The following is a 57,319-nucleotide window of genomic DNA, read 5'->3' as shown; positions in this document are numbered from 1 at the left end:
GATGTGACCGTGACGACGCCGGGCGGTACGTCGAACGCGCAGACGTTCACGTACTACGACCAGCCGGTGATCGGCGATCCGGACACCGGTATCAGCGGCCTCGACCCCGACGGCGGCCCCATCGCGGGCGGAACCGCGGTGAGCATCACCGGAACCGGCTTCCTGGGTGCGGACGCGGTGACCTTCGGCGGCGTCGCTGCGGCGTCGTTCACCGTGGAGAGCGACACCCTGATCGAGGCGGTGACGCCCGCACACGCTGAGGGCGCCGTCGACGTCGTGGTCTCCAACCCGTCGTTCGACAGCGACCCGGCGACCTTCACCTACTACGACGTGCCGGTCATCGGCGACGGCGGTCCCGGAACCGACGGCCTCAACCCGAGTGTCGGCCCCGCAGCGGGTGGCACCCCCGTAACGGTGACCGGTGAGAACTTCGTCCCGGGTGAGACGTCGGTGACGATCGGTGGCGTGGTCATCGCGTCGGCGAACGTGACGGTCGCCTCCGGTACGGAGCTGTCGTTCACCACTCCCGCTCACGCGGCGGGCGCGGTGGATGTGACGGTCACGACGCCGGGCGGTACGTCGAACGCGCAGACGTTCACCTACTACGACCAGCCGGTGATCGGCGACCCGGACACCGGCATCAGCGGTCTGGACCCGGATGCGGGCCCGACGGCAGGCGGCACGGCGGTCACCATCACCGGTACCGGTTTCGCGGACGTGGACATGGTGATGTTCGGGGACATTCCGGCTCGCTCGTTCACGGTTGTCAGTGACACACGCATCGACGCGGTGACCGAGGCTCACGCCGCGGGCCCGGTCGACGTGGTGGTCTCGAACCCCGCGGTCTCCAGCGACCCGGCGACCTACACCTACACCGACGCTCCGGTGATCGGCGATGGCGGTCCCGGCACCGACGGCCTGAACCCGCCGTTCGGCCCCGTGGCCGGCGGCACCGCGGTGACGGTGAGCGGTGAGAACTTCGTCGCGGGCAAGACGTCGGTCACGATCGGCGGCACGGTGATCGCGCCGGCGAACGTGACGGTCGCCTCCGGTACGGAGCTGTCGTTCACCACGCCGGCGCACGCCGCGGGCGGGGTGCCCGTCACGGTGACGACGCCGGGTGGCACGTCGAACGCGCAGACGTTCACGTACTACGACCAGCCGGTGATCGGCGATCCGGACGCGGGCATCAGCGGTCTCGATCCCGAGGTCGGTCCGGTGGCCGGCGGCACGGTGGTGCAGATCACCGGTACCGGATTCACCGGGGCCACGTCGGTCACGTTCGGCGGCGACGCCGCGGCATCCTTCACTGTCGAGAGCGACACGCTCATCGAAGCGGTGACGGCCCCGCACGCAGCAGGTGCAGTCGACGTGGTGGTTGCCAACCCGTCCTCGGCGAGCGACCCGGCGACCTTCACCTTCTACGACGTTCCGGTGATCGGTGACGGTGGTCCTGGTACGGACGGCCTGAACCCGCCGTTCGGCCCGGTGGACGGTGGCACGGCGGTGACGGTGACGGGTGAGAACTTCGTCGACGGTCAGACCTCTGTCACGATCGGCGGTACGGTCATCGCACCCGCGGACGTCACGGTCGCCTCCGACACCGAGCTGTCGTTCACCACCCCGGCGCACACCGCCGGAGCGGTGGATGTCACGGTGACGACTCCGGGCGGCACGTCGAACGCGCAGACGTTCATGTACCTCGGCCAGCCCGTCATCGGCGACCCGGACACCGGTATCAGCGGTCTGGACCCGGATGCGGGCCCGGTGGCCGGCGGTACGGCGGTGACCATCACCGGCACCGGATTCACGGGAGCGAACGCGGTGACCTTCGGCGGTGCTCCGGCTCGCGAGTTCACGGTGGTCAGTGACACGCAGATCGATGCGGTGACGGAGGCGCACGCCGCCGGTTCCGTGGAGGTCGTGGTCTCGAACCCGGCGCTGTCCAGCGATCCCGCGACGTTCACCTACTACGACGTTCCGGTCATCGGCGACGGTGAGCCCGGAACCGATGGGCTCAGCCCCTCGTTCGGTCCGGTGGCCGGCGGCACGGCGGTGACGGTGACGGGTGAGAACTTCGTTCCGGGTGAGACCTCGGTCACGATCGGCGGCACGGTGATCGCGCCGGCGGATGTGACCGTGGACTCCGAGACCGAGCTGTCCTTCACCACGCCGGCGCACGCCGCCGGTCCGGCCGATGTGACGGTGACGACGCCGGGCGGCACCTCGAACGCGCAGACGTTCACCTACTACGCGACGCCGGTGATCGGTGATCCGGAGATCGGCGACCTGGGTCTGGACCCGGATCACGGACCGACGGACGGCGGCACCACGGTGACGATCACGGGATCCGGTTTCACCGGGGCCAACCAGGTCACCTTCGGCGAAGCGCCGGTGGCATCGTTCACGGTGGTCGACGACGGCACGATCACGGCGGTCACCGCGGCACACGCCGCCGGCGACGTGGACGTGGTGGTGTCCAACCCGGCCGCCTCCAGCGACCCGGCGGTGTTCACCTACGAGCAGTCGACGGGCCCTGCGGCACCGACCGTGGACGGCATCACGCCCGACAACGGCCCCACCAGCGGCGGCAACGAGGTGACCATCACCGGCGGCGGCTTCACCCCCGGCACCACGGTCACCGTGGACGGTGTTGAGGCGCCGGTGACGGTGGTGGATGAGAACACCATCACCATCACGATGCCCGCGCACGAGGCCGGTGTGGTCGAGATCGTGGTGACCACCGAGAACGGCTCCAGCAGCCCGGTGGAGTACACCTACGTGGCACCGGGCACCACGCCCACGCCGACGCCGACCGCGACATCGACGACGGGGCCGACCACGCCGGTCATCCCCAGCGCCACGCCGACGCGCGGTCCGGGCGGTAACCTGCCCGGCACCGGAACCGATCTGCCGATCGGACCCCTGGCGCTCGGCCTGATCGTCCTGCTGCTCGGCGTGGTGGTCGCGGCTCGCCGCACCCGCCAGGCTGATTGATCGGAAGCAGGACCTGAGGGGAATCTGAGGACCCCGGCGGATCATCCGCCGGGGTCCTCTCCCGTGACGTCCGGGGTCATCTCGCATATGCCGACGGCGAACACCGGCATACCGGCCCTCCGGCGTCGTTACAGTCTTCCTAGGGCGCATTCCCTCGCGCCCCGAGGAGTTGACGATGTTCGAGAGATTCACCGACCGTGCCCGTCGGGTGGTCGTCCTCGCCCAAGAAGAGGCGAAGATGCTCAACCACAACTACATCGGTACCGAGCACATCCTGCTCGGTCTCATCCACGAGGGTGAGGGCGTTGCCGCCAAGGCCCTGGAGTCCCTGGGCATCTCGCTCGACGCCGTGCGCGAGCAGGTTCAGGACATCATCGGCCAGGGTCAGCAGCAGCCGACCGGTCACATCCCCTTCACGCCGCGCGCGAAGAAGGTGCTTGAGCTGTCTCTGCGCGAAGCGCTGCAGCTCGGCCACAACTACATCGGGACTGAGCACATCCTGCTCGGTCTCATCCGCGAGGGCGAGGGCGTCGCCGCCCAGGTCCTCGTCAAGCTCGGCGCCGATCTGAACAAGGTCCGCCAGCAGGTCATCCAGCTGCTCTCCGGTTACCAGGGCAAGGAGCCCGTGGGAGTCTCCGGTGCAGCCCAGGAGTCGCCGTCCGCGCCGCAGGGCGGTTCGGCCGTGCTCGACCAGTTCGGCCGCAACCTCACGCAGGCGGCGCGCGACAACAAGCTCGACCCCGTCATCGGGCGTGAGAAGGAGATCGAGCGGGTCATGCAGATCCTCTCGCGTCGGTCGAAGAACAACCCGGTCCTCATCGGTGAGCCCGGCGTCGGCAAGACGGCCGTCGTCGAGGGACTCGCGCAGGCCATCGTCAAGGGCGAGGTGCCCGAGACCCTGAAGGACAAGCAGGTCTACTCGCTGGATCTCGGCTCGCTGATCGCCGGCTCCCGGTACCGCGGTGACTTCGAGGAGCGCCTGAAGAAGGTCACCAAGGAGATCCGCACGCGCGGCGACATCATCGTCTTCATCGACGAGATCCACACGCTCGTGGGTGCCGGTGCGGCCGAGGGCGCCATCGACGCGGCCTCGATCCTGAAGCCGCTGCTGGCCCGCGGCGAGCTGCAGACCATCGGTGCCACCACGCTCGACGAGTACCGCAAGCACTTCGAGAAGGACGCGGCGCTGGAGCGCCGCTTCCAGCCGATCCAGGTGGCCGAGCCGTCGCTGCCTCACGCGATCAACATCCTCAAGGGGCTGCGCGACCGTTACGAGGCGCACCACAAGGTGCAGATCACGGACGGTGCGATCGTCGCGGCGGCCAACCTCGCCGACCGCTACATCTCGGACCGCTTCCTGCCGGACAAGGCCATCGACCTGATCGATGAGGCCGGCGCCCGCCTGCGCCTGTCGATCCTGTCCTCCCCGCCGGAGCTGCGCGAGTTCGACGAGAAGATCGCCAAGGTCCGTGAGGAGAAGGAAGCAGCCTCCGAGAACCAGGACTTCGAGAAGGCCGCATCGCTGCGCGACGAGGAGAAGAGCCTGCTTGCCGAGCGTCTGCGTCTGGAGAAGCAGTGGCGCTCTGGTGACGTCGCCTCCCACGCGGTGGTCGACGAGGGCCTGATCGCCGAGGTCCTCGCCCAGGCCACCGGCATCCCCGTCTTCAAGCTCACCGAGGAGGAGTCCGCTCGCCTGGTGTTCATGGAGAAGGCGCTGCACCAGCGCGTCGTGGGTCAGGAGGAGGCCATCGCGGCTCTCTCCCGCACCATCCGCCGCCAGCGTGCCGGTCTCAAGGACCCCAACCGCCCGTCCGGATCGTTCATCTTCGCCGGTCCTACCGGTGTCGGCAAGACGGAGCTGGCCAAGGCTCTGGCGGAGTTCCTGTTCGACGACGAGGGTGCCCTCATCTCGCTCGACATGAGCGAGTTCGGTGAGAAGCACACGGTCTCGCGTCTGTTCGGTGCCCCTCCCGGATTCGTCGGCTTCGAAGAGGGCGGTCAGCTCACCGAGAAGGTGCGTCGCAAGCCGTTCTCCGTCGTCCTCTTCGACGAGATCGAGAAGGCGCACCCCGACATCTTCAACTCGCTGCTGCAGATCCTCGAGGAGGGTCGACTGACCGATGGTCAGGGCCGCGTGGTCGACTTCAAGAACACCGTCATCATCATGACCACGAACCTCGGTTCGTCGGCCATCGCCGGTGGCCCGGTGGGCTTCCAGATCGAGGGCAACTCGCAGACCACGTACGAGCGGATGAAGGGCAAGGTCGACGAAGAGCTCAAGCGGCATTTCAAGCCGGAGTTCCTCAACCGCGTCGACGACGTGATCGTCTTCCCGCAGCTGAGCAAGGACGAGCTGGTCCAGATCGTCGACCTGTTCGTCAAGCGACTCCGCGACCGCCTGCTGGACCGTGACATGACGGTCGAGCTGTCCGAGGCCGCCAAGCTCCGCCTCATCGACCTGGGCTACGACCCGGCGCTGGGTGCACGTCCGCTTCGCCGGGCGATGCAGCGCGAGGTGGAGGACCAGCTCTCCGAGCGCATCCTCCAGGGCGAGCTGAACGCAGGCGACCACGTGAAGGTGGACGTCGCCGATGGCAAGTTCGTGTTCGAGCACGCCCCCCGCGGCGAGAAGGTCGCGATCGGCGCGGGCACCGCTCCCGCGATCGACGTCACCCCGGACATGATCGCCGGCGAGTAATCCGTCTCGACGAACGCCCCGCGCTCTGCGCGGGGCGCTCGTCGTATTCCGGGGGAGTGGTCTCACTCTGTGCTCACTGCGGCGCGCCCGGCCGCCGTTTGTGAAACCGCGCCGTGCGGTGGTCTCACAGAACGTCGCGGCTCGCCGTGGCGGCAGCAGAAGTTGAGAGCAGTTCAGCTCAGCAGGCGCTCGCGCACGGCGGCGGCGGAACGGAGGAGCGCACCGCGGCAGGGGGCGTCGGGGCCGAGCTCGGACAGCCGGAACTCGATGGGGAACATCAGACGACGAGCGATCGCGTCCTGGAGCAGCGCGGGCAGCGTCGACTCCGACCGGGGGATCGTCGTGTTCAGGATGATCGCGTGGGGGTCCAGGGTGAGGGCCATCGCGGCGGCACCGAGCGCGATCTGCTCCGCGAAGGCGCGGACGGCGTCGAGCGCGTTCGGGTCGCCCTCATCGGCGGCTTCGAACGCCCCCGCCACCGTGTCGGCGCTACCGGCCGTGAGCGCCAGCCGGGCGCCTCGCCAGCCGATGTTCGCCAGCGAGCCGATCTCGCCGGCCGCACCGTTGGCACCCATGGCCACCTCGCCGTTGATGATCGAAGCCGCCGAGATCCGGTGTCCCGTGCGCAGGAGCACTGCGGTCTCTCCCGGCACCACCGAACCCGACATCGCCTCCAGGTGCGCGGCCAGCTTCGTGTCGTTGTCAAAGGAGACCGTGACGGACGGGAAGGCGGCCATGACGCCGGTGCGCAGGTCCCCGGTGATCCAGGCAGGCACGACGTGACTGAGCACGGGAACGCCGGCCGGATCGATCACCGCGGGCATTCCCACGATGAGCGAATCGATGCGTCGTGCGTCCAGGCCGCCGTCCTGCACGAGGGCGTCCACCATCGCGCGGATCGTCGACAGAGCGACCTCCGGATCACGCAGGTCCATTTCCCACCGGGCGGCGCGGGCGACGGGAGCACCGCGCAGGTCGCCAGCTAGTCCGGTGATCGCACCGGGACCGATGTCGACGGCGATCAGCGAACCGCCGGCGGCGGCGAACGCGTAGCGTCGGGCGGGTCGTCCGGCACGACCGGTCCGGGTGGTCTCGACGGTGACGTAGCTGGTGTCGACCAGATCGGTCAGCACCGCCTCCACAGTCGTACGGGAGAGTCCGGTGGCCTCGGCGAGCTGCGTGGAGGTGAGGGCCGCGTCGGCATCCCACAGGCTCGCCAGCACCGCGCGCTCGTTGAGCCGGCGCATCATCGCCAGATCGGTGCCCGTGGTGTCGCTCGCCATGCCATCTGGAATATCACAGCGGCGCACGCCGCGTCATCTCGGGCCGCGCCCATCTGACGGGCCTAGGATTTCTGACGTGTCCGAGATCGTCGTCCGACCTGCCCGCACCGACGATGTGCGTGCCATCCACAGCCTCCTCGAGCCGCTCGTCGATCGAAAGATCCTGCTGGGCAAGGAGATGGTGGCGCTCTACGAGGCGGTGCAGGAGTTCATGGTCGCCGAAGTCGACGGGGAGATCGTCGGCTGCGGCGCGCTGCACGTGATGTGGCGCAGCCTCGGCGAGGTGCGCACCCTCCTCATCCGCGAGGACTGGCTGCGCCACGGGATCGGCGGCCGTATCGTTGAGGCCCTCGAAGAGAAGGCCCGCGCGCTGGGGCTGCGGCGGCTGTTCTGCCTGACCTTCGAGGTGGAGTTCTTCTCCCGCCATGGCTTCGAGCCGATCGACGAGAAGCAGGTGGTGAGCGATGAGGTCTACGCGCAGCTGCTACGCAGCCCGGACGCGGGTGTGGCGGAGTTTCTCGACCTCGCCCACGTGAAGCCCAACACTCTGGGCAACACGCGCATGCTCAAGCACCTCGGCCCCCCGGAGCGGGCGTAGCCGCCGGCGCTCGGTGCGCCCTCAGGCCCGCTTCGGCCGGGCGGTCTAGCCTGGTGTCGTGATGAACGCCACCCCTCGCCGTCGGCAGTCGCCCGCCGTGTACCGCCGCCGGCGTCTCGCCGTGCTGCTGGTGCTGCTGGTCGTCGTCGCGGCGGTGGTCGTGCTCATCTGGCAGCCGTGGCGCACCGGCGCCGCGACGCCCGATGCGACCGCGCCGGTGACGACTCCGGACACCGGCGATTCGCCGCCCCCCGCGACCGATGCGGCGGCGACCGATACGCCGACGACGGACCCGTCCACGCCGGCGGAGCCCACCAGCACCGAGCCGCAGGCATGCACGGCGGCGCAGGTCTCGGTCAGCGCGGCCACGGACAAAGACCAGTACGCGGCCGGAGAGAACCCCCAGCTCACCCTGACGTTGACCAATACCTCAGCCGGTCCCTGCACGCTGGACGTGGGCACGGCCCTGCAGGTGTTCAGCATCTCCAGCGGCAGCGATGTGTACTGGCGGTCCACCGATTGCCAGGCCAATCCCACCAACCAGGCCGCGACGATCGAAGCGGGGCAGAGCGTGTCGTCGCAGACGCCCGTCATCTGGGACCGCACGCGGTCGGATCCGGCCACGTGTGACGACCCCAACCGCGAGGTCGCCCCCGCCGGCGGTGCGTCGTATCACCTGAGTGTCTCGATCGGCGGCATCGCCTCCACCGAGACCCGCCAGTTCCTCCTCTACTGACACCTCCTCGTCTCTGCCCGGCCGCGAGGCTTCCGTCCGCGGGAGACAATCGTCGGATTGCGCTGCTCGGCCCACCGGGGGAAGCCTCGCGGTGTGAGTGGGTCGCACCACGGCGGGGAGTGGTATAGGCTGAACCCAGCTCCCGGTTCACTCGATTGTGAGTTGTCCCCAGCAGCGAACGCCGGCAAACGTCCCCAACTTCAGCCGATGCATCAATCGTTCCGGAGAGCAGCGGGCCCTCTCACATGCCCCGGCCCCCAATGGGTCATCTGAGAGGGCCCACCCCTTTTTCCCGATCGCGGTGGCGTGCGTCCGGGCGGATACCCTGGATCCATGGCGTCAGCTCGCAAGAAGATCACCACGAAGGAGTTCCGCTCCGAGGCGCTCGCCCAGGCGCTGGAGAAGCAGGACATGGCCGCGGTCGCGCTCGCACTGCGCAACGGCAACACGGTGGTTCCGCTGCTCAAGCCCGGCGGCCGCGACAACCCGCTCGACGGCGGCGAGGTGTGGACCTACCGCGACGCGAGCACCGGACAGGTGGCGTTGCTGCTGTTCAGCGATGCCCGCAACAAGCCCGCGAACCTCCCGCCGGGCGTCGGCCTGTTCTCACCCCTCTGGCTGCGCGACTTCCTCGAAGAGCATCACGAGGAGATCACCACCGTCTTCTTCGACATCGCCGGCCCGCACGTGATGCAGGCGAGCGTCGACGACCTGCGCTCGGCGCTGGCACTGTGAGCGTCGCCGTGCGCCGCAGCGCGCTCATCGCCGCCGTCGTTCTGCTGGGCGCATCGCTCACGGGATGCTCCGTCTTCTCGGGGGCGGGGGACGAGGAGGTGCCGGATTCCGGACCCGTGGCCTACTACCCGAAGGCCAGCTCCGAACTCACCGACACGGCGGCGGGCAAGCTCGCCGTCACCGCCGAGTGCGTGACGCTCACGGCAGAAGACGGGAACACCGTGCTTCCGGTCTTTCCCGTGGGGCAGGCGGAGTGGAACGGCACCACTCTGACCGTGGGTACGCAGACCGTCGCCGCCGGTGAATCGATCGACCTGCGCGGCGGCTACGTCGACAACGGGATGATCGGGCCGGTCACGTATGTCCCGGCCGGATGCACGTACGACCGCATCTTCTTCGTCGCGGCAGAGAAGGCTTCCGCATCACCGAATAGCTGATTCGTTTCATTTCGCGTTTGACGTTCGAGGCGACGCTCGGCAGGATCGATGTTGACGATCACATTTCAACGTTGACATGGCGAGGCACGAATGCACTACGGCGGCGACTACAACCCGGAGCAGTGGCCCCGCGAGGTGTGGAACGAGGACATCGACCGCATGCGCGAAGCCGGCGTCACGATGGTGAGCCTCGGCATCTTCTCGTGGTCGCGGATCCAGCCCGACGAAGGCGTCTTCGATTTCGAGTGGCTCGATGACATCATCGACCGGCTGCATGCGGCCGGGATCACCGTCGACCTCGCCACGGCCACCGCGTCGCCGCCGCCGTGGATGCATCTGAAGTATCCGGAGATCCTGCCGGTGACGGCCGAGGGCACAATCCTCGGACCGGGCAGTCGCCAGCACTACGCGCCAAGCTCCCCGGTGTACCGGCGACTGGCCGCGGAGCTCGTCAGCGCGATCGCCGCGCGTTACGCGAACCATCCGGCGGTCGTGATGTGGCATATCAACAACGAGTACGGCTGTCACCTCGTGGCGGACTACTCCGATGCCGCCGCCGTCGCCTTCCGGGACTGGCTGCGGGCGCGCTACGGGTCGGTCGCCGCCCTGAACGCGGCATGGGGCACGAGCTTCTGGTCGCAGATGTACTCGGACTTCGAGCAGGTGCTCCCGCCCCGCGCGGCGCCCTACCACCACAACCCGGCGCACCGTCTCGACTTCCACCGGTTCACCTCCGACTCCATGCTTGAGCTGTACCTGATGGAGAAGGAGATCATCCGCGCGTCCGGGGCACTGCAGCCCATCACCACGAACTTCATGGGACAGTCGCCCACCGTGGACTACTGGAAGTGGGCGCCGCATCTCGACGTGATCAGCGACGACTGCTACCCCGACCCCAACGATCCGGATTCGTTCCGCACGGTCGGCGGGTTCCATCGCGATCTGATGCGTTCGTTCGCGGGTGGACCCGGCTGGCTGCTGATGGAGCAGGCATCCGGGGCGCTGAACTGGCGACCTGCCAACGCGCCGAAGGCTCCGGGTCAAATGGCGGCGCTCAGCATGCAGGCCGTGGCCCGCGGCGCGGACGGGGTGCTCTTCTTCCAGTGGCGGCAGTCGCGGGCAGGGACCGAGAAGTTCCACTCGGCGATGCTCCCGCATGCGGGAACCGGCACCCGCATCTGGCGTGAGGTTGTGGCGCTGGGCGAGACCCTGGCCGAGCTCCCGGCGCTTCCCGAGACGGACGACACCGCTCGCATCGGGCTGGTGTTCGAGTACGAGAACATGTGGGCGCTCTCGGGCACGGATCATCCGGTCGGCATCGACTACATGGAGATCGTCAAGCGGTGGTACGCGGCGTTCGACGCGGCCGCGATCGGGGTCGACTTCGTGCACCCTGCGGCGGATCTGACTCGATACGACCTGGTCGTTGCGCCCCAGCTTTACCTGCTGACCGATGCGGCCGCTGACAACCTGCGGGATTACGTCGCGGCTGGCGGCACTCTCCTGGTCGGGGCGTTCAGCGATGTGGTGGACGAGCAGGACGCGTTCCTTCCCGGGGGCTTCCTCACCCGGCTCGGCGAGACGCTGGGCATCCGGCTCGAGGACTTCGGTGGGCTGGTCCCCGCGGCGGAGCAGGGACCCGGCGAGCGGGTTGTGCGTGTGGTTTCGGGCGACGGCGCCATCTCGCCGTTCGAGGGTGAGCTGCTGGCCGAGGAGATCCATGCGACGCGTGCGGAGGTGGTCGCCCGATTCAGCGGCGGCCGTCGGGATGGTGACCCGGCGCTCACGGTGAACAGCGCCGGTGCCGGGCGGGCCTTCTATCTCGCGACGATTCCGACCACCGCGGCGACGCGCGCCCTCGCACCGTACTTCGCAGCCCAGGCCGGGGTGGCGCCGCTCATCGCCGAGTTGCCTGCGGGCGTCGAGGTTGCGCGCCGGGGATCGGTGCTGACGGTGATCAACCACTCGACCGACCCGGCGCACGTCAGAGTGGCGGGGAAGGACATCCGCACGGACGAGCGCGTGGAGGACCCGGAACTGGAGCCGTTCGGCTGGGTCATGCTCCGCACGTGACCGTGCGGGGGACGTGAGTGCGTGCGGGCCCGCTGGAGCGACCACCGACCGCGGGTCAGAAGTCCGGGGACTCCTCACCCGCTCGGGGCAGCGTCCGGGTGTTCAGGATGTTGAGCACCCCGGCGAGGTCCTGGAAGCGTTCATCCACGACGTGCGCATACCCCAGCCGGGCGGCCTCGCTGCGGCGACGTGCGGCCTGGGTGACGGCACGCACCTCGCTGGCGAGGGAGAGCTCACCGATAGCGGCGACCGTGCGCGGGATCGCCCGGTTCTTCACGGCGTGGTAGACCGCCACGGCGATGGCGAGGTCGGCGGCGGGCTCCGTGAAGCGGACGCCTCCCACCGTGGAGACGTAGACGTCCTGCCCGCTCAGCCGGAGCCCGGCCCGGCTTTCGAGCAGGGCGAGCACCATGGCAACGCGCGCGCCGTCGACCCCCTGCACGACGCGTCGGGGGTTGGGAGCGCTGGTGGCGATGGTGAGCGCCTGCACCTCCACGGCGAGTGCGCGTCGGCCTTCGAGAGCGATGCCCACACACGTGCCGGGCTGCGGCTTGCCGCGGGAGAGGAACCGCTGGGAGGGGTCGGGGACCTCCGCGATGCCGTCGCCGGTCATCTCGAAGCAGCCGACCTCGTCCGTCGCCCCGAAACGGTTCTTCAGCGAGCGCAGGAATCGCAGCGCCGTCTGCGGATCGCCCTCGAACTGGCAGACCACGTCGACCAGGTGCTCCAGGAGCCGGGGCCCGGCCACCTGTCCGTCTTTGGTGACATGGCCGACGATGATGATCGGCAGGTCGCGCTCCTTGGCCACCCGCACCAGCGTGGCCGCCACCTCCCGCACCTGGCTGGGGTGCCCCGCCGCACCATCGGAGAGCGCGGAGGAGACCGTCTGGACCGAGTCGACGATGACCAGCCCCGGCTCGACGGCATCGATGTGGCCGAGGATGGTGCCGAGATCCGTCTCGGAGGCGAGGTAGAGCTCATCGTCGAGAGCTCCGGTGCGTTCGGCGCGCAACCGGACCTGCGCGGCGGACTCCTCGCCGCTGGCGTAGAGCACGCGCCGGCCCGAGCGGGCTGCCGCCGCCGCGACGTCGAGCAGCATCGTGGATTTGCCCACGCCGGGTTCCCCGGAGAGCAGGATGACGGCACCGGGAACCAGCCCGCCGCCCAGGACGCGGTCGAACTCGCCGACGCCCGTGGTGCGGCGGGGGACCTGCGTGGTGTCGACCTGCGTGATGGGCCGCGCAGACCGATCGGAGGCCGGGATGACCGCCTGCACCTGCGGCCGGGCGATGCCGGTCTGCTCGGCCGTCTCCACCACCGTTCCCCACTGCTGACACTCGCCGCAGCGGCCCACCCACTTCGGCGCCGTCCAGCCGCACTCGGTGCAGCGGTATCCGGCGGTGCTCGCGCGTTTGGTGGTGGCCATGTCTCCAGGCTAGGCGGTGCCACCGACACTGCCGTCGCGCTGTGAAACGATGGGGGAATCCCCGAGTGAAGCGAGCTCACATGTCACAGCCCCAGGGCGCCCTGCTGGTCGGCAGCGTCAACTACCCCGACGCGGAGACCACCTTCCGCACCGCCGCGAACGTCCTCGGCGCGAGGCTCAAACGGATCCCCGACGGGGAGGTGGGCAAGCGCTTCCACTGGATCATGTGCCAGCCCGACATCCTGGGGCAGACGGAGGGGATCGAGCGCGTCGGCGCCGAACCCATTCCCTTCCCCGCCGGTCTCGACGCCCGCTCGCTGCGCATCGCCGACGGAGTCTCCGCGGCCGACCTCCGCCTCCCGCCGCTCGGCTACGCCGCCGCCGGACGGGAGTCCTATGCGATCTTCAGCAGGCTGCGCGAGGACGGCGTGATCAGCCGGGGCACGCGCTTCGAGGTGGCGCTTCCCACGCCGCTCGCCGTGGTGAACTCCTTCTTCCCGTTCGAGCAGCGCGCAGCCATCGACCCCGTCTACACCGCGGCCATCGAGCGCGAGGTGGCGGAGATCCTCGCCGCGATCCCGCACGAAGATCTGGCGATCCAGTGGGACGTCGCCCCCGAGATGGGGATCATCGAGGGCGCCGAGACCTACGGCACCCGGATGCGCGCGTGGTGGACCGATGCCGATCCGCTGGAGGACCTCGCGGCGCGCGTGGCGCAGATGGTCGATCTTGTCCCCGCCGACGTGGAGGTGGGCGTGCACCTCTGCTACGGCGATGTGGCGGAGAAGCACTTCGTGGAGCCGACCGATGCCGGCAACCTCGTTGCGATGGCCAACGCCACCGTGCGCGCCGCGTCGCGTCCGGTCACCTGGCTGCATCTGCCCGTGCCGATCGAGCGTGACGACGACGCCTACTACGCCCCGCTCAACGGCCTCGCGCTCGCGGATGAGACAGAGCTGTACCTGGGCCTCATCCACCGCGAGGACGGTGTCGAGGGCGCCCGCCGTCGCATCGCCGTCGCGCTCCAGTACGCGCCGGTCTTCGGTGTGGCCACGGAGTGCGGCTGCGGTCGTGCGCCGCAGGAGGCTACCGCGGGACTGCTGGCGACACATGCGGAGGTCGCCTCCGCGTGGTGAGAGGCAGGCGGGCCGGCTGAGTACACGCCGGCTCGCTCCCGCCCGCATCGGGAATCGACCGTCCGGGGGAGGCGCGTGGGCGGTGCGCTGAGTGTCAACGACATCCCGGATCGCCGGGCGGAGCCCCGCAGCGGTCACCCCCGTCGGCTAGCGACCCCGGTTAGGCGCCGTGCGCTGCCGACGCCTCTTCGTCGCGGGGCGGATTGCGGATGCCCAGCCAGCTGACGATGCCCCCCGCCGCGAACAGCGCGGCGGTGACGATCGCCGCGGAGTGGAAGCCGGCCAGGTTCAGCGAGCCGCCGACGATCGTCGACAGCATCGCGATCACGATCAGGCCCGCGAACCGGGAGACCGCGTTGTTGACGGCGGAGGCGATCCCGGACTGCTCGGGCCCGATCGAGCCGAGGATCGCGGAGGTGAGCGGCGAGACGGTCACGGCCAGGCCGAAGCCCATCACGATCATCGCCGGAAGCACCTGCCACCAGTAATCGAAGTCCTGCGCCACCAGCAGGAGCAGCAGCGCGCCCGCTGCCATGATCAGCGGCCCGACGCTCATGAACAGGCGTGGGCCGAGCTTTCCGCTGAGCGCTCCCATGCGCGAGCTCAGCAGGATCATCATGATGGTGACCGGCAGGCTCGCCAGGCCCGCGAGCGTCGCCGACATCCCCGCTTCCTCCTGCAGGTAGATCCCCATCACGAAGCCGTTGAGCGGGAGTGCTGCGTAGATGAACAGCGTCGCGAGATTGCCCCACGCGAAGTTGCCCACGCGGAACAGTGAGAAGGGCAGGATCGGGTGGGCAACGCGGGTCTGGCGCCAGAGGAACACGGCCAGCACCACGACCCCGCCGACGAGGAAGGCGATCGTGAACGGCGACGTCCATCCGAAGCGCGGCTGTTCGATGAGGCCCACGGTCAGCAGCCCCAGCCCCACTGCGCATGCGACGCCTCCGAACCAGTCGATGCGCAGCCGGCTGTTCGTGTCGGCCTCCGTCAGCCGTGTGAGCAGCCAGAGGGTGATGGCGATCGGGACCACATTGATGAGGAACGCGAGCCGCCACGAGGCATGATCGGTGAGCAGGCCGCCGAGCACCGGTCCCACGAGCATGGCGCCGGTGGTGACCGCGGTCCACACCCCGATCGCGTGTCCCTGAGCAGGGCCGGAGATGCGCGAGGTGATGAGGGCGAGGGAACTCGGCAGCAGGAAGGCGCCGGCGGCACCTTGGACCACGCGGCCGATCACCAGCATCGTGGGATCAATCGATGCCGCGATGACGACGGAGGCGATCCCGAAGCCGATCAGACCGACGCGCATCACCAGGACGCGCCCGTAGGCGTCGGCGATGGACCCGGCGAGCAGCATCAGCGCGCTCAGGCTGACGAGGTAGCCGTCCACCACCCACTGCTGAGTGATGAGCCCGCCGTGAAGCTCACGCTCGATGGCGGGCAGGGCGACGTTGACGATGGACGAATCCAGCATCGTGACAAACGACGCGAGGATCGCGATGGTGGTCACCAGGCGCTGCTGACCGGTCAGAGCGGTGCTCATCGGGCTCCCTTCGGGATTCGCGGAACACACTACTCCTGAACATCACAGAACGATCACGAAACATCAGATGAAGTCGCGTTTGTAGGTAAGGCTTACCTATGTTGGAAGGGCGGCCACGTCTGCCGCGGCAATCCACACACCGTCAATCGACAGGAGTTCCTCGTGCGCGCACGACCCATCTTCCGACGCTCGCTCGCTGCTGGAGCGGCACTCGCCGCCCTCGCACTGATCGCCACCGGCTGCTCCGGTGAGGCCGCCGGAGCAGGGGTCGAACCCACCGCGTCCGCCACCGAGGTGACGGCCACCGAGGTCACGATCACCGACAACCACGGCGAGATGACCGTGCCGGTGAACCCCAAGAGCGTCGTCGCGCTCGACAACACGGTGATGCAGACGCTGAACGACTGGGACATCGCACTCGCTGCGGCGCCGAAGGGCGTCATGGGCACGGTATGGCCGAAGTACACCGACGACCCGAAGGTGCTCGACGTGGGCATGCACCGCGAGCCCAACCTGGAGGCCATCGTCGAAGCCGAGCCCGACCTCGTGATCGGTGGCTACCGCTTCGCCTCCTTCTACAACGACATCATCGCCCTCGCGCCCACCACGATCGAGCTCAGCCCGCGCGACGGTGAGGACCCGGTGGAGGAGCTCAAGCGGCAGACCACCATCCTCGGCCAGATCTTCGCTCGTGAGGACGACGCCGAGAAGCTGAATGCCGCCATGGATGAAGCGCTCGCGGCGGCGAAGAAGAGCTACGACGGCACCTCCACCGTGGCAGGCCTCATCACCTCCGGCGGCAAGATCAACTACGCCGCCCCCGGTGAGGGACGTGGCGTCGGCTCGCTGTTCACCGAGCTGAACCTGGTCCCCGCGATCGACAGCTCGGGCTCCACCAACCACCAGGGCGACGAGATCAGCGTCGAGGCGATCGCTGCCGCTGGTCCCGAGTGGCTCATCGTGCTCGACCGCGACGGCGCGTTCCAGGAGGACGGCTACATCTCCGCGGCGGAGCTCATCGAGCAGTCCGAGGCGCTGAAGAACGTCCCCGCCGTGCAGAAGGGGCAGATCGTCTACCTCGACAGCAACTTCTACCTGACCGAGGGCATCCAGGCCTACACCGGACTGTACGACTCGGTGGCGCAGGCCTTCTCGGGCGCGAAGAGCTGATGACCTCCGGACCGGGCCACGCATCGTGGCCCGGCCCGGATCCGACGCCGCGGGCCGGAGGCTCCTCTCCGGTCCGCGGCCCCTGTCCGCTGCTCACGGATACGCAACGCATGACTGATTCCGCACCATCGGCCACCCCTCGCATCCGGCGACTGCCTGCCTGGCTCCCCCCGGCCCTGGGGGTGATCGGCGTTCTCGGGCTCCTCGCCCTCTCGCTGTCGGTCGGCGCGTACGACCTCGGTCGCGACGAGTTCGGCGGTGAGCTGTTCTGGATCACGCGCGTTCCGCGGACGATCTCGCTGGTGCTGGCCGCGATGGCGATGTGCGTGGCCGGACTCATCATGCAGCTGCTCACCCAGAACCGGTTCGTCGAGCCGACCACGACGGGAACCACCGAATGGGCGTCGCTGGGACTGCTGCTGATCACGCTGCTGGCTCCGCAGGCCGGAATCCCGGTGCGGATGATCGTGGCGTCCGCGGCCGCCTTCGCCGGAACGATGCTGTTCATCCTGGTGCTGCGGCGGATCAAGCTGCGGTCCTCGCTCATCGTGCCGCTGGTGGGCATGATGCTCGGCGCCGTGGTCTCCGCGTTCACCACGTACCTCGCCGCCTCCACCAACATGCTGCAGATGCTGGGAACGTGGTTCCAGGGGTCCTTCTCCGCCGTGGTCCGAGGTCGCTACGAGTCGTTGTGGGTGGTGGCGATCGTGGTGGTGCTGGTGTGGATCGCCGCCGACCGCTTCACCGTGGCCGGGCTCGGGAAGGACGTCGCGACCAGCGTGGGCCTGAACTACGAGCGCGTGGTGTTCATCGGCACGGCGCTCGTCGCCATCGCCGCGGGCGTGACGACCGTGGTCGTCGGCTTCCTGCCGTTCCTCGGGCTCGTCGTGCCGAACCTCGTAACCATGGCGCGCGGTGACAACCTGCGCTCCAACATCCCGTGGGTGGGTCTCGGGGGCGCCGCGCTGGTGCTCGCCTGTGACGTGATCGGCCGCGTCATCATCTTCCCGTTCGAGATCCCGGTGTCGATGATCCTCGGCATCGTGGGTGCAGCCGTCTTCATCGCGCTGCTGCTGAAGGGACGTCCCCGTGGCTGAGGCGAGGACGGTGAAGCGCACGGTCCCGGTACCCCTGCGGTTCGCGATCGTGGCGGCGGTCGTCCTGGTCGCCGCGGTGCTGGTGATGACCTGGGACATCGGTCCCGAACCCGGCAGCAAGGGATTCTGGCTGATCGTGCGGATGCGCTCGGTGACGGTGGTGACGATCCTCCTGGTCGCCGCCTGCCAGGGGGTCGCGACGGTGCTGTTCCACACCGCCACCGGCAACCGGATCCTGACGCCGTCGATCATGGGCTTCGATGCGCTCTACGTGCTGATCCAGACGGCGATGGCCTTCTTCCTCGGCGCGCAGGCGCTCAGCGCGACCGACGGGGTGCCCAAGGTGCTGGTGCAGAGCGCCGTGATGGTGGCGTTCGCGACCCTGCTGTACGGCTGGCTGTTCGGGGGGCGGCGCGGCAGTCTGCATGTCACGCTGCTGGTGGGGCTGGTGCTGGGCGCCGGATTCGGAACGCTGTCCAGCTTCATGCAGCGCATGCTGATCCCGGGTGACTTCGACATCCTCGCGGCCCGGCTGTTCGGCAACATCTCCAACTCGAACGCGGAGTACCTGCCGGTGGGATACGGCATCGTGGCGGTGATCCTGCTGCTCGTGTTCGTGCGCCGGCACCGTCTCGACGTGCTCGCGCTCGGGCGTGACACCGCCACCAACCTCGGCCTCAACCACAAGCGCGAGGTCATCACGACGCTCGTGATCGTGGCGGTGCTGGTCTCCATCTCGACCACGATGGTGGGCCCGATGACCTTCTTCGGATTCATCGTGGCGACCCTCGCGTATCAGCTCACCGGCTCGCAGGAGCATCGGCGGGTGCTGCCGTTCGCCGTCCTGCTGGGCGCTGCGATGCTGCTCGGTGCGTACTTCATCCTTCATCACGTGTTCAACGCCGCCGGTCTCGTGACCGTCATCATCGAGTTCGTCGGCGGTCTGGCGTTCGTGATCCTCCTGCTGCGAAAGGGGTCGATGTGATCAGCTTCACCGACGTCTCCCAGTCCTACGGCGACCTGCGCGTGCTCGGTCCCGTCACCCTCGAGATCCCGGCCGGGGGAGTGACCGCGCTGGTCGGCCCGAACGGGGCCGGCAAGTCGACGCTGTTGACCATCGCGGGACGCCTGCTGGATCCCTCCACGGGCACGGCCAGCGTCGGCGGCCACGACGTGCAGCGGACGCCGTCGCGCGAGCTCGCGAAGGTGGTCTCGATCCTGCGGCAGGAGAACCACTTCGTGACCCGGCTCACGGTGCGTCAGCTCGTGGGCTTCGGGCGTTTCCCCTACTCGCAGGGACGGCTCACCGCGGCCGATCGCGAGGCCGTGGATGCGGCGCTGGAGTTCCTCGATCTCGTGCCGCTGGCCGGGCGGTATCTCGACGAGCTCTCCGGCGGCCAGCGTCAGCGTGCCTACGTGGCGATGGTGCTGGCGCAGGAGACCGACTACCTGCTGCTGGACGAGCCCCTCAACAACCTCGACATGAAGCACGCCGTCGCGATGATGAAGCAGCTGCGCCGCGCGGCCGACGACCTCGGCCGCACCATCGTGATCGTCCTGCACGACATCAACTTCGCCGCCGCCTACGCCGACCGCGTGGTGGCGCTGCGCGACGGTCATGTGGAGCACGTCGGCACGCCCGCGGAGTTCATGGTTCCCGAGGTGCTGGAGCGCGTATTCGACACCCCGATGCAGGTACGTACGGACGGCGATTTCCCCCTGGCCGTCTACTACCGCTGACCCGACGCGCCCGGCGCGTTCTTGCTGGTTTGGAGCATGGGTCCGCGTGCCGTAAGCTTGATCTCGGTGACGTGTCCGAGCGGCCGAAGGTGCAACTCTCGAAAAGTTGTGTAGGGTAACCCCCTACCGTGGGTTCAAATCCCACCGTCACCGCTCCTGAGGCGCATGTTTCCGTTGAGAAGTCAAATCCCGCGGAAACATGCGCCTCTCTCGTTGTCAGCGGAGGTGTTGCGCCGGAATTTGTGTTGACATTTTGTGTTGACACGGCCCGTTCTCGCCGGTCACGATGATGACGATGACATCTCCAGACGGTCTCATGCCCCTCAAGCGTGAGGCGGTTCCGTCGAAGGAGATCCGCGCATGGGCCAAGGAACAGCCGGCGAAGATCCGTGACCTCATCAAGTCGGACCGTGGCGCGGTCCCGAAGGCTGTCATCGCCGCCTACAACGAAGCGAACGGCACCAAGTACTGACTCACCACCTATAAGAAGGCCTCCGGTAGATTCGGAGGCCTTCTCTACGGGCGAGGTTCGGGGGAACCGATGAGCATCATCGGCCACGATGCGGTGGGCTACGTCTTCCGCACGGACTGTGACCGTGAAGGCTGGTCCTACATAGGCCAAAGCACGCGGCTCGACGCAGAGCATGTGCGGTCGTACTTCGGCAGCGGGACGAACATTACGGAAGCGATCGCTCAGCACGGCACTGAGGTGCTTACGAAGCGAGTGCTGGCGAGCGCGCGAACCGCCACAGAGTTGCACTACCTTGAAATGCTCCACATCGCGGAGGCGCGGGCCGAAGGCGTGCTCTTACTAAACGGTGACTTCGGTGGTCCTCGACCGTTCCCAACGATGCAGCGCTATCTGCGTGAAGAGTTGCCTGAGGCGATGATGGCGGCGTTGCTCCGCGACCACGACGCCTTTTATCGCCTGATCGCCGAAAACAGGGGGCAGGTTGAAGCAGCCATCGACAGCGCGAGTTCCATCACGACCGACGACTTCTACACGGGCTACGAGCGGGATCTTCACGCCCTCATGGACCTCTCTCACCCGTGCCCCGCCTGTGGGTCACCGGTCGGTGAAGTGTGCCGAACCAACTCCAAGTCGCTGACGAAGCCCCACAATCCCTGTGTGAATCACAAGACGCGGCCCCGCGGTTAGCCGACGAGCACGAGCCAGGCAGTCCGAAAGCAATGCCCCGGGCACGGTCGCCGCTAGCATCCCACCATGGGGTTTGACACTTACTTCGACGTTGCCGACCGCACGCTGATCGACTACCGCAAGCAAGCCGGTGATCTGCCAAGGTTCGTGTTCGACTCCTCTGATGCGGTTATCGAAGGTGGCAGCGACGAGGATCAGCCCGACAGCGTCGACTTCGTGACCACCGCGGAGGGTGCTCTAGCCGTGCTTGAAGCACAGGGGTTCGGCTGGAACGCTTGCGTTGCCGCGTACGGTGCTGTTCGAGGTGGAGGCATCGCTGGAAGTCTTCTCACCGGCATGTATATGGCCGAGAAGTACTTCAAGAAGGGTAAGAAGGGGAAGATCGAGAACGCCAGGTGTGACGCAGAGAAGCGGATCGAGAAAGAGGCTGAAGCGACTCCTCACGATGACTTGACTGCACTCGGACAACTCCTTGCGGCGTCGTGGCTGGATGAAACGGTCGATAAGCCTCTGTTCTTGAACGAGTTCCTGTGGGGCGACATACCCGAACGATCAACAGGACAGATCTCACAGGTCATCTCCGCCGCCCAAGAGGCTGGTGTAGACCCGCTCCCTCCCGCGAGAGCCATCGAGGCACTAGGAAGTCTCTTCCGTGAGGCTCGGCTCGTCGCATGGCCTATTCTCATGACCGTCTTCATGACTCATCTTCCTAGCGACACTTCTGTCAGCTACTCGCTTAGCGGGGGTATGGATGAGTTCGAGATCGTGGACAGATCATCCGCGCAAGACTTTGTCGATAAATGGTGGACCGGCACGGGTGAAGCGGTTGCAGATTACGCACGTAACCTTGGTGTCTTATTCGGTGTGCTGGCTGACTTCGAAGGTCGCTTGGGGCCGCAATACTGGTTCGGTCAAGCGATCGCCGCTCTCGACCACCTCGAAGCGCTGAATGTGGACCGATCAACTAGTACGAACAAGCAGCGTGGCGATGCGCTTGAGCGCCTTGTTGAAGCCTTGTTCAACGCTGAGGGTCCAGAACTCGTAGTGGCTGAGAAGAACTTCCGCACTGAGGAAGAGGAAGTCGATCTCGTTCTGCGGAGCAACCTTCCTGACCCATACTGGGCGGCACAGAAGAGCCCGTATTGGTTTGTTGAGTGCAAGAACTGGTCCACGCCCGTAGGCGTCCCTGAGATTCGCATATTTGAGTCGAAGATGGATGATCGAAAGTCCACCGTCCGAGTTGGCGTGTTCGTGTCCACCAACGGCTTCTACACCACCGCAGTCGAACGCCTCAAGTCTGCTCAGGTGAAGGACGTAGGCCTCATCTACGCGATCACTCTCGAAGACATTCGCGGCTTACTCAACCGTCGCCAGACGCTATCGAGCTGGCTACTCAATGAGGGGGCCATGCGCGCCTTCGGGGGCGGCCTTACCGGCGCGAAGGATTGACTTCGCCTAAGAGCCTCTACTGCTCCTTGATCCCGAGGGCATAGCGGACGTGGACGTTGGAGGCCGGATCACGCCAGGCGCTTAGGACCATCGCGCACCGTTGATCGAAGTTCGGATCAAGCTCGATGCTGATGGTGCGGCCGTCGACGAGCACGAATCCCTCGTAGAACTGAGTCGAGCTGCGGCCGATCTTCTTCGCCTCGATGACCATCGCGCACGCGCAGTTCGAGTCCATCCACCCCTTCGGCGATGGCAACGGCCGCACCGGTCGAGCTCTCATCGGCGCGATCCTCCGACGCCGCGGTGTCACCCGGAACACGGTTGTCCCCGTCGGCAGCGGCCTGCTCGCTCGTCGCGATGACTACTTCGACGCGCTCGGCAGCTATCGGGCCGGTCGTCTCCGAGCCCTGCTTGAGCCGATGCTCCGGTCTGCTGTCGCCGCGGCTGAGGAGGGGAGGGCGTCGGTGCAGCGGATCAAGCAGTTCCCGCGGCTATGGGAGGAGCAGGCGGGGGCGCGGCGCGGATCCACAGCTGCCCTCCTGATCCCGGCGTTCTTCAACGATCCCGTCATGAGCATCGCTGACGTCGAGCGCGTCGCGGGACGGGTGTCCCCGAAGCTCTATGGCGCGATCGCGAGCCTCGAAGAGGCGGGCATCGTCCAGGAGATCACCGGGCGCAGACGCGATCGGGTGTGGGCTGCCAGCGATCTCATGGCCGAGCTCGATGACCTTGACCGGCGGATCGCCGCGGCGATGAGGCAGCTGTAGTCGCCGATCCCGCGCCGACGTCACATCTCCCGCCGGGGGGACTGACGCTGACGGCGGGTGTGCTCGTGCTGATCAGCCCGCCGCCGGTGGGTGCCAGCTCTCGGCGGGATCGATGGCGCTCGCGATCTTCGTGCTCACCGTGCGCAGCTGGCGCGCCTGCGCCGGCGTTAGGGTGTCGAACACGACCCGGCGTACCAGGGCCTGATGCGCCGGCGTCGACTCCGCCACCTTGTCGTGACCCGCGGGAGTGAGCACGCCGAGGGTGAAGCGACCGTCGGTGGGGTCGATCTCGCGGCGCACCCAGCCCTTCGCTTCGAGTCGGGAGATCGCGCGCGACAGGCGAGAGAGCGTGCAGCTGGCGTAGGTCGCCAGCACGCTGAGGCGCAGGGTGCGCTCCGGCGCGGAGTCGAGCGCGAAGAGGATGCCGTGCTCGAAGTGTGTGAGGCCGCTGTCGCGCTGCAGCTGGGCATCCAGCGCAGCGGGGAGGCGTTCGAGCACGGTGGCGAGACTCGCCCAGATCTCCAGTTCGTCCGGGCTCAGCGGTGCGGCGATTGGTTGCTCAGGCATGTGACAAGGATAGCCCTCGGAGTGCTTTGACTTGCTCAGGAAAGTGAAAGTGACCTAAGCTTGCTTTCCTGGGCAAGTAAACCTGGCGTTCACGAAGCGCCATGAGGGAGTGATCATGGATCTGCGGCTACAGGGAAAGACGGCGTTCATCAGCGGATCGACGCAGGGGATCGGGTACGCGATCGCTGCGGCGCTCGCGGTCGAGGGCGTCGCCGTGACGCTGAACGGACGTGACGAGTCCCGCGTCGATGCCGCCGTTGCCCGGCTGCGCGGCGAACACCCGACGGCACGGGTCGCGGGTGTCGCGGCCGACTTCGCCGATGCCGGACAGGTGGACGTGCTTGTACAGCAACTGGGCGACGTCGACATCCTGGTGAACAGCGTCGGCATCTTCGGCCTCTCCGATTTCGCCGCGGTCACCGACGACGAGTGGATGCGCTACTTCGAGGTGAACGTGATGAGCGGCGTTCGTCTCTCTCGTGCTGTTCTCGGCGGAATGCTCGAGCGCGGGTGGGGGCGCATCATCTTCATCAGCAGCGAGTCGGGCGTGAACGTCCCGGCTGACATGGTGCACTACGGCATGACCAAGGCGGCGACGCTTGCGGTCGGCAACGGGTTGTCGAAGCTCACGCGCGGCACCGCTGTCACCGTGAACACCGTGCTCGGCGGGCCCACGTTCTCCGACGGCGTCGCTGCGTCCGTCGCGGCGGCCGCAGACGCCCGGTCCGTCCCGGCCGACGCGATGAAGGCCGCCATCATCGGTCAGAATCGCACCACGTTGCTGGAGCGCTTCATCGAGCCGGACGAGGTCGCGAACCTCGTCGCCTACCTCGCAAGCCCGCGTGCTTCGGCCACCAACGGCGCCGCGCTCCGCGCTGATGGAGGCGTGCTCACTGCGATGCTCTGACGCGGTGGGAGATCGAAAACGCACCCCCGGGGCGCGCGGGCGGTGCGTTTTCGATCCCTCACCGGGCGTCGGAGGCGAGATACCGTGCGGCGAAGGTGTCGATACGGCGGTGTGTCGCGGTGAGCGCCACCACTGCCTTTCCCGTCGCCGGCTGCACGCTGAACTGAGCCTGCGATCCCCACGTACCACCGGAATGGGAGATCTCCCGCGTGGATCCGGATCCGGTGAGGAACCAGCACAGTCCGAGCTGTGCCTTCTCGTCGAGGTGATGGTGCACGGTGGTGGCCACCCGCAGCCCCTCGGCGACGCCGGCGGGGGCGGTGTCGATCAGCGCGTCGGCGAGGCGCTGCAGGTCTCCGATGGTCGACGCGTACATCCCTGCCGCCGGCATTTCGTCCTTCAGATACGGCAGCGCCGCTCCCCTCGGACTTGTCGGGCGCGCAACGACGTCGGCACAGGTCACCGGTCGATCCAGGCCCGTGCGGGTCATGCCCAGCGGGTCCAGCAGCCGTGTGCGGACGAGCTCCTCGAACGGGAGGCCCGTCGCCGCGGCCAGCGCGTCGCCGAGAAGGCCGACCCCCATGCTGGAATAGCCGAATCGACCGCGGCTGCGTGCGCGGCGAGCCGCCGCATGCAGGTGCTCACGATAGGCGCCTGCCGTCACCCCGCGCCAGGGATCGCGCCGGCTGAATCCGAGCGCCGTGGCCATCTCACGCAGGAAGAGGGCGCGCGGCGTGTTCGGGAGTCCGGACCGATGGGTGGCGAGATCGCGGAGGGTGGGAGCGGTGTCTCGCCACGGGAGCCGCTCACCGTGGATTTCGTCGACGGGGGCATCCGGATCGACGTCACCGCTGGCGATGAGCACGCCGAAGAGCGAGCCCGTGAGAGCCTTGCTCACCGATCCGATCTCGAAGCGACGCGCGCGCGCGGCATCGGGGGAGCCGTATTGCATCCACGCCCCGTCGCTTCCGCGTACCGCCACCGCGAGATCCGCATCCGCGGACGCCGCCAGCGCCGAAAGCTCCGCCTGCATGTCCCCGAATGGCTCCGCACGTCGCATCGATGATTCCGCTTCCTTCTCGTCCGGCGTGGTCCATCCCACCGTAGGACGAGGGGTGGTGCGTGCACATCCGTCCGCAGACGGACATGGCGCAGGGAAAAGGCAGCCCGGAGACCTACGCGAGAGGCGTTTTCATCGCTGAGCCTGGCTTCACCCTCGGCGGGGTCGATAACCTGCTGACACACGCGCTGTTCAGCGTCGACGCGACGAATCCCCAGAAGGCACCTATGACCTACACCGCCGATCCCGCCCGATATGAAACGATCCACACCGCCCGCTCCGGACGGAGTGGCCTGATCCTGCCGCGGGTGTCCCTCGGACTGTGGAACAACTTCGGCGACGACCGCACGCTCGACATCCAGCGTGCTGTGCTGCGCCGTGCGTTCGATCTGGGGATCTTCCACTTCGACCTGGCGAACAACTACGGCCCGCCCGCGGGAAGCGCGGAGCAGAACTACGGCAAGATCCACCAGCTGGACTTCCGCCCCTACCGGGACGAGCTCGTGATCTCCACCAAAGCGGGCTATCAGATGTGGGACGGCCCGTTCGGGGAATGGGGCTCGCGCAAGACGATGATCGCCTCCCTCGATCAGTCGCTGCAGCGGCTGGGCCTGGACTACGTCGACATCTACTATTCGCACCGTCCCGACCCCGAGACCCCCATCGAGGAGACGATGGGTGCGCTGGCCACGGCGGTTCGTCAGGGCAAGGCGCTGTATGCCGGGATCTCCAACTACTACACCCCCGAGCAGACCCGTGCGGCAGCGGCCGCGCTGCGAGCCGAGGGCGTTCCGCTCACCATCCACCAGCCGCGCTACAACATGTTCGACCGACTCGTCGAGGAGACCGGGCTGCTGGATACGCTGACCGAGCTCGGCACCGGGGCGATCGCCTTCTCGCCGCTGGCTCAGGGCCTGCTGACCGATCGGTATCTGAAGGGAATCCCGAGCGACTCGCGCGCGGCCACCGGCCGCTGGATCAGCGAGTCCACGATCACGGAGCAGTACCTGGAGCGTGCCCGCGCGCTGAACGAGATCGCCGCCTCCCGGGGGCAGACACTCGCGCAGCTGGCGATCCAGTGGGTGCTGCGGGACCCGGCGATCACGAGCGCGCTGATCGGCGCATCGAGCGTGCGTCAGCTGGAGGACTCCCTGCGCGCGCTGGACGGCGAGCCGTTCACCGACGAGGAACTCGCGCGCCTGGAGCCGCTGGCGGCGAAGCCCGCCTGAGCACGAACGGTGCCGGGCGGGCCGCATCGCAACCCGCCCGGCACCGTTCGTGGCGCGGGAATCACTTCAGCCCGGACCTGACGAAGGCGTCCACCACATAGCGCTGCAGGAAAACGTAGATCAGCAGCACCGGAACACAAGCGAGGCCCGCTGCGGCCATCGTGGCGCCCCAGTTGTCGCCCTCAGCGGTGAGGAAGCTGCGCACACCCACCTGGATGAGGGCGTCGCCCTGGCGCATGATCAGCGCGGGCCACAGGTACTCGTTCCACGCCGAGATGAAGGCCATGATGCCGAGCGCGGCGAGCGCGGGCTTCGGCGTAGCCTATCTGCACACGGCAGATCTGGCCGGGCAGGAGCCTGCGGAAATCGGGGTTCATCGGTCACCTCGCGCACCATCCTGCCGTATCGAAGCGCGCCCGAGGGGTTCTCGAAGGCGATCCTGGCCTCGTCTCACCGGCCGTGGCATGGGAGGCTGGAACAGGTGATGGCGCCACCGACGGCGCCGTCGGGAGGAGGAGGCGACGTGGACGAATCAGAACCGGGTCAAGGTCGCGGTGAAGCATCCTTCGACTTCACCGGACGGCGCGTGCTCGTGACCGGCGGCGGGTCGGGTGTCGGGCTGGCCACGGCGCAGGCCTTCGCCGCCGCCGGCGCCGAGGTGGTCGTCATCGAAGTCAATGCGGCGGCCGCCGCGGTCGCACGGGACGCGGTGCCCGAAGTGATGGTCGATGCGGTCGATGTGACGGACGCGACCGGTCTGCGCGAGCTGGTCTCGGCGCGCGGAGACTTCGATGTCGTGGTGAACAACGCCATGATCTGCGGAGACGACGATTTCCTGTCGGCGACGCCCGAGCAGATGCGTCGGGAGATCGACGTGAACCTGATGGGGCCGATTCTCGTGTCCCAGGCGGTACTTCCAGGGATGATCAGCCGAGGCGACGGGGTCATCGTCAACATCTCCTCGATCAACGCCGCCCTGCACCTCGGCAACGAGGCGTACTCGGCGGCGAAGAGCGGGTTGCAGAGTCTCACCCGCTCCATCGCGACCGAGTTCGGGCCGGCCGGGGTTCGCTGCAACACGGTCGCGCTCGGCACTGTGGAGACGCCGGCCTGGACGCAGCGACGCGCGGCTGATCCCGGGGTGCTCGCGCGTCTGAGCGGCTGGTATCCGCTGCGCCGCGTCGGCACGGTTGCGGATGCCGCTGCCGCGGTGATGTTCCTGGCATCCGATGCCGCGCGATGGGTCACCGGCACGGTGCTCACGGTGGACGGCGGCTTCACCGCGGGCAATCTCCGGATGTCCGCCGACATCCGGGGTCATGACGACCAAACTGCGCCCTGACGTCCCGCCATACACAGACGGCCGTCCACCCGAGGTGAACGGCCGTCCTGATCTCCCGCGTTTCAGGAGTGCGGAACGACGACGGCCCGACCCGACAGCTGGCCCGCCTCCAGCTTGCGGTATGCCTCGAGCGCATCGTCCATGGTGAAGCGCTCCACGTCGGGAACGATCTGCCCGGCGCGGTACATCGCGGCCACGTCGTAGAGGTCGGAGAGGGAGCCCCAGTAGGTGCTGCTCAGCGTCGACTCGTACGGGGTGCCGAAGAAGTTCCACTCCACGGTGCCATTGGCAATGCCCACGATGATGATGCGCGAGCCGATGCCGGCGGCGGACTTCACCAGGTTCACCGTCGGCGCGACACCCACGAAGTCGAAGGCGGCATCGACGCCGCGGCCACCGGTGATCGCGCGGATCGCCTCCAGCTGTCCCTCGCCCCCGGGAACGGTGACGGCGCCGTTGGCCTCGGCGCGCGCCATCGCGTCCGGCTTTGAGTCGGTGGCGATGATCGTTGCCCCGGTGAGGGCGCGAAGAATCTGCACGGCGATCTGCCCGAGGCCGCCGAGACCCACCACCAGGGCGAACTTGCCGCCGCCGGCCAGGTTCGGAAGCGCCTGCTTGATGGCGTGATACGGCGTGAGCGCGGCGTCTGAGAGCGGCGCGGCGTCCACGGGGTCGGCGTCGCCGAGGGGGATCAGGTGGTGGGCCGGGACGGTGACGTACTCCGCCATCCCGCCGTTGCGGCCGAGGCCCACGGCCAGTGCCGGGTTCGTGGCGGCGTTCTCACAGTAGGTCTCCAGGCCCTGTGCGCACATGCGGCAGCGGCCGCAGCCGGTCGGGCCGTACACGAGGTAGGCGTCGCCCTTCTGGAAGCCGGAGACGCCTTCTCCGAGAGCCTCGATCCACCCGGAGACTTCGTGCCCGAGCACGAAACCGGGGGTGATGGAGCCCGGACCGTCAGCGGTGAAGTCGTGGTACACCGCGACATCGGAGTGGCACGCGCCGGATCCCGCCACCTTCAGCAGGACCTCGCCCGGCCCCGGAGCGGGCGTGGGCACGTCGGTGAGGACGGGGAAGGTCTGGTAGTTCTCGAAGACGACAGCGCGCATGGTGAACCTCCTGATGCAGCAGCTGCGGCCCGGCAGACGGGGGTGCCGGATCCCGCTCTTTCACTCTATTCCCGGGATGAGAGGGGAGGGCCGGCTGCTCTCCGCTGGAGCTCCCACCACTGCAGCAGCATGATGGTCTTGCCATCCACGATGCGTCCGTCGGTGATCATCGCGAGGGCATCGTGGCGGGGCAGCTCGACCACCTCGATGTCCTCGCCCTCCTCCCTGAGTCCGCCACCCTCGCCCGTGCAATCGGCGCGCGAGTATGGAGCGGCGTAGAAGTGCACGCGCTCCGTGACCGATCCCGGGCTCATGTACGCGGCGAACACCGGGGTGACTGTTCCGACGTCGACGCCGAGCTCCTCGGCCACCTCGCGCCGGATGGCCGTCTCCGTATCGTCGCCGTCCAGCAGGCCTGCCGCGGTCTCGATGAGCATGCCGTCGGGGTGTTCGTTCACGTAGGCCGGGAAGCGGAACTGGCGCGTGAGCAGAACCGTGTCCCGGTGCTCGTCGTAGAGCAGGATGGTCGCTCCGTCGCCGCGGTCATAGGTTTCCCGCTGCAGCGTGGACCAGGCGCCATCACGCCGCCGGTAGTCGAAGGTCGTGCGCCGCAGTACGTGCCACCCATCGGAGGTGACCTCCACGTCGTGGACCCGCACGTCGGGGTTGCGCGAGAGATCGCGGCCTGTGGCGTCGAGTCCGGTGCGTCCGCGTCTATCTGGGATTCCCGCTCCCGGGGTGAGGCGAAGCCGTGCGTCTGAAGTCATCGCGCTAGAATAGGATAAAACGTGCAAGAACGTGAAAGAACGGATGAGGATGCTTGCCGCGGAACGTCGTGATCACCTGCTGGACATCCTGCGCCGCGAGGGGAAGATCGTGGCGAAAGACGTCGCTGCGCGGCTGAGCCTGTCAGAGGACAGCATCCGGCGCGATCTCCGGGATCTCGCAGCGGAGGGACTGTGCCAGCGCGTCTACGGTGGCGCGGTTCCGGTGTCGCCGGCCGTCGCCGACTACGCCGGTCGGACCCTCATCGCCGCGGAGGGCAAGCGGCGCGTGGCGGCTGCAGCCGTGGGGCTGATCGACCCGGGCAGCACCGTCATCCTTGACGGCGGCACCACCGCGCTCGCCGTTGCGACTCTCCTCCCGCCCGCGCTGGAGTGCACCATCGTGACGCACAGCCCCACCGTCGCGGCCGCGCTGGTCAGCCACCCCCGCGTGGACGTCTTCATTCTCGGCGGCCGGCTCTTCAAGCACTCCGCGGTGGCGAGCGGGGCAGCGGCGATCGAGGCGGCGCAGCGCGTGGCGGCGGACCTGTTCCTGCTGGGCGTCACCGGCGTTCATCCGGATGCCGGGCTCACCACGGGAGACCCGGATGAGGCTGCGATGAAACGCGCGCTCGCAGGACGGGCGGCGGAGACGTATGTGCTGGGTTCGGCCGAGAAGATCGGCACCGCCTCACCCTTCGGCGTGCTGGATTTCAGCGAGGTGTCCGGCGTGATCACCGATGCGGACCCCGACGCCGATACGATGCGACTGCTCCGTCGCCGGGTGCGCATCCTCCCCGCCTGACCCGGCTCGAACGAAGGATCCGATCATGACTGTGACCTACCGGCACGTGGATGTGTTCGCCACCCGTCCCTTCACAGGCAACAGCCTGGCCGTGTTTCCCGGGGGTCCTGCGCTGTCGGCGCAGCAGATGCTCGTCATCACCCAGGAGCTTCGCCACTTCGAGACGATCTTCCTCGGCGAACCGAGCGAGGACAACGTGGTGGAGGCGCGCATCTTCGATCTGTTCGAGGAGCTGGACTTCGCCGGTCATCCGCTGCTGGGCGCCGCCGCGGTCCTGCACGAGTCGCGCGGGGCGAAGGGGGCGTTGCACTGGCGATTCCGCCTGAAGGATCGCACCGTCACCCTCACCACGCGGTCGACGACGAGCGGCTACCGGGTGGAGCTCGACCAGGGGGCGCCGCAGTTCCTCGGTGTCGTGGGCGGAACCGATCGCGAGGAGATCGCCGCGGCGCTCCACCTGGAAGCTCTCGCCGATCTTCCCCTGGAGGTCATGTCTACCGGTCTGCGGTATCTGATCGTTCCCGTGCGCGGGGGCCTGGACCGGGCGCGGATCGTGCGCGACGACTTCGCCGAGCTGATCGGCCGCCACGGAGCCCAATTCGCCTACCTGCTCGACGTCGAGGCGCTGGAGGGTCGCCACTGGAACAACGACGGAGCGATGGAGGACGTGGCGACGGGGAGTGCTGCCGGATGCGTGGGCGGCTACCTCGCGCGGCATGTCGTCGTGCCGGTGGGGGAGGAGTTCACCCTCCGGCAGGGGCGGTTCACCGGCCGCCCGAGCCGTAGCACGGTCCGCCCGGAGGGGGCAGCCGATGCTCTCACCAATGTCCGTGTCGGAGGTGATGTGGTGATGGTCGCCACCGGCGCGCTGGAGGCGATGCCCTGACGCCGAAGGGAATCAGCGGCGGCGCCAGAAGCCCCCGCGTGAGGCCGACTTCGGCAGGTGCTGCTGCGCCTCGGCGACCAGTCGTGCGAGCTCAGGGTCGGTATGGTTCGTGTATCGCTCGGCGAGCCGCGCCCACGCCGCCGCGGCGTCCTGTGGGCGATTGAGTTCGCCTGCGAACACGACGGCGCTGTTCTTCAACGCCTTCGCCGCGCGGCGCTGCTGAGAGAGGGGCGAGTCGGCCGTCACCCGCGTGATGACGTGCGCATAGGCGGCCAGTGCCTCGTGTGGCTGAGACCCGTCGTCGATCACAACCGCATCGTTCCACGCCGCCTGCGAGCCCAGCTCCGTCAGGGCGGGGCTGGGGGCGTCGGCGGCGATCGTCATCACCTGCCGGAACGCGTGCCGGGCCATGGCGCGATCGGCCAGCCGGTTCACGGCGTTTCCGAACTGGAGCCAGGCCTGCGCCAGCAGCTCGGTCCCGACGCCGCCGTCGACGATCGCCGATTCGATGCTGAGCCGGGCGATCTCCGCGGCCCGCGCATACTCTCGCGCGTTCAGGAGGTCGACTGTCCAGTTCTGCAGGGCCGTGAGCCCCACGATGCGCGTGGCCGTATCTGACGACGGCTGTGCCTCATCAAACGTCTGCCGGTACAGGCGTTCCGCCTCGGCGGCCTCCCCACGAGCCGACGCAGCATCGGCATCATCGAGCAGGTTGCGGACCGCGCCGAAGATCTCGTCTCGTTCGCTGTAGTCACCGGTGCGCAGTTGCAGCGCCAGGCGATTGCGGTCGGTGGTGGCGCGGACGAAGTCTGGCACCTCGGTCGTGCACAGCGCGTGTGCGGCCTCGGCATCCACAAGGGCCAGCGCGTCATCACCGAGCTCGCTCACGGCGCGGGTGCGGGTGTTGAGCGCCATCACCATCAGCGTGCGGATCTCGGGGGTGACGGGAGCGGGGAAGCGCGCGAGGATGCGGGTGGCGCGCTCCCGCCGGGAGCGGGCATCCAGCTCGTTCCACGAACGTGCCAGGGCGAGGCCCGCGAGGTGCGCGATTTCATCCGACGGGGAGTGGGCGAGGTCGCGCCACATCGTTTCGCCCTCGCGGGCACCGCGATCGGGTGCGTGGAGGACCAGTGTGTCGACCAGGACCAGCCGCGCGTTCGCGATGGCGAGGCGGTGGTCATGATCGTGTGGCACGGCCATGTCGCCGATGTGCTCCAGCTCCTGGATGGCGACCTCCAGTTCGCCGGCGTCGCGGGCTGTGCGTGCCGCCTGTACTCGCGCGGACACCGCGGCCGCGAGCTCACCGGCGGCGGTTGCGTCGTCTGCGAGCTGCAGGTAGGTACGGCGGGCGAGGATGCTATCACCCTGCGCGGCCGCGTCGTCGGCCAGTCGTCGGCGCAGGCCCAGACGCCAGTACGGATCGTCCAGGCCCCGCCACGACAGCAGCGCGGTGACCACCGCGATCCGTTCGACCGGATCGTCGAGATCGTCCACGCGATCCAGCACCCGGGAGATGATGACCTCTCGATCTTCGTCGCTCGCGGAGGGGAAGCGTGCGGCGGCCCACGGCAGATAGCCGTCGAGGAAAGCGCGGGGCCGCCACCTGTGGAATGCGGGATTCCACAGGCGGTTGCCGAGGCGGGTGAGCTCCGGGGAGGAGTCGTCCCCGATCGCGGTGAGCAGGTGCAGGTATGCCGGGATCGGGCTGTCGCCGGTGAGGTGCGCACGGGCGTTCTCGGCCCAGTACTGACCGAAGAGTCGCTCGCGTGTGCCGGCGTGCGGTGACGTGGCGATCTGTGCGGCACAGGAGGCGAGTTCCGCGTACGACTCCAGGTCATGCACCAGCGGGCAGAGCGAGAGGAGGACGGGCACAGCCTCCGCGGGAGGCGTGGACGCCAGGAGTTCGCGCAGCCGGTCAGCACCGTGGACCAGCGAGGAGACGTCGTCGTGGTCGATCGCGGACTCGATGAGTGCGATCCTCTGGTGAACCGTCATCCGGGGCCTCCTGTGTCTGTACCGACTTAAGCAGATTGCTCCTCGTCCTCGCTTGCGAGCCTAAGTTAGGTTAGCCTTACCTTATGCATAGCGCTCACGGAGATCATTTCATTCTGGCCGGGGTGGCCGGTGATGTGCCGGTGCTGAACCGGCTTCTCGCTGCGCTCCCCGAGGACGGCTACGGCCAGGTGTTCCTCGAAAGCACCGGGCCGATTCTCCTCCGCGGCTGGCCGGGTCCCGCCGGCATCATGCCGCTGTCGGTACGGCAGGACCTTGCCCCCGCGTCCGGTGGGCGGCTGCCGGGGCCGGGTGAAGTGCTCGCCGATGCGCTGCGGGCGTGGGCTGTCGAGTGGCTGCCTCCCGTCGGGCATCCGGATCCGCTCCCGTACACGCTGTGGATCGGCGCGGTGGGGTATCCGCCCGTCGACCGGTTCTGCGCCGAATTGCTGAGGGACTACCCCTGGCTCCACCTGCATCACGCCTCCATGGTCCCGAGCACGGAGGGCTGATCAGACGAGCGGGCTCGACGTGATCGCCGCGCTCAGCGCCTCCACGGCGGGGCGCGAGGCGGCCGGATCATCGAGGAGCGCGAACTCCAGTACGCCCAGCGGTGGCAATCGGAGTGCACCGTCCACCCGTTCCAGGTCGCCGGGCATCATCGTCGCCGGGAAGACCGCGACCCCGAGCGCCGCGCGCACGGCCGCCAGCACGCCCGTGATGTCGCGGACGGTGCAGGCCGTGCGCCAGCGGCGTCCGGCCTCCTCCAGAGCGTCGATGGCGGACTGGCGTGAGTGGCTGGGGCGTGGATAGGTCACCAGCGGGACCGGCTCCTCGGCGTCGAATCGCAGTGACGGGTGCGCACCCCAGATCAGTTGCTCCCGGCGCACCACGCGTCCATCCTCGATCCCCGGCTCACGACGCACATAGACCAGGTCGAGCCCTCCGGCCTTGAGGCGTCGCACCAGCGCGGCGGACTGACCGACCGTCACCTCCACGTCCACGCGCGGGTTGCGGCGCCGGAAGTCACGCAGGATCCCGGGCAGGTGCGTGAGGGCGAGGTCGTCGGCGGTGCCGAAACGGATGCGCGTGCGCTCCGCGGGCCGGCGAAGAACGCGTGCGCCTCGTCGAGGACCGCCAGTGCGCGGCGTGCGAACCCGAGCATCGCCTCGCCGTCGTCGGTGAGAGCCACGCTGCGCGTGTCACGCGCGACGAGCACGCGGTCCACCTGTTGCTCGAGCCGACGGATGCGGCCGCTCACGGTCGGCTGGCCCACGCCGAGCTGGCGACCGGCGGCAGAAAAGCTGCGCGTTTCGGCGACGGCGACGAAACACCGCAGCAGTTCGGGGTCGTACATCTGCTCCCTTTCATCACCAAACGTGATGACACATATCTACCTCATGTCGTTACGTGATGGAATGGGGCTGCGTACGGTGGAGGTCATGTCAGCTCCGACGGGCAGCTATCCCGGTGCGTACCCGATCACCGAACCGCTCCCCGTGCTGGCCGCCCGGCCCACGCTGCGCGCCACCTTCGCCTCCCTCACGGTGCCGAACTTCCGCTGGTACACCGGCGCGCTTGCGGCATCCTCCGCGGGCGGGTGGCTCGCGCGGATCGCGACCGACTGGCTCATGGTGGAGCTGACCGGGAACGTGGCGCTGATCTCCCTCGTGGTGACGTTCCAGCTGCTGCCGCCCATGCTTCTCGCACCGTGGGGCGGCGTCGTCGGGGACCGCTTCTCTGCGCGGCGCACCGTCATCGCCGTCCAGCTGCTGCTCGTCGGGGCGTTCCTCGCGCTCGCCATCCCCGCTGTGCTGGGCACGGCCTCGGTCGGCCTCATCATCCTCACGTCGCTGCTCGTCGGAATCAGCGCGGCGTTCGAAGGGCCGAGCCGGGCGGTGTTCGTCGTCGAGGTGGTGGGCACCCGGGGCCTGGCCAATGCGATGGGACTCAACGCGGCCGTTCAGCAGTGCGCGGGGATCATCGGCGCTGCGGTGGCCGGCATCGCGATCGCGGGGCTCGGCGCCGGCTGGGCCATGATCATCGGGGCGGTCGGCCCCGTGATCGGTGTGATCGGGCTGCTGCTCATCCGTCGCGACCGTCTGCATCCCGCCATCAAGGTGCGCGCCCAGCGCGGCCAGATCCGCGAGGCGATCCGTTACGTCCGTCGCAAGAACGACATCGGCGCCTCGCTCCTGCTGATCACGGTGCTCGCGCTGTTCGGTCTGACGGGGTCGGTGCTGTTCGGATGGGCCGCACGCGATGAGTTCGATCTGGGTTCGGCGGGCTACAGCCTCTTCCAGGCGATGGCAGCCCTCGGCGCGTTCATCGGGTCGCTGCTGGCGGCGCGGCGTCGGCGCCTGCGCATGCGTGACAACGCGCTGCTGCTTGCCGTGTCGGGCGCCATCTGGGCCGTCACGGGATTCGCCCCGACTCCTGCGCTCTTCATCGTGGCCATGGTGGCCGCGCTCATCACCCGGCTCATGTTCATGGTGGCCAACGATTCACTGACACAGCTGTCGACCAACGGCGCGATCCGCGCCCGCGTCGTGTCGCTCTACATGATGTGCGCCACCGGAGCCCAGGCGCTCGGCGCGGTGCTCACCGGCTGGTCGGTGGATGCGCTCGGCGGGCAGACCACGTTCCTCATCACCGGGCTCGTGCCGCTGGCGGTTGCGGGTAGCATCGCGGTCGCGGCGACCATCGGCCTGCGGCGACAGCGCGGCCCGCGCCCGCCGCACACGCCGCGGGTTCTCGCGGTCGACTGATCCCACGCTGCCTGTTCGCGCCGGATCCTCGCCGCGGAGTGATCCTCACATTCGTGTCTTCGTGTCTTCGTGTCTTCGTGTCTTCGTGTCGTCGCGTCTGGCGTCGCGTCCTTGCTGCGGACTGATCCGCTCGCGCCGCGTGTTCGCGTCTCGCTCCGCGTGTTCGCGTTTCGCTCTGCGTGCTTCGCGTCCGCGCCGCGCGCGGTGTCGCCCCCGCGGCTGCTTTCGTGCCTCCGTCGCACTTCGGGGGCTGCCGCGGTTCGTGATCCCGCGAGGCTTCCCGCTGTGGGCGAGAATCGCCGCGATGCATGGACTCTCACCCACAGACGGACGTCCCACGAGAGGGGAGAGGGGAGAAAGGCGAGCGAGGGGACGAAGGATGAGGGCGGTGGGAGGATGAGCGCATGACGCGGTGGCAGTGGGATGGACGGCACGTGCTGGTCACGGGGGGATCCGAGGGCATCGGGAACGCCGTCGCCACGGCGGCACGGGAACGCGGGGCTCGGGTGAGCATCCTGGGCCGCCGAGCCGAACCCCTGGCGTCCGCCGCAGCACGCATCGGTGCGCTCGCGGTTCGCGCCGACGTCACCGATTCCGGCGCCGTGAGCGCAGCCGTCGCGACGGCGATCGAGACGAACGGGCCGATCGACGTGCTCGTCCACTGCGCCGGCGCAGCGCTCCCGGGCCGGTTCCTCGAGGTGGCGGAGCAGGAGTTCGCCGATCAACTGCGGCTGAATCACCTCGGCACGGTGAACGTTCTGCGCGCCGTCCTCCCCGCGATGACCGAGCGCCGCGCGGGACGTGTGGTCGTCACGAGTTCCACCGCAGCCGTGCTCCCAGTGCCCGGGTACGCCGCCTACGGCGCAGCGAAGGCGGCCGTCGCGCTCCTCGCGGCCGTGGTCGGAGCCGAGGTGGAGTCGCGGGGCGTGCGCGTCGGCGTGCTGTATCCCCCGGACACGAAGACCCCGGGGTTCGACGCCGAGAACCTGCGCAAGCCCCCTGAGACCGCGGCGATCTCCGCCGGTATCGCTCCGCAGAGCCCGGAGCGTGTCGCGCGTATCGTGCTCCGTGGCGTGGAGCGGGGCTCGCGCACGATCACGGCCGATGCGCTCACCCGCGTGGTGCTGACGGTGCCGGGGATCGTGCTCCCGATGATGCGACCCGTCCTGGCCCGGATTGCTCGCCGCGCCATCGCGCGCGGCTGAGGGCACCTCACGCGCTCGCGCATCGTGGACGGGCCGTCGTTCAGGTGCGCGTGGTAACGTCGTGGGGTCTCCTCCGCGTTCGCGGATGATCCCCACACTTTGCCGGCCGCATTTGCGGGCCGGTTCCCGTGCGCCTGTCGCACGATGACACCCGTGCGATATCGCACGATGAAAGCAGATGATGACTTCCTCCTTCCTGGAGCTGGGCGTGCCCGCTCCGCTCGTGGACGTTCTGGCCGCTGACGGCAAGGCTTCGCCCTTCCCCATCCAGGCCGCGACGCTCCCTCATTCGCTCGCCGGCCGTGACATCCTCGGCCGCGGCCGCACGGGCAGCGGCAAGACGATCGCCTTCTCGCTGCCGCTGGTGGCTCGCCTGGCCGAGTCCCGCCGCCCGCGCACGCCCGGGCGTCCGCGCGGTCTGGTGCTGGCTCCCACGCGTGAGCTCGCCACCCAGATCGCCGCGACCCTGACGCCGCTCGCCGACGCCGTGGGCCTGCGCGTCATGACCGTCTTCGGCGGCGTGAGCCAGAAGCCGCAGGAGCAGAAGCTGCGTGCCGGCACCGATATCGTGGTGGCCTGCCCGGGTCGTCTTGAAGACCTGATGAAGCAGGGACACGTCGACCTCGGCAGCATCGAGGAGACTGTGCTGGACGAGGCCGACCACATGGCCGACTTGGGCTTCCTGCCGGGCGTCACCCGTATCCTCTCCGCAACGCCCGCGACTGCTCAGCGCCTGCTGTTCAGCGCGACGCTGGACAACGGGGTGGACAAGCTCGTCCGCCGCTTCATGTCCGACCCGGTTCGCGCCGAGGTCGACGAGCTGAGCGTGCCCGCCGGTGAGATGACGCACCGGGTGCTGCTCATCGCCGATGCCGAGGAGAAGACCCGGGTGGTGCGCGAGCTCGCCTCGGGCACGGGCCGTCGGATCCTCTTCATGCGTACCAAGCACCACGCGAAGAAACTGGCCAAGCAGCTGACCGCGGCCGGCATCCCCGCGGTGGATCTGCAGGGCAACCTGTCGCAGGGCGCCCGCGAGCGCAATCTGGCGGCCTTCTCCGCCGAGCCCGAGCAGGGTGGCGTGCGTGTGCTCGTCGCGACGGACGTGGCGGCGCGTGGCGTGCACGTCGACGACGTCGAGCTGGTCGTCCACGTCGATCCGCCCGCCGAGCACAAGGCGTACCTGCACCGTTCCGGTCGTACCGCTCGCGCCGGTGCCTCGGGCACGGTGGCGACGCTCGTCCTCCCGACGCAGAAGAAGGACGCCAGCGACGTCCTTCGAGCTGCGTCCATCCGCGTTCCGTTCGAGAACGCCGACGCGTCGTCGGCCGTCGTCGCAGAGCTGGTGGGCGAGAAGGCCGCGTATCGTGCCCCCGAGCCGGTGGCGCCGAAGCAGCCGCAGGGTAAGAAGAAGTCCGGTGGCCGCGCCGAATCCGCCGGCACGCGAACCGTCGCGGAAGCAGCGGCGGAGTCCGCGCGCGGCGGGTCCCGCCGAGGTGGCCGTGGTGGTCGCGGCCGCGGTCAGGGCGGCGACGCGCAGCGCACCGAGACCCCGGCCGGGCAGGGTGGTCGCGGCCAGTCTCGTCGGGGCCAGGGTGGCGATGCACGCCGCGGGCAGGCCGGGGAGTCCGGTCGCGGACAGGATGCCGGTCAGTCGCGTCGTGGTCAGAGCGGTGAAGCGCGTCGTGGCCAGGACAACGGGCATTCCCGCGCCGGCCAGGGTCGTGGCGGGAGCGCCGCTGGTCGCGGAGCCGGTCGTGGTGGTTCGTCCGGCGGTGCCGTGTACTCCACGTCGACGCCCGGCTCTGCCCCCTCGCGCCCCGTCGACGGCTCGCGCCGCGCGCAGCGTCCGGCCGGCGAGCCGCAGCGCACCGACGCACCGCGCCGCCGTCGCGCTTCGCGCCCGCAGGGCTGAGTCCCGCCCATCGATGTGACAGCGCCCCCACGGTTCTCCGTGGGGGTGCTGGTGTTGGTGGGGTGTGGTGCTGGTGTTGGTGGGGTGTGGTGCTGGTGTTGGTGGGGTGTGGTGCTGGCGTGGTGCGGCGTTGATGGCGGTGTGGCGTCGGTGCGGTGTTGGCGTGGTTTCGGCGTCGCCTGAGAACGGCGCGGAGGCGTGACGCCAAAGGAGGAGATTGTCGCCAGATGAGGACGTAGGCACCGATTTTGATGCGGATTTGGCGACAATCTCCTCCTTTCGGGACACCGTCGCCGCACCGTCGGCACCATTCGCGCTGTGGGCGGTGCGGGAGCAGGTCAGGGGCGGGGCTCGGGGCGGTGGACTCCGCGAGGACGATATCCCAGCGCGTCGGATGCGCCCAGAAGGTCGGCGAGGTACCAGACGATCGACAGCCACATCTCGGTGCCCTGCAAGCCGGGAGCGGACACTCCGGCGGCGGGCGACTCCGCGAAGGGGATCCCCGCTCCGTCTTGCCACATGCCGAGGGCCGCGTCGAGCAGCTGACGGGCGATCGCGGCGACCTCCGACGCCCGGTGACCGGTGCTGCGGGTAAGCCACAGCGGATGGGCCACGTCGAGCACGTTGCAGGCATTGAGGCGCCCGGCGGCGAAGAAGCGCTCATCCGTCACGTGGGTGAGAACGGTGTCCACGACCGCCGTCGGGTAGGGGAGCGGTCGCCCGTGCTGCGCGAATGTGCCGCGTGAGGCGCGATAGAACCCGTTGACGGGCTGCAGGAGTCCATCCGAATCGCGGGCCGATCCCCAGACGCCCGACACAGGATCCGCGATGCGCGCGAGCGCCCCGAACAACGCGTCCGACGTGCCGGCCGGGACCGTCCGCTCCCACACCAGCGCCGTGCCGTAGGCGTCGATCCACGCGCCGGCGCCCCAGGCGTTCAACTGCCAGGGAAGACCCTCGACCAGAGCAGGCACACGATCGGGCGTGAGGTCCGAGGCGAGTCGAAGTTCGTGGGGGAAAGAGGACCCCAGCAGGTCCAGCGCGTAGCCGACGGCGAGCACGTGGTACGCGGCATCCTCATCGGACCACGACGCAGGAAGCGGGACCCCGGCTGCATCGAGCGGCGGGACGGCACCCGTCGCCGCATCTTGCCAGCCCCGCAGCCGCTGTACCAGTGCATCACGATCGCTCTGTGGCGGCACGTCGCCCAGCAGCAGATCGGCGATCTCGATCGCGTCGCACCACGCGCGCACCGTCGGTGCGGTTCCGGGCCGGTCGACATATCGCTTCCCGTCCCACGCACGATCCAGCACGTCGCGGGCCTCTGCGCGGGCTCGGTTCGCGAACGCGGCCAGGCGGACCCGCAACGTCCCGTCACCCACAGCTTCGGCGGCGACGTGCTCCGTGCGGGCAGTTCCGAGGGCGCCCGATACTGACGCGGCTGATCCGTCCGAGGCGACGGCGGCTGCGAAGTCGGCGTGGCGTCGGGCCTCGACGCCGCCCGACTTTGACGTCTCGGCGAGGTCTGCGTTGTTCGATGGTGATGTTTCGGGGGTGTCAGCGCCGTCTGATGGTGATGTTTCGGGGGTGTCAGCGCTGTCTGATGGTGATGTTTCGGGGGCACCAACGCCGCCTGATGGTGACGTTTCCCTGAGGCGTGGGTCGCCCGATGGTGACGCCGCGGCGGGGTCTGTTCCGCTCGATGGCGACGACGCGGCGGGGTCTGCTCCGCTCGATGTCGACGTGTCGGCGGAATCCGACTCGCCCTCCGGTGCGATCCGCCACTTCAGGAATCGCGCCGGGTTGCCGCCGACGATCGCGCCGTCCGGTACGTCCTTCGTCACCACGGCACCTGCGGCGAGCACGCTTCGCGAACCGACCCGCACGCCGTCGAGCACCACCACGTGGGAGCCGATCCAGACGTCATCACCGATCTCGATGCCCCGCGACACCAGCGGCTGGCGGAAGAACTCGACCGTGGGATCGGCCATCGTGTGGTTGAAGCCGAGCAGTGATGTGTGCGCACCGATGCGGGTGGCATCGCCGATGCGGACGTCCCCGCGGATCACCGTGTAGGGGTTCACGCTGCAATCGCGACCGAGGGAGATCGTGCCCGTGATGTACGCGCCGGCCGCCACATAGGTGCGATCACCGAGCGACAGCGCCTCGCAGTCGACCGACGCGAGCGAGGACACGAACACGCCGGTTCCGAGATGCGTCTCAGGGCGCGCGGTGAGCTCCTCCTGCAGAAGGCGCTGGGTCTCGCGCGTCGAGGGACGAGCCTTCGCCGCGAACTCCCACGGCGAGTACTCGACCGGATCGATGCCGACGCCGCGCGGGGGGTGTGTGCCGACTGGGCCGCCGGTGGTGCGTGGGCCGACGGTGTCCTGGCTGGTGCGTGGGTTGACGGTGTCGCCGGTGGTGCGTGGGTCGACGGTGTCGTGGCTGATGCGTGGGTCGACGGTGTCGCCGGTGGTGCGTGGGTCGACGGTGTCGTGGCTGATGCGTGGGTCGACGGTGTCACCGGTGGTGTGTGCGCCGACGGTGTCGCCGCCGGTGGGGTATTCATCGGCGCCGCCGCCGGGGCGGGCGCCAGCGGGCGGCACAGCCGCGGGCTCGGTGGGGGTCATGATGCGCTCCCGTGGTTCGGTGGGGATCGGTGGCCTGCCGAGAGGCGGAACACCGCCGGATGGTCTCACCGAATGTCGGTGTGGAGTGCTGGCGGCGCAGTTTCTGAGACCGCTGGCCGGGGTGGTCTCAGAAACTGCGCCAAGGAGATTGCGGGAGTGCAGGTTATGAGACCAATTGGGGGTTGAAAGGGAGGGGAAGGTGAGGCCGCCGAGAGTCAGGCGGTGCGGGGCGGAGCCGTGGAGGCGCGGACCGACAGGGAGGGGCTGAGCTTGGCGCGCTCCACCGAGACGTCGGGCTCGGTGATGCGCCGATGCAGCAGGCCGACGGCGGTGCGTCCCACGGCCGTGCGCGGGGGAGCGACGGCGGTGAAGGCCGGCGTGAACATGCGCGCCACCTCGTCGTCGTAGGCGATGACGGACAGGTCCTCGGGTACGGAGATCCCGCGCGTCATGGCCACGTCCACGAACGCCAGCGCCTCGGGATCGGGGTGCACCAGCATGCCCGTGACGCCGTGCTCCAGTGCGTCGTCGAGGGTGGCGGCCACCACGGAGCTGAAGTCGGGGCTATTGCGGTCGGGAAGGTGTGCGGCCACGCCGGTCGAGTCCGGAAGTCCCAGCTCGCGGCACGCCTCCGACCATCCCGCGGCCACCTGCCCCGATGTGGGCGAAGACCGCGACAGCACGAGCGCGATGCGTTCGTGGCCGAGGCTTGCGAGGTGACGTGCGGCCAGCATGCCGCCGAGCGCGTGATCGCTGGATGCGGACTCCATGGGCGACCGATCGGGCCCGCGCCCCTCACGTTCCACGAGCACAGCGGGTACCGGCGCCCGGTGGAGCCACTCGAGCACCTCGTCGGCGTGCTCGGCCGCGGTGTTCGGTGCCACGATCAAGCCGACCACGCCGTCATCCTCCACCAGCCGTTCCAGAAGCGGACGTTCATCCTGCAGCTCGTAGGAGGCGCCGCGGATGAGCAGGCGATAGCCGAGGCGTTCCGCCTCCTGCTCGGCACCGCGGACGACGGTGGGCCAGTAGTAGTTCAGCGACGGCACGAGGATGCCGATGGCGTCGCGACCCGCGGCCGGCCGGATGCTCACCGGCGGCAGCGCCGCCGCCTCCGGAAGCTCGGACTCGTGCGCAGGGATCGCGCCGCCGTGCACGCGCAGCACCAGGCCGTCCACCTCGAGCTGCGCGAGGTCACGGCGCAGCGTGACGGGGGTGACGCCGAGCTCCTCGCTCAGCGAGGTCACCTTGACGATCCCGTCGCGCGCGAGCGCGGCGAGGATGTGCACCCGACGCTCGGGGGCCAGCATGCCGGACGACGGCTCTCTCATCGGACTTCCTCAGCTTCAGCTCGTACCAGTTCTACCGTGATCCGCGACTCGCCGTGGCTACCTGCGGGAATCTCGATTCGTGTCACGCTCTCACCCCACACCTCGCGCAGGAGCGGATCATCCAGCGTCCGCACGCTCAGTCGCGCCTCGCCGCCGCTCCAGCGCAGGCGGACATCGCCCGCGCCTTCGATCGGGGTGACGCACGCGCCGCCGGTCTCGAGCCGGACGGTTCCGGCCACCAGCAGGTGCTGCACCGCGGGGACACCGGGGGTCCAGGAATCGACGATGCTCACCGTACCGGTGGCGCGGTCCAGGGCAGCGGAGCGGACCCAGGATGACACCGTGCCCGGAGGGTAGGCGCCGGCCAGCTGCAGCGACATCGTCGAGGCGTCGTCCGACACGCGGGCATCGACGTCGGCGGCGGCGAACTGCGCACCGTGGTCCTGTTCGGCCCCGTCGATCACCGGCACGCTGTGCCATCCGCTCTGCATCGGCCACAGCGTGTACCGCTGCGGCGAGAAGGTCACGGCGGTGTAGGTCGGACGTCCCGCATCGATCAGGACGGGAACCCCGTCACGCGCGACGATGACCTCGCCGACGTCGTCGTGGTTGTGGTTCTCGTCGTTGTTCCCGCCCTTGACGGCGAGGGTGAGACCCGCCGCGGACCCCGCGGCACCGCGTGCCACCAGCACCTCGGTCGAGGGCCAGAACACGTCGCGGGGGAGAGGGGAGCCCAGGGATCGGGCATCTCGCCAGAGGGGATCGGTGATTCCGCGCAGCAGCCGGCCGAGTCCGCTGATCTCCGTCGCGGCCGGAGCCAGCGGGTCCCGGTGCGTCGCGGCGTGCGCTTGCGCCTCGTGGTCCCCGACCGCGCGTGCGGCGCGGTGCAGGGCGTGCCACGGCTGATCGAGCGTGGGGCGGGCCTGGCCGTCGGCCAGATTCAGATACCAGTCGCCGCCGAGGTGGCAACGGTGCGGGAAGGCGACCGTCTCGCGCAGCGCTCCGATCCGCTCTGTGAGCCGAGCACGACCGCCCGTGGCGTGTTCCAGCACGTCGAGCGCCTCCAGGGCCCGCAGCGCCCCGTTCCACCAGTAGGCGTATCCCTCGTCGATCGCGCCGTCCTCGGGAAGCGCGGACACGTATCGGTCCAGACCGTCCACGACCAGCTCGATCACCCGCGCGCGCATGTCCGGGTCGTCGTCGAGCAGCCGGAGCGCGGCCACCAGCACGTTGCCGTGGATCCACGGGTTCCAGTTGTGGGGTGGGCGTTCGAGGCCGATCCAGTGCCAGTCCTGGCGGCGAAGGAACGGTTCGAACACGCGCACCCACGACTCGTGGCGGATACGCGTGCGCAGGCCCGGGTAGCGCGCATCCAGCGCGTCGCCGAGGACGTGGTCCGCCCATGCCAGCTGTGCGACCAGCTCACCCGCGCCCAGATCCAGGAACGGATCGGTCACCGTCGCCAGGACGGCGCCATGGCGCTGACGGGTGTCGTCGTGAGCGGGCCAGCACCATGTGCTCTGCTCGCACAGCAGCCACAGACCGTCCGCGGCTTCGTCGAGCCACACGTCCGCGCCGGTCAGCGCGGCCGCGACCACGGCACGGCTCACGCGCTCCTGGCGGCGGAAGACCGCCCGCTCGTACTCCTCCCGATTGCCGTCGCGGTGATAGCGGGCGGCGTCGCGCGCGAGCGGAACCGGCCACGGTGTGCCCAGATCGGCGGTCGCCGAATCAAGCAGAGCAGCGCGGGTGGTCTCGTCGATACCGTCCCACACGTCGCGATCGGTCGCGGGGGCGACCGGAAGCGCGCTCGCAGCGGGCAGGAGGAGGTCCGTCAGCGATTCCGCGATCCCGAGCTCCGCCAGAGTGCGGGCGATCCGCCCGCGAAACGGCGGCCGGGTGGCGGAAGCCTGCGCTGCGTCGGTCATTCGAACTCCCAAGGACGGAGGTGCTGCGACGACACCGTCGCAGGAAGCGGTTGCTGATCATTCCGGAGACAAGTGAACATCGCCAAACGATCAAAAACGATCATACACTGCGTTGCAATGTTCGATTTGTATTGATAATCTCCGATTCAGATCACAATGATCGTGACCCGCCACACCCGATGAAGGAGCACCGTGGTTCCTCCCCCCGCCGCACCGACCGCAGCCGCCGGTTCATCCGACTGGACGCGTGACGAGTGGGTCGCGTTCGCCGATCGTCTCCTGGACGGAGCCCGTCGCCACGCGTCGCCGGGTGCGGGACGCATCACCCCTCCGGGTGCAGAGGGCGGCTACGGTCACGACGTCGACGGACTCGAGGGTTTCGCACGCACCTTCCTGCTGGCCGGCTTCCGCATCGCGGGCGCCCGCGGCGAAGGCGTGGACGATCTGATCGACTTCTATCGCCGCGGCATCATCACCGGCGTCGACCCGGACGCCCCCGACCGCTGGGTGCGTCCGGATGAGCACGACCAGGCAAAGGTGGAGGCGGCATCCCTCGCGCTGATCTTCGACCTCACCCGCGAGTGGATCTGGGACACCCTCGACGTCGTGACGCAGCAGCGCGTCATCGACTACCTCGCCGTCGTCGTGGGGGATGAGACCTACCCGCGCAACAACTGGCTGTGGTTCCGCATCGTGGTCGAGACCTTCCTGCGCTCCGTCGGCGGTCCGTGGTCGCAGGCCGACATCGATGCGGACCTCGCTCTGCACGACTCCTTCATCCGTGAGGACGGCTGGCTCTCCGACGGCGCCGAGCGCTCCTACGACCACTACGTGGGCTGGGCCCTGCACCTCTACCCGGTGCTCTGGGCGCGCATGGCCGGAGCTCGTGAGATCGGCGCCGACCGAGTGGACGCGGACATCGCACGCCTGGATCGCTTCCTGCAGGATGCCGTCACCCTCGTCGGTGCCGACGGCTCCCCGCTCATCCAGGGCCGCAGCCTCATCTACCGCTTCGCCGCCGCCGCTCCGTTCTGGATCGGCGCCATCGCCGAAGTCCCCTCGGTGTCGCCGGGGGCGCTGCGTCACGCGGCCGATCGCATCGTGCGCCATTTCGCCGACGCCGGTGCTCCGGACACGGATGACCTGCTCTCGATGGGATGGCACGACGAATGGCGCGACCTCGCGCAGTCGTACTCGGGTCCCGCCTCGCCGTACTGGGCGACCAAGGGTCTCGTGGGGCTCCTGCTTCCCGCTGACCACCCCGTGTGGACGGCCCCCGCCGAGCCCCTTCCCGCCGAGACCGGTGGCGACCTCCGCACCGTGCGCTCGGCCGGCTGGATCGTCTCCACCACTGCGGAGGACGGCATCGTCCGTGTGATCAACCACGGAGCGGACCACGCCACCGCGGGCGGCGAGCTCGTCGGGGATTCTCCGCTGTACACCCGCATCGGCTACTCCAGCGCCGTCTCGCCGCTGGCGAACCAGCGCGCGTGGATCGAGCCGCTGGAGCAGTCGGTGGCCCTGGTGGATGCCGCGGGCGCCGCCACGCACCGCGCTCCCATGGACCTGCGCCAGGTCCAGGTACAGGGGGAGACCGGCGTGGCCTCGTCGTCATGGACCGCGCACCTGCTGGGGGAGATCCCGCCGCAGCGCGCGCATGGGTCGGGTCTCGCCGGCGAGATGATCCCGGTCACCCGCATCGAGACGGTTTCGATCGTCCGCGGTCGCTGGGAGGCCCGTCTGGTGCGTGTCGAGGAGAGCGCGGGCTTCGAGCCCGGGGACTGGACTCTCCGCATCGGCGGCTGGGCCCTCGCCGGCACCGAGGTGCACCAGGTGTCCGAAGGAGCTGCCGCTTCCGCCATCCGCGGCGATCTCGTGTCGCGGATCGCCGATCCCGCCGGTGCCGCCACCGCAGCCGTCGTGCTGCGTGAGGACGCGAGCCCCCTGGGGCCGATCGCGGCCGTCCCCGTCCTCGAGTTCCCCGTGCGCCCCGGTGAATGGGTCACAGCGGTGCTCGACCTCACCCGCGACGACCAGCCGGCCGGCGCCCCTGCACACGTCCGGATCCCTGAATCCGGCAGCACCGTGACCGTGACCTGGCCCGATGGGGTCACCACCGACACGGAAATCGAAGACATCCGCATCGTCGCGTGACGAGGCGGAACCCCCGCGGATCCACCGGGTCCGTCTTGCAAAGGAGCAGCAACTCATGAACCGCAAGTTCGTAGCAGCAGCGGGACTGGCAACGGTCGCCGCACTCACCCTCGCCGGCTGCGCCGGCGGCGACTCGGGCAACGCCGGCAGCACCGGCGGCTCGGGCGAGTCGACCGAGGGTTCGTCGGGCAAGTCCGTCGCGCTCACGATGTCCGCCTGGAACATCTCCTCCACCCCGGAGTTCCAGACGCTCGTCGACGGCTTCGAGGCCGCCAACCCCGGCATCACGATCGAGCTCAAGGAGTACGACGCCGCCGAGTACAACACGCTCATCACCACCGACCTCGCCGCAGGCTCGGGCCCGGACATTATCACGCAGAAGGAGGTCAAGTACCTGACCACCTTCCAGGAGGGCGGTCAGCTGGCCGACGTCTCCGACGTGGAGCTGCCGGACGGCATCTCGGGCGCCGAGTCCTACAAGGTCGACGGCACCGCGTACGCCACCCCGTACCGCAACGACTCGTGGGTGCTCTTCTACAACAAGGCGCTGTTCGAGCAGGCGGGGGTTGCCACCCCCGACGGCACGTGGACCTGGGATGACTACCAGAAGGCCGCTGACGAACTGAACAAGGGCCTGACCGCTGCCGGCTCCTCTGCCAAGGCCGTCTACCAGCACCGCTGGCAGTCCACCGTCCAGGGCTTCGCGAACGCGCAGACCAAGGGCGCGGACATCCTCGAGGGCAAGATCGACCAGTTCGGTCCGTACTACGACCGGACGCTGGCGATGCAGTCCTCGGGCGACCAGATCGACTTCAACACGTCGTCCGCAAACCAGCTCACCTATCAGGGTGAGTTCGGTAAGCAGAACGCCGCCATGGAGCTCATGGGCACCTGGTTCGTCGCGACGCTGATCGCCCAGCAGGCCTCGGGCGATGCCGACGCCTTCGAGTGGGGCATCGCACCCGCACCGCAGGCCGACTCCTCCACTGCGGGCCTGGACAAGACCCCGGTGACCTTCGGTGACCCGACCGGCTTCGGCGTGAACGCCAACGCGGACGCCGAGAAGCAGGCCGCCGCCAAGAAGTTCCTGGCCTACGCCGCCAGCGAGGAGGCCGCCGTCTCCCTCGCCAAGATCGGCATCACGCCGGCGCTGGTGAACGACACCGTCGTGGACACGTACTTCGCGGCGGAGGGCGCCCCGACCGATGACCTCTCCAAGTTCGCGTTCTCGACCCACAAGGTGGTCGCCGAGAACCCGACCTCGCCGAAGACCGCCGCGATCCAGGGTGTCCTGAACGACATGCACTCCGCGATCCTCTCCGGCTCGACCACGGTCGAGAAGGGCCTCGCCGAGGCGAAGGACCGTCTGAAGAACGAGGTCGGCGTCGGCTGACGCCCCCGGTGGCCGGCCCTGCGGGGCCGGCCACCCCTCCACCGTCCGTTTCGCAACCCGGAGGTCTTCATGACGTCTCCCGCCGCCACCCGCAAGGGCGGCACCGGAAAGGGTGAAACACTGCCCCGTCGCCGTTCGCGCCTCGCGCTGCGCAACGCGCTGATCGGGTGGAGCTTCATCCTGCCGAACTTCATCGGCTTCGCAGCCCTCACCCTCGTGCCGGTGATCGTGCTGTTCTACATGTCGCTCACCAACTGGAACGTGTTCGGGGGCAGCCAGTTCGTCGGCTTCGCCAACTTCACGCGCCTGATGGGTGACGGGAGCTTCCAGATCGCGTTCTGGAACACCATCTACTACTCGGTGATGCACATCCCGCTCACGATGATCGTGGCGCTGTCGCTCGCCCTGCTGCTGAACAACAAGATCCGCGGCGTCGCCTTCTTCCGCACCGCCGCGTTCTTCCCCTACATCACCTCGATCGTCGCGATCGCGCTGGTGTGGAACCTGCTCTTCAGCCCCGACGCCGGCCCGATCAACGAGATCCTGCGCGCCATCGGCATCCAGAACCCGCCCGGATGGCTCACCGATCCCGCCTGGGCCATGCCGTCGGTCGTCATCGTCAGCACCTGGCGCGACATGGGCTACTACATGATCCTGTTCCTCGCGGGCCTGCAGACCGTGCCGCGCGAGCTGCACGAAGCCGCACGCATGGACGGCGCGAGCACCTGGCAGCGCTTCGTCAACGTGACGCTGCCCGCGCTTCGTCCCACCACCTTCTTCGTGACCGTCATGCTCACGATCAACTCCTTCAAGGTGTTCGACCTCATCCTCGTGATGACCAAGGGCGGCCCGGGTCAGTCGACCCTTGTGATCAGCCAGTTCATCTACAAGAAGGGCTTCGAGGAGAACCAGTTCGGCTACGCATCCGCCGCGTCGGTCGCGCTGTTCTTCCTCTGCATCATCGTCACGATCATCCAGTTCTTCTGGAACAAGCGGAGGAGCGCCTGATGAGCGAGACCATGGCCGTCACCGTCGACAAGCGGAGCCTCCGCACCCTCGGCGACCGTTCCGTCGGCACCAAGCGGACGCGCCGCACCGTCGGTCGCGTGCTGCTGTACGCGGTGCTGATCGTGTTCGCGATCTTCCTGCTGGTGCCCTTCGCGTGGATGGTGCTCAGCTCCCTGAAGGCACCCAACGACGTCTTCTCCGTGCCCGTGAAGTGGCTGCCCGACATGTGGGTGTGGCAGAACTACGTGGACATCTGGACCAAGTCGAACATCCTGGTGTGGCTGCGCAACACGCTGCTGCTCGCGGTGGTCGTCACCACGCTGCAGATCCTCACCGGCTCATTCGCCGCATACGGATTCGCCCGGATGCGCTTCAAGGGACGCGACGCGCTGTTCCTGCTGTACATCGCCACCATCGCGGTGCCGTGGCAGTCGTACATGATCCCGCAGTTCATCCTGCTGTCCAACCTCAAGGTGTCCAACACCCTGTGGGCGATCATCCTGCTGCAGGCGTTCGGCGCGTTCGGCGTGTTCCTGATGAAGCAGTTCTACGAGACGATCCCGGAGGAGCTCAGCGAGGCCGCCCGCATCGACGGGCTCAGCGAGTACGCGATCTGGCGCCGCATCATGCTGCCGCTGTCGGTCCCCGCCATCGCGAGCCTCGGCCTGCTGACCTTCGTCAACACGTGGAACGACTATCTCGGACCCCTCATCTACCTCCGGAACCCGGATCTGTGGACCATGCAGCTGGGTCTGAAGAACTTCGTCTCGAACCTATACGACACCAACTACGCGCTGCTGTTCACGGGCCTCACCATCTCGGTGATCCCGATCGCGATCATCTTCATGCTCGGACAGAAGTACTTCGTCGAGGGCATCGCCACGAGCGGCATGAAGGGCTGATCATGAAGCGCATCCCGCACGGACTGTACGCGACCGTCTTCTCGGTGACCGCCCTCGGACTCATCGTGAACATGCTGCTGCTCGTCGGCGCCCTGCCGCTGGTGTTCCTGCTGATCACGACCGATCCGACCAAGTCCTGGCCGCTGCTCGCCGTCGCGCTGCCGCTCGCAGCACCGGCGCTGTGCGGGGCGTTCACCGCGTTCCGCGAGTACGGTCTGGGCGGTCTCGGACCCGTGCGGGCGTTCTGGCAGGGGGTGCGCACCGCCGGGCTGCGCGCCCTCGGCTGGGGCGTCGCGGTCACCGCCGTGCTGGTGGTTCTCCTCGTGGATGTGCGTGCGCTGTCGGGCACCGAGTTCGCCGCGGTCCTGGTGCCGCTGCTGCTCGTGCTCGCCGTGCTCGTCGCGGCGATCGGCATCGTCGGGCTCGTGGCCATCGCGGAGGTGCCCGGTGCCCGCTTCGGCGAGGTGCTGCGCTCGGCCGCCGTCCTCGCGGTGCGGCGCTGGTGGCTGACGCTGGCCACCCTGGTGATGCTCGCCGTCCAGTTCGCCGTGTTCACCACGGCTCCCGCTCTCGCCATCGGCATCACGGCAGCCCCGGTGCTGTACGTGGCCTGGTCCGGCTCCCGATACTCCCTGCGGCCGGTGCTCCCCGCCGAGCCCGCTCCCGCGTCGGCCTGACGCATCCGTCTTCGACGCCTCCTACAGAAAGCAGTTCCTCCATGACGTCTCCGTCCCGCGTGAGCATCGACACCGACGCCGCGATCACCGCCGTGCTCGACACGGTGCGCCGCACCATCGCCGCCTTCCCGCCCGCCGAGGGCGTCTTCCCCGACGACACCACGAACGACGGCGAGCATTACCCGCTGCGTCATGCCGAGAACGGCATCCCCGTCGGCGGCAACGGCGGATGGACCACGTCCTTCTGGCCGGGCATGGAGTGGATCGCGTACCAGCTGACCGGTGACGAGGAGTTCAAGACTGCCGGTCTCGCGCACCTGGCCGACTTCGCTCGTCGCGTGGACGCAGAGGAGGACCTGGAGACCCACGACCTCGGCTTCCTCTACACCCTCGCCGCGGTCGCTCCGTACCGCCTGCTGGGCGATGAAGAGGGACGTCGCGCCGCGCTGTCGGCAGCGAACCACCTGATGACCCGCTTCCTGGAGCCGGCCGGCATCATTCAGGCCTGGGGCACGCTGTCGGACCCCGAGCAGCGCGGTCGCACCATCATCGACAGCCTGATGAACCTGCCGCTGCTGTCGTGGGCGTACGAGCAGACCGGTGAGGAGCGCTTCGCCGACGCCGTCCGCCGTCACGCCACGCAGCTGCGCATCAACATCATCCGCGAGGACGACACCACCTTCCACACGTTCCACTGGGACCCGGAGACCGGTGAGGCCCTGCGCGGCACCACGGCCCAGGGCGCCGCGGACGACTCGTGCTGGGCTCGCGGCCAGGCCTGGGGTATCTACGGTTTCGCGCTGAACCACCGCGCCACCGGCGACCCGGAGCTGCTGGATGCCGCCTGGCGCTGCGCCGACTACTTCCTCGCTCACCTGCCCGAGGACCGCGTCGCCTATTGGGACCTCGTGTTCACCGACGGTTCCGGGGAGCCCCGCGACACGTCGTCGGCGGCGATCGCCGTGTGCGGCCTGTACGAGCTGGCCGACATCGAGGGCCCCGGGGCACGCTCCGAGCGTGCCATCGCGGCGGCCGACGAGATCCTCGCCTCGCTCATCGAGAAGTACCGTCCCACCTCTGCGGACGCTCACACCGTCCTCACCCAGAGCGTCTACAACAAGCGCAACGATCACGGTGTGGAGGAGGGATCGCTCTGGGGCGACTACTTCTTCTTCGAAGCGCTGGCCCGTCACGCCGACCCGGCCTGGCGCCCGGCGTGGTGACGGCATGCGTCTGATCCGTTTCACCACCGGCGGTGAGGTGCACACCGGCGCTCTCACTGCCACCGGTGAGGTCGTCGACCTCACCGGCCAGGGGCTGGCCGCAGATCTCATCGAGATCCTCGGCTCGGACGAGCTGCGCGCACGGGCCGCCGCGATCGTCGAGACCGCTCCGACCATCGCGCCCGACAGCATCGAGACGGTGCTCCCGGTGACGCCGGGGAAGGTGCTCGCCATCGGCTACAACTACCGCGGGCACGTGCCCCCGGGGGCCGACCCCACGGCGGATGATCCCGCCTTCCCCGACGTCTTCGTGAAGACGCCGAACACTCCGGTGTCGGCGTCCACGGGCGTGGTGGTGCCCGCGGTCGCCTCCGAGGTGGACTACGAGGGCGAGATCGGCCTGGTCATCGCCCGCCGTGCGCACCGGGTCCCGGTCGAGGAGGCACTGTCGCACGTCGGCGGGTACGTCATCCTCAACGATGTCTCAGCCCGCGACTGGCAGCGCAAGGGATCGCAGATGACCCTCGGCAAGTGCTTCGACGGCTTCCTGCCGATGAGCGACGTCGTCGTCACGCGTGACGAGATCGCCGACCCGCAGGACCTGCTCGTGGAGGTCGTGCGCGACGGCGAGGTGACGGTGTCGCAGTCCACCGACTCGATGATCTTCCCGATGGCGTTCCTGGTGCATCACCTGAGCCAGGCGATGACGCTCGAGGTGGGAGATGTGATCTCCACCGGCACCCCGCAGAAGCTGCCTGCGGCGCAGGACGCCCACCGGCACATCGTCGCCGGTGACGAGGTCACCGTCCGCGTGACAGGGTTGGGGGAGCTCGCCACCCGCTTCATCGCCGATTCCGACCGAACGAACACTGGAGTGAACGCATGATCCTGGACAGCTTCCGACTCGACGGGAAGGTGGCCATCGTCACCGGATCCAGCCGTGGGCTGGGGCAGGGCGCGGCTCTCGCGCTGGCAGAGGCCGGCGCCGACATCGCCCTGCTGAACCGCGGTGACGCCTCCGAGACCGCGGCTGCCATCGAGGCGATGGGCCGGCGTGTCCACAGCGTGCACGCCGACTTCGCCACCGCGACCTCCGCCGACATCGAGGCCGCCGTCGCCGAGATCGAGCGGGAACTCGGGCGCATCGACATCCTCGTCAACAACGCCGGCACGATCCGTCGCGCACCGGCGGCTGAGTACTCCGAGGACGACTGGAACGAGGTGCTCACGGTCAACCTCGACAGCGTGTTCCATCTCTCCCGTGCCGTCGGCAAGCGTCTGCTCGCCCAGGGCAGCGGCCGCATCATCAACGTGGCCTCGATGCTGTCGTTCCAGGGCGGCATCCTGGTGCCCGCGTACACCGCGTCCAAGCACGCCGTGGCCGGGCTCACCAAGGCGCTCGCCAACGAATGGGCCACGTCCGGAGTCACCGTGAACGCGATCGCGCCCGGGTACATGGCCACCGACAACACGGCCGCCATCCGCGCCGACGAGGCGCGTGAGGCGTCGATCGTCTCGCGCATCCCGATGGGCCGCTGGGGCACCCCGGCCGACCTGCAGGGCACGTTCGTCTACCTCGCATCCGACGCCGCCTCCTACGTCACCGGGACGATCATCCCGGTCGACGGCGGCTGGCTCGTCCGCTGACCCGCCGAGCTGACATCCCAGAAGGAGAAATCATGCAGCAGCGCTACGCCACCAACCCCGCCCAGATTCCGGGCATGACCACCGCGGAGCTCCGCGAGACTTACCTCATCCCCGAGGTCTTCGTCCCGGGCGAGATCTCGCTCACCTACACCCACCACGACCGCATCGTGCTCGGCGGCGCTCAGCCCGCTGGGCGCGTGCTGGAGCTGACCGGCTACCCCGAGATCCGCTCCGAGACCTTCCTCGAGCACCGCGAGCTCGGTGTCATCAACGTGGGCGGCGAAGGCGTCGTGACCGCAGACGGCGAGGAGTACACGCTGGTCTCCGGTGCATGCCTGTACCTCGGCCGCGGCATCGAGACCGTGTCCTTCCGCGATGCCGCCGGCGGATCGGGCGCGCAGTTCTATCTGTTCTCCGCCCCGGCCCACACCACGTACCCGACGCAGCTGGTGGCTCCGGGCGAGGGGACCGTGCGCGAGCTCGGCGACCAGCTCACCAGCAACCGTCGCACGCTCAACCAGTACATCCACGAGAACGGCATCCGCAGCTGCCAGATCGTCATGGGTGTCACCACCCTGCACCCGGGCTCCATGTGGAACACCATGCCGGCCCACACGCACGACCGCCGCACCGAGTGCTACCTGTACTTCGATCTGCCCGCCGACCAGCGCGTCGTGCACATCATGGGCGAGCGCGAGGAGACACGCCACCTGATGGTCGCCGACCGCCAGGCGGTCATCTCGCCGAGCTGGTCGCTGCACTCCGGCGTCGGCTCCGCCGCCTACTCGTTCGTCTGGGCGATGGCGGGGGAGAACCAGGCCTTCGACGACATGGACGCGGCCCCGATCGTCGACCTCAAGTGACCACGAACCCGCAGACGTTCACGATCGGCGAGGAGAGCTTTCTCCTCGCCGGTCGGCCGTTCCGGATCCTCGCGGGTGCGCTGCACTACTTCCGGGTGCATCCCGATCACTGGCGCGACCGCATCCGCAAGGCCCGGCTGCTGGGGCTCAACACCATCGAGACCTACGTGGCGTGGAACGCGCACGAACCGTATCGCGGGGAATGGGACGCCAGCGGTGGCCTCGACCTCGGCCGCTTCCTGGACATCGTCGCGGAGGAGGGGATGTACGCCATCGTGCGCCCCGGGCCCTACATCTGCGCGGAATGGCACGGCGGCGGGCTGCCCTCATGGCTCACGTCGATTCCGGGAATCGGGCTGCGCCGCAGCGAACCGCAATACCTCGCCATCCTCACGGAGTACCTGCGACGGGTCTACGACATCGTCGCTCCGCGGCAGATCGACCGCGGCGGGAACGTCATCCTGGTGCAGATCGAGAACGAGTACGGTGCCTACGGCGACGACAAGGAGTACCTGGCCGAGCTCGTCCGCGTGACCCGTGAGGCCGGCATCACCGTGCCGCTGACCACCGTGGACCAGCCCGAACCGCAGATGCTCCGCGACGGATCGCTGCCGGGGCTGCACCTGACCGGGTCCTTCGGCTCACGGGCGACGGAGCGACTGGCCACCCTGCGCGAACATCAGCCGACCGGACCGCTGATGTGCTCGGAGTTCTGGGACGGCTGGTTCGACTGGTGGGGCACGAAGCACCACACCACCTCCGCGGCCGAGTCGGCTCGCGAACTCGACGCCCTGCTCGCCGCGGGCGCCTCCGTGAACCTCTACATGTTCCACGGCGGCACCAATTTCGGCCTCAGCAACGGGGCGAACGACAAGGGCCGATACCTTCCGATCGTCACCTCGTACGACTACGACGCCCCGCTGTCGGAGTCGGGCGAGCCCACCGAGAAGTTCTGGGCGTTCCACGACGTCATCGCGAAGTATGCCGAGGTGCCCGAGACGGTGCCGGGCGCGGGGGCATCCGAGGCCGTCGGGTCCGGTACCGAGGCACACGCCGAGGGCGCCGCATCCGGCGTGCTTGCCGCCAGGGCCCCGGCGCCGGCGTTCGATGTCGCACTGACCCCCGCCGGTTCATGGATCGGCCGCTCCGCCGCGGGGACGTTCCCGCAGCCGCCGACCTTCGACGAGCTGGGCGTCCCGGGCGGGGTGCTCGTCTACACGACGGAGCTTCCCGCGGGCGCTGCGGGGATCCTCACTGTCGCGGAGATCCGCGATCAGGCGTGGGTGTCCGTCGATGGAATGCCGGTCGGCACCATCTCGCGCACCCGCTCGGAACGGAGCATCCGCATCCCCGCGGGCCGGCGTCTGACGATCCTCGTCGAGGAGCAGGGGCGCACCAACTACGGCCCGCGCATCGGCGAGGCGAAGGGCCTCATCGGTCCCGCCCTGCTCGACGGAGCCGAGCTGAGCGGGTGGGACGTAGAAGTGATCGCGGAGCGCGATCTGGTGGCACGGGCGAGCGTCCCCGGCCCGGTGGAGACGGCACTGATCGCACCGGTGTGGACGGGCGAGTTCGACCTCGCGGAGGCAGCGGATCTGTTCCTGGATGCCGCCGGGGCGCGCAAGGGCTTCGCATTCGTCAACGGTTTCTTCCTGGGCCGGTACTGGCGAAACGGTCCGCAGCGCACGCTCTACGTGCCGGCTCCGGTCACCCGCGCCGGCCGCAACACTGTGACGCTGCTGGAGCTGGAGCATCTCGATGCCCCCGCGCTCACCTTCGCCCCGCACCCTGTGCTCGGCCCCACCGACGAGTGATGCCGCCCACGGCGATCCCCGGTCTCACAAACTGTCGGCTTCCGAGTCGGGAGAGCCGTATGTGAGACCGGGGCTCGCTCTGGCCTCAGAACCTGTCGGCTGTCTGAGACGGGACAGCAGTATGTGAGACCGGGGCGCTGTGGTCTCAAAATCTGTCGG

At 68.7% G+C, this 57,319-nt stretch carries 50 protein-coding genes and 1 tRNA gene (1 of these 51 cut by a window edge); 36 read left to right on the top strand and 15 right to left on the bottom strand.

The window, feature by feature from the left end; all coding sequences use genetic code 11:
- Together LQ566_RS05920 and LQ566_RS05915 are read left to right on the top strand one after the other, a co-directional pair.
- Positions 1–2,997 carry the 3' end of an IPT/TIG domain-containing protein gene (locus LQ566_RS05920; protein WP_231090680.1) on the top strand. It extends 4,692 nt beyond the left edge of the window, so 2,997 of the gene's 7,689 nt are visible here — the last part of the coding sequence; the start codon falls outside the window, past its left edge; its stop codon occupies positions 2,995–2,997.
- Between the two features lie 175 nt (positions 2,998–3,172).
- On the top strand, positions 3,173–5,695 hold the full coding sequence (locus tag LQ566_RS05915) for an ATP-dependent Clp protease ATP-binding subunit (RefSeq protein WP_231090679.1): 2,523 nt from the start codon (positions 3,173–3,175) through the stop codon (positions 5,693–5,695).
- Positions 5,696–5,868: 173 nt separating this feature from the next.
- Here LQ566_RS05915 and LQ566_RS05910 read toward each other — a convergent pair whose 3' ends face one another.
- Positions 5,869–6,978, bottom strand: a complete 1,110-nt coding sequence (locus LQ566_RS05910) for an ROK family transcriptional regulator (RefSeq protein ID WP_231090678.1) — start codon at positions 6,976–6,978, stop codon at positions 5,869–5,871.
- A 76-nt stretch (positions 6,979–7,054) separates the two neighbouring features.
- Between LQ566_RS05910 and LQ566_RS05905 the strand changes: the two genes are divergently transcribed.
- The 5 genes from LQ566_RS05905 to LQ566_RS05885 all read left to right on the top strand — a co-directional run bounded on the left by LQ566_RS05905 (position 7,055) and on the right by LQ566_RS05885 (position 11,557).
- Entirely contained in the window at positions 7,055–7,576 is a 522-nt protein-coding gene (locus LQ566_RS05905; protein ID WP_231090677.1) for an amino-acid N-acetyltransferase, read from the top strand.
- 61 nt (positions 7,577–7,637) lie between these two features.
- Positions 7,638–8,312 carry a hypothetical protein gene (locus LQ566_RS05900; protein ID WP_231091388.1) on the top strand — a complete coding sequence of 225 codons (675 nt, stop codon included), beginning with the start codon at positions 7,638–7,640 and terminating at the stop codon, positions 8,310–8,312.
- 333 nt (positions 8,313–8,645) lie between these two features.
- Positions 8,646–9,047 (top strand): dehydrogenase, encoded by a 402-nt coding sequence (locus tag LQ566_RS05895; RefSeq protein ID WP_231090676.1) that lies wholly within the window; start codon positions 8,646–8,648, stop codon positions 9,045–9,047.
- Positions 9,044–9,484, top strand: a complete 441-nt coding sequence (locus LQ566_RS05890; protein WP_231090675.1) for a hypothetical protein — start codon at positions 9,044–9,046, stop codon at positions 9,482–9,484. Before LQ566_RS05895 ends, LQ566_RS05890 begins: the two co-directional genes overlap by 4 nt.
- Positions 9,485–9,574: 90 nt before the next feature.
- A complete protein-coding gene (locus LQ566_RS05885; RefSeq protein WP_231090674.1) occupies positions 9,575–11,557 on the top strand; it encodes a beta-galactosidase in 1,983 nt (660 codons plus the stop codon).
- A gap of 55 nt (positions 11,558–11,612) precedes the next feature.
- Here the strand turns inward: LQ566_RS05885 and radA are convergent, their stop codons facing one another.
- The gene (gene radA / locus LQ566_RS05880) at positions 11,613–12,983 is read right to left on the bottom strand and encodes a DNA repair protein RadA (RefSeq protein ID WP_231090673.1); all 1,371 of its coding nucleotides are present in this window, start codon (positions 12,981–12,983) and stop codon (positions 11,613–11,615) included.
- A gap of 80 nt (positions 12,984–13,063) precedes the next feature.
- Between radA and LQ566_RS05875 the strand changes: the two genes are divergently transcribed.
- Complete coding sequence (locus LQ566_RS05875) at positions 13,064–14,119, top strand: hypothetical protein (RefSeq protein ID WP_231090672.1); 1,056 nt, start codon at positions 13,064–13,066, stop codon at positions 14,117–14,119.
- A gap of 160 nt (positions 14,120–14,279) precedes the next feature.
- Here LQ566_RS05875 and LQ566_RS05870 read toward each other — a convergent pair whose 3' ends face one another.
- Positions 14,280–15,665: an MFS transporter gene (locus LQ566_RS05870; RefSeq protein WP_231090671.1), complete on the bottom strand. Its 1,386-nt coding sequence runs from the start codon at positions 15,663–15,665 to the stop codon at positions 14,280–14,282.
- Positions 15,666–15,827: 162 nt separating this feature from the next.
- Here LQ566_RS05870 and LQ566_RS05865 point away from each other — a divergent pair, with 162 nt between their 5' ends.
- From LQ566_RS05865 to LQ566_RS05830, 8 genes are all read left to right on the top strand, one after another.
- On the top strand, positions 15,828–16,835 hold the full coding sequence (locus LQ566_RS05865; RefSeq protein WP_231090670.1) for a siderophore ABC transporter substrate-binding protein: 1,008 nt from the start codon (positions 15,828–15,830) through the stop codon (positions 16,833–16,835).
- 110 nt (positions 16,836–16,945) lie between these two features.
- Complete coding sequence (locus LQ566_RS05860) at positions 16,946–17,932, top strand: ABC transporter permease (RefSeq protein WP_231090669.1); 987 nt, start codon at positions 16,946–16,948, stop codon at positions 17,930–17,932.
- Between the two features lie 10 nt (positions 17,933–17,942).
- The gene (locus tag LQ566_RS05855; RefSeq protein WP_231090668.1) at positions 17,943–18,917 is read left to right on the top strand and encodes an iron chelate uptake ABC transporter family permease subunit; all 975 of its coding nucleotides are present in this window, start codon (positions 17,943–17,945) and stop codon (positions 18,915–18,917) included.
- On the top strand, positions 18,914–19,672 hold the full coding sequence (locus LQ566_RS05850) for an iron ABC transporter ATP-binding protein (protein WP_231090667.1): 759 nt from the start codon (positions 18,914–18,916) through the stop codon (positions 19,670–19,672). Before LQ566_RS05855 ends, LQ566_RS05850 begins: the two co-directional genes overlap by 4 nt.
- 65 nt (positions 19,673–19,737) lie before the next feature.
- Positions 19,738–19,825: transfer RNA gene (locus tag LQ566_RS05845), tRNA-Ser, on the top strand.
- Positions 19,826–19,967: 142 nt separating this feature from the next.
- Positions 19,968–20,144, top strand: coding sequence for an Lsr2 family protein (locus tag LQ566_RS05840; protein WP_231090666.1), 177 nt, complete (start codon positions 19,968–19,970; stop codon positions 20,142–20,144).
- Between the two features lie 69 nt (positions 20,145–20,213).
- Positions 20,214–20,831, top strand: coding sequence for a GIY-YIG nuclease family protein (locus tag LQ566_RS05835; protein ID WP_231090665.1), 618 nt, complete (start codon positions 20,214–20,216; stop codon positions 20,829–20,831).
- Between the two features lie 66 nt (positions 20,832–20,897).
- Positions 20,898–22,280, top strand: coding sequence for a restriction endonuclease (locus tag LQ566_RS05830; RefSeq protein WP_231090664.1), 1,383 nt, complete (start codon positions 20,898–20,900; stop codon positions 22,278–22,280).
- A 16-nt stretch (positions 22,281–22,296) separates the two neighbouring features.
- Here LQ566_RS05830 and LQ566_RS05825 read toward each other — a convergent pair whose 3' ends face one another.
- On the bottom strand, positions 22,297–22,491 hold the full coding sequence (locus LQ566_RS05825) for a hypothetical protein (RefSeq protein WP_231090663.1): 195 nt from the start codon (positions 22,489–22,491) through the stop codon (positions 22,297–22,299).
- On the opposite strand from LQ566_RS05825, the gene LQ566_RS05820 reads away from it, so the two are divergent.
- A complete protein-coding gene (locus LQ566_RS05820) occupies positions 22,484–23,047 on the top strand; it encodes a Fic family protein (RefSeq protein WP_231090662.1) in 564 nt (187 codons plus the stop codon). The genes LQ566_RS05825 and LQ566_RS05820 overlap by 8 nt on opposite strands.
- Before the next feature lie 72 nt (positions 23,048–23,119).
- Here the strand turns inward: LQ566_RS05820 and LQ566_RS05815 are convergent, their stop codons facing one another.
- A complete protein-coding gene (locus LQ566_RS05815; RefSeq protein ID WP_231090661.1) occupies positions 23,120–23,614 on the bottom strand; it encodes a MarR family winged helix-turn-helix transcriptional regulator in 495 nt (164 codons plus the stop codon).
- 115 nt (positions 23,615–23,729) lie between these two features.
- On the opposite strand from LQ566_RS05815, the gene LQ566_RS05810 reads away from it, so the two are divergent.
- A complete protein-coding gene (locus LQ566_RS05810; protein WP_231090660.1) occupies positions 23,730–24,521 on the top strand; it encodes an SDR family NAD(P)-dependent oxidoreductase in 792 nt (263 codons plus the stop codon).
- 58 nt (positions 24,522–24,579) lie between these two features.
- On the opposite strand, the gene LQ566_RS05805 is transcribed toward LQ566_RS05810, so the two are convergent.
- Positions 24,580–25,554: a serine hydrolase domain-containing protein gene (locus tag LQ566_RS05805; RefSeq protein WP_231090659.1), complete on the bottom strand. Its 975-nt coding sequence runs from the start codon at positions 25,552–25,554 to the stop codon at positions 24,580–24,582.
- Between the two features lie 254 nt (positions 25,555–25,808).
- On the opposite strand from LQ566_RS05805, the gene LQ566_RS05800 reads away from it, so the two are divergent.
- A complete protein-coding gene (locus LQ566_RS05800) occupies positions 25,809–26,810 on the top strand; it encodes an aldo/keto reductase (protein ID WP_231090658.1) in 1,002 nt (333 codons plus the stop codon).
- Positions 26,811–26,871: 61 nt separating this feature from the next.
- On the opposite strand, the gene LQ566_RS05795 is transcribed toward LQ566_RS05800, so the two are convergent.
- Positions 26,872–27,096 (bottom strand): ABC transporter permease family protein, encoded by a 225-nt coding sequence (locus tag LQ566_RS05795; RefSeq protein ID WP_231090657.1) that lies wholly within the window; start codon positions 27,094–27,096, stop codon positions 26,872–26,874.
- A gap of 237 nt (positions 27,097–27,333) precedes the next feature.
- Here LQ566_RS05795 and LQ566_RS05790 point away from each other — a divergent pair, with 237 nt between their 5' ends.
- Positions 27,334–28,152, top strand: a complete 819-nt coding sequence (locus LQ566_RS05790; protein WP_231090656.1) for an SDR family NAD(P)-dependent oxidoreductase — start codon at positions 27,334–27,336, stop codon at positions 28,150–28,152.
- A gap of 62 nt (positions 28,153–28,214) precedes the next feature.
- Here the strand turns inward: LQ566_RS05790 and LQ566_RS05785 are convergent, their stop codons facing one another.
- Both LQ566_RS05785 and LQ566_RS05780 read right to left on the bottom strand, forming a co-directional pair.
- Positions 28,215–29,258 carry an NAD(P)-dependent alcohol dehydrogenase gene (locus LQ566_RS05785; RefSeq protein ID WP_231090655.1) on the bottom strand — a complete coding sequence of 348 codons (1,044 nt, stop codon included), beginning with the start codon at positions 29,256–29,258 and terminating at the stop codon, positions 28,215–28,217.
- Positions 29,259–29,323: 65 nt separating this feature from the next.
- Entirely contained in the window at positions 29,324–30,025 is a 702-nt protein-coding gene (locus LQ566_RS05780; protein ID WP_231090654.1) for an NUDIX domain-containing protein, read from the bottom strand.
- 49 nt (positions 30,026–30,074) lie between these two features.
- Here LQ566_RS05780 and LQ566_RS05775 point away from each other — a divergent pair, with 49 nt between their 5' ends.
- Both LQ566_RS05775 and LQ566_RS05770 read left to right on the top strand, forming a co-directional pair.
- The gene (locus LQ566_RS05775; RefSeq protein ID WP_231090653.1) at positions 30,075–30,827 is read left to right on the top strand and encodes a DeoR/GlpR family DNA-binding transcription regulator; all 753 of its coding nucleotides are present in this window, start codon (positions 30,075–30,077) and stop codon (positions 30,825–30,827) included.
- A gap of 25 nt (positions 30,828–30,852) precedes the next feature.
- Positions 30,853–31,713: a PhzF family phenazine biosynthesis protein gene (locus LQ566_RS05770; protein WP_231090652.1), complete on the top strand. Its 861-nt coding sequence runs from the start codon at positions 30,853–30,855 to the stop codon at positions 31,711–31,713.
- A gap of 12 nt (positions 31,714–31,725) precedes the next feature.
- On the opposite strand, the gene LQ566_RS05765 is transcribed toward LQ566_RS05770, so the two are convergent.
- Positions 31,726–33,708, bottom strand: coding sequence for a hypothetical protein (locus LQ566_RS05765; protein ID WP_231090651.1), 1,983 nt, complete (start codon positions 33,706–33,708; stop codon positions 31,726–31,728).
- A 122-nt stretch (positions 33,709–33,830) separates the two neighbouring features.
- Here LQ566_RS05765 and LQ566_RS05760 point away from each other — a divergent pair, with 122 nt between their 5' ends.
- A complete protein-coding gene (locus tag LQ566_RS05760; protein WP_231090650.1) occupies positions 33,831–34,217 on the top strand; it encodes a hypothetical protein in 387 nt (128 codons plus the stop codon).
- Here the strand turns inward: LQ566_RS05760 and LQ566_RS17630 are convergent, their stop codons facing one another.
- Both LQ566_RS17630 and LQ566_RS17625 read right to left on the bottom strand, forming a co-directional pair.
- Entirely contained in the window at positions 34,218–34,742 is a 525-nt protein-coding gene (locus LQ566_RS17630; RefSeq protein WP_308070757.1) for a LysR substrate-binding domain-containing protein, read from the bottom strand. It abuts the gene before it with no gap.
- Positions 34,694–35,062, bottom strand: a complete 369-nt coding sequence (locus LQ566_RS17625) for a LysR family transcriptional regulator (protein WP_308070549.1) — start codon at positions 35,060–35,062, stop codon at positions 34,694–34,696. Before LQ566_RS17625 ends, LQ566_RS17630 begins: the two co-directional genes overlap by 49 nt.
- Positions 35,063–35,147: 85 nt before the next feature.
- On the opposite strand from LQ566_RS17625, the gene LQ566_RS05750 reads away from it, so the two are divergent.
- The 3 genes from LQ566_RS05750 to LQ566_RS05740 all read left to right on the top strand — a co-directional run bounded on the left by LQ566_RS05750 (position 35,148) and on the right by LQ566_RS05740 (position 39,590).
- A complete protein-coding gene (locus LQ566_RS05750; RefSeq protein ID WP_231090649.1) occupies positions 35,148–36,473 on the top strand; it encodes an MFS transporter in 1,326 nt (441 codons plus the stop codon).
- Positions 36,474–36,877: 404 nt separating this feature from the next.
- Entirely contained in the window at positions 36,878–37,678 is an 801-nt protein-coding gene (locus tag LQ566_RS05745; RefSeq protein ID WP_231090648.1) for an SDR family NAD(P)-dependent oxidoreductase, read from the top strand.
- 178 nt (positions 37,679–37,856) lie between these two features.
- A complete protein-coding gene (locus tag LQ566_RS05740) occupies positions 37,857–39,590 on the top strand; it encodes a DEAD/DEAH box helicase (protein ID WP_231090647.1) in 1,734 nt (577 codons plus the stop codon).
- Positions 39,591–39,928: 338 nt separating this feature from the next.
- On the opposite strand, the gene LQ566_RS05735 is transcribed toward LQ566_RS05740, so the two are convergent.
- The 3 genes from LQ566_RS05735 to LQ566_RS05725 all read right to left on the bottom strand — a co-directional run bounded on the left by LQ566_RS05735 (position 39,929) and on the right by LQ566_RS05725 (position 45,479).
- A complete protein-coding gene (locus tag LQ566_RS05735; RefSeq protein ID WP_231090646.1) occupies positions 39,929–42,220 on the bottom strand; it encodes an acyltransferase in 2,292 nt (763 codons plus the stop codon).
- A gap of 215 nt (positions 42,221–42,435) precedes the next feature.
- On the bottom strand, positions 42,436–43,551 hold the full coding sequence (locus tag LQ566_RS05730) for a substrate-binding domain-containing protein (RefSeq protein ID WP_231090645.1): 1,116 nt from the start codon (positions 43,549–43,551) through the stop codon (positions 42,436–42,438).
- Positions 43,548–45,479, bottom strand: a complete 1,932-nt coding sequence (locus LQ566_RS05725; RefSeq protein WP_231090644.1) for a heparinase II/III family protein — start codon at positions 45,477–45,479, stop codon at positions 43,548–43,550. Before LQ566_RS05725 ends, LQ566_RS05730 begins: the two co-directional genes overlap by 4 nt.
- Positions 45,480–45,671: 192 nt before the next feature.
- On the opposite strand from LQ566_RS05725, the gene LQ566_RS05720 reads away from it, so the two are divergent.
- From LQ566_RS05720 to LQ566_RS05675, 10 genes are all read left to right on the top strand, one after another.
- Positions 45,672–47,633 carry a DUF2264 domain-containing protein gene (locus LQ566_RS05720; RefSeq protein WP_231090643.1) on the top strand — a complete coding sequence of 654 codons (1,962 nt, stop codon included), beginning with the start codon at positions 45,672–45,674 and terminating at the stop codon, positions 47,631–47,633.
- A gap of 55 nt (positions 47,634–47,688) precedes the next feature.
- A complete protein-coding gene (locus tag LQ566_RS05715) occupies positions 47,689–49,026 on the top strand; it encodes an extracellular solute-binding protein (RefSeq protein ID WP_231090642.1) in 1,338 nt (445 codons plus the stop codon).
- 69 nt (positions 49,027–49,095) lie between these two features.
- Positions 49,096–50,034, top strand: coding sequence for a carbohydrate ABC transporter permease (locus tag LQ566_RS05710; RefSeq protein WP_231090641.1), 939 nt, complete (start codon positions 49,096–49,098; stop codon positions 50,032–50,034).
- Positions 50,034–50,936 (top strand): carbohydrate ABC transporter permease, encoded by a 903-nt coding sequence (locus tag LQ566_RS05705; protein ID WP_231090640.1) that lies wholly within the window; start codon positions 50,034–50,036, stop codon positions 50,934–50,936. Before LQ566_RS05710 ends, LQ566_RS05705 begins: the two co-directional genes overlap by 1 nt.
- 2 nt (positions 50,937–50,938) lie before the next feature.
- A complete protein-coding gene (locus LQ566_RS05700; RefSeq protein ID WP_231090639.1) occupies positions 50,939–51,613 on the top strand; it encodes a ferredoxin-NADPH reductase in 675 nt (224 codons plus the stop codon).
- A gap of 41 nt (positions 51,614–51,654) precedes the next feature.
- Entirely contained in the window at positions 51,655–52,836 is a 1,182-nt protein-coding gene (locus tag LQ566_RS05695) for a glycoside hydrolase family 88 protein (protein WP_231090638.1), read from the top strand.
- Positions 52,837–52,840: 4 nt separating this feature from the next.
- Positions 52,841–53,722 carry a fumarylacetoacetate hydrolase family protein gene (locus LQ566_RS05690; RefSeq protein ID WP_231090637.1) on the top strand — a complete coding sequence of 294 codons (882 nt, stop codon included), beginning with the start codon at positions 52,841–52,843 and terminating at the stop codon, positions 53,720–53,722.
- A complete protein-coding gene (gene kduD / locus LQ566_RS05685) occupies positions 53,719–54,483 on the top strand; it encodes a 2-dehydro-3-deoxy-D-gluconate 5-dehydrogenase KduD (protein ID WP_231090636.1) in 765 nt (254 codons plus the stop codon). The genes LQ566_RS05690 and kduD overlap by 4 nt, the downstream gene beginning before the upstream one ends.
- Before the next feature lie 32 nt (positions 54,484–54,515).
- Complete coding sequence (gene kduI / locus LQ566_RS05680; protein ID WP_231090635.1) at positions 54,516–55,346, top strand: 5-dehydro-4-deoxy-D-glucuronate isomerase; 831 nt, start codon at positions 54,516–54,518, stop codon at positions 55,344–55,346.
- Complete coding sequence (locus LQ566_RS05675; RefSeq protein ID WP_231090634.1) at positions 55,343–57,160, top strand: glycoside hydrolase family 35 protein; 1,818 nt, start codon at positions 55,343–55,345, stop codon at positions 57,158–57,160. Before kduI ends, LQ566_RS05675 begins: the two co-directional genes overlap by 4 nt.
- Positions 57,161–57,319 lie beyond the last annotated feature (159 nt).

It is taken from the genome of Microbacterium nymphoidis (genome assembly GCF_021044885.1).
Classification (GTDB): domain Bacteria; phylum Actinomycetota; class Actinomycetes; order Actinomycetales; family Microbacteriaceae; genus Microbacterium; species Microbacterium nymphoidis.
Note: the sequence above shows the minus strand (reverse complement) of the source record. Positions and strands in the feature narration are given on the sequence as shown.

Bases quoted from the DNA above. Each gene is read 5' to 3' on its own strand.
- LQ566_RS05915 (WP_231090679.1), top strand. From the start codon at position 3,173: ATGTTCGAGAGATTCACCGACCGTGCCCGTCGGGTGGTCGTCCTCGCC.
- LQ566_RS05910 (WP_231090678.1), bottom strand. From the start codon at position 6,978: ATGGCGAGCGACACCACGGGCACCGATCTGGCGATGATGCGCCGGCTC.
- LQ566_RS05900 (WP_231091388.1), top strand. From the start codon at position 7,638: ATGAACGCCACCCCTCGCCGTCGGCAGTCGCCCGCCGTGTACCGCCGC.
- LQ566_RS05895 (WP_231090676.1), top strand. From the start codon at position 8,646: ATGGCGTCAGCTCGCAAGAAGATCACCACGAAGGAGTTCCGCTCCGAG.
- LQ566_RS05885 (WP_231090674.1), top strand. From the start codon at position 9,575: ATGCACTACGGCGGCGACTACAACCCGGAGCAGTGGCCCCGCGAGGTG.
- radA (WP_231090673.1), bottom strand. From the start codon at position 12,983: ATGGCCACCACCAAACGCGCGAGCACCGCCGGATACCGCTGCACCGAG.
- LQ566_RS05875 (WP_231090672.1), top strand. From the start codon at position 13,064: ATGTCACAGCCCCAGGGCGCCCTGCTGGTCGGCAGCGTCAACTACCCC.
- LQ566_RS05870 (WP_231090671.1), bottom strand. From the start codon at position 15,665: ATGAGCACCGCTCTGACCGGTCAGCAGCGCCTGGTGACCACCATCGCG.
- LQ566_RS05860 (WP_231090669.1), top strand. From the start codon at position 16,946: ATGACTGATTCCGCACCATCGGCCACCCCTCGCATCCGGCGACTGCCT.
- LQ566_RS05840 (WP_231090666.1), top strand. From the start codon at position 19,968: ATGACATCTCCAGACGGTCTCATGCCCCTCAAGCGTGAGGCGGTTCCG.
- LQ566_RS05835 (WP_231090665.1), top strand. From the start codon at position 20,214: ATGAGCATCATCGGCCACGATGCGGTGGGCTACGTCTTCCGCACGGAC.
- LQ566_RS05830 (WP_231090664.1), top strand. From the start codon at position 20,898: ATGGGGTTTGACACTTACTTCGACGTTGCCGACCGCACGCTGATCGAC.
- LQ566_RS05820 (WP_231090662.1), top strand. From the start codon at position 22,484: ATGACCATCGCGCACGCGCAGTTCGAGTCCATCCACCCCTTCGGCGAT.
- LQ566_RS05825 (WP_231090663.1), bottom strand. From the start codon at position 22,491: ATGGTCATCGAGGCGAAGAAGATCGGCCGCAGCTCGACTCAGTTCTAC.
- LQ566_RS05815 (WP_231090661.1), bottom strand. From the start codon at position 23,614: ATGCCTGAGCAACCAATCGCCGCACCGCTGAGCCCGGACGAACTGGAG.
- LQ566_RS05810 (WP_231090660.1), top strand. From the start codon at position 23,730: ATGGATCTGCGGCTACAGGGAAAGACGGCGTTCATCAGCGGATCGACG.
- LQ566_RS05805 (WP_231090659.1), bottom strand. From the start codon at position 25,554: ATGCAGGCGGAGCTTTCGGCGCTGGCGGCGTCCGCGGATGCGGATCTC.
- LQ566_RS05800 (WP_231090658.1), top strand. From the start codon at position 25,809: ATGACCTACACCGCCGATCCCGCCCGATATGAAACGATCCACACCGCC.
- LQ566_RS05795 (WP_231090657.1), bottom strand. From the start codon at position 27,096: ATGGCCTTCATCTCGGCGTGGAACGAGTACCTGTGGCCCGCGCTGATC.
- LQ566_RS05785 (WP_231090655.1), bottom strand. From the start codon at position 29,258: ATGCGCGCTGTCGTCTTCGAGAACTACCAGACCTTCCCCGTCCTCACC.
- LQ566_RS05780 (WP_231090654.1), bottom strand. From the start codon at position 30,025: ATGACTTCAGACGCACGGCTTCGCCTCACCCCGGGAGCGGGAATCCCA.
- LQ566_RS05775 (WP_231090653.1), top strand. From the start codon at position 30,075: ATGCTTGCCGCGGAACGTCGTGATCACCTGCTGGACATCCTGCGCCGC.
- LQ566_RS05770 (WP_231090652.1), top strand. From the start codon at position 30,853: ATGACTGTGACCTACCGGCACGTGGATGTGTTCGCCACCCGTCCCTTC.
- LQ566_RS05765 (WP_231090651.1), bottom strand. From the start codon at position 33,708: ATGACGGTTCACCAGAGGATCGCACTCATCGAGTCCGCGATCGACCAC.
- LQ566_RS17625 (WP_308070549.1), bottom strand. From the start codon at position 35,062: ATGTACGACCCCGAACTGCTGCGGTGTTTCGTCGCCGTCGCCGAAACG.
- LQ566_RS05750 (WP_231090649.1), top strand. From the start codon at position 35,148: ATGTCAGCTCCGACGGGCAGCTATCCCGGTGCGTACCCGATCACCGAA.
- LQ566_RS05745 (WP_231090648.1), top strand. From the start codon at position 36,878: ATGACGCGGTGGCAGTGGGATGGACGGCACGTGCTGGTCACGGGGGGA.
- LQ566_RS05740 (WP_231090647.1), top strand. From the start codon at position 37,857: ATGATGACTTCCTCCTTCCTGGAGCTGGGCGTGCCCGCTCCGCTCGTG.
- LQ566_RS05735 (WP_231090646.1), bottom strand. From the start codon at position 42,220: ATGACCCCCACCGAGCCCGCGGCTGTGCCGCCCGCTGGCGCCCGCCCC.
- LQ566_RS05730 (WP_231090645.1), bottom strand. From the start codon at position 43,551: ATGAGAGAGCCGTCGTCCGGCATGCTGGCCCCCGAGCGTCGGGTGCAC.
- LQ566_RS05725 (WP_231090644.1), bottom strand. From the start codon at position 45,479: ATGACCGACGCAGCGCAGGCTTCCGCCACCCGGCCGCCGTTTCGCGGG.
- LQ566_RS05715 (WP_231090642.1), top strand. From the start codon at position 47,689: ATGAACCGCAAGTTCGTAGCAGCAGCGGGACTGGCAACGGTCGCCGCA.
- LQ566_RS05710 (WP_231090641.1), top strand. From the start codon at position 49,096: ATGACGTCTCCCGCCGCCACCCGCAAGGGCGGCACCGGAAAGGGTGAA.
- LQ566_RS05705 (WP_231090640.1), top strand. From the start codon at position 50,034: ATGAGCGAGACCATGGCCGTCACCGTCGACAAGCGGAGCCTCCGCACC.
- LQ566_RS05700 (WP_231090639.1), top strand. From the start codon at position 50,939: ATGAAGCGCATCCCGCACGGACTGTACGCGACCGTCTTCTCGGTGACC.
- LQ566_RS05695 (WP_231090638.1), top strand. From the start codon at position 51,655: ATGACGTCTCCGTCCCGCGTGAGCATCGACACCGACGCCGCGATCACC.
- LQ566_RS05690 (WP_231090637.1), top strand. From the start codon at position 52,841: ATGCGTCTGATCCGTTTCACCACCGGCGGTGAGGTGCACACCGGCGCT.
- kduD (WP_231090636.1), top strand. From the start codon at position 53,719: ATGATCCTGGACAGCTTCCGACTCGACGGGAAGGTGGCCATCGTCACC.
- kduI (WP_231090635.1), top strand. From the start codon at position 54,516: ATGCAGCAGCGCTACGCCACCAACCCCGCCCAGATTCCGGGCATGACC.